Annotated in this window: 43 protein-coding genes and 1 pseudogene (1 of these 44 running past the window's edge); 33 read left to right on the top strand and 11 right to left on the bottom strand. The window is 63.2% G+C overall.

The genetic code is table 11. The annotated features are described in order from the left end of the window. The 4 genes from iaaH to HV670_RS15685 form a co-directional block, all read left to right on the top strand. Positions 1-470: the 3' end of an indoleacetamide hydrolase gene (gene iaaH, locus HV670_RS15700; protein ID WP_175105718.1), read on the top strand. Its footprint begins 1147 nt before the window's first position; only the last 470 of its 1617 coding nucleotides appear in the window; its start codon lies beyond the left edge, outside the window; the stop codon is at positions 468-470. A gap of 312 nt (positions 471-782) precedes the next feature. Next, the gene (locus HV670_RS15695; protein WP_175105717.1) at positions 783-1196 is read left to right on the top strand and encodes a GNAT family N-acetyltransferase; all 414 of its coding nucleotides are present in this window, start codon (positions 783-785) and stop codon (positions 1194-1196) included. A gap of 64 nt (positions 1197-1260) precedes the next feature. Continuing rightward, positions 1261-1677: a MarR family winged helix-turn-helix transcriptional regulator gene (locus tag HV670_RS15690; protein ID WP_175105716.1), complete on the top strand. Its 417-nt coding sequence runs from the start codon at positions 1261-1263 to the stop codon at positions 1675-1677. 587 nt (positions 1678-2264) lie between these two features. Beyond that, complete coding sequence (locus HV670_RS15685; RefSeq protein ID WP_175105715.1) at positions 2265-3113, top strand: HTD2 family dehydratase; 849 nt, start codon at positions 2265-2267, stop codon at positions 3111-3113. Between the two features lie 17 nt (positions 3114-3130). Here the strand turns inward: HV670_RS15685 and HV670_RS15680 are convergent, their stop codons facing one another. From HV670_RS15680 to HV670_RS15665, 4 genes and pseudogenes are all read right to left on the bottom strand, one after another. Then, positions 3131-4405, bottom strand: coding sequence for an EAL and HDOD domain-containing protein (locus HV670_RS15680; protein ID WP_175105714.1), 1275 nt, complete (start codon positions 4403-4405; stop codon positions 3131-3133). Between the two features lie 263 nt (positions 4406-4668). Further along, complete coding sequence (locus HV670_RS15675; RefSeq protein ID WP_175105713.1) at positions 4669-5619, bottom strand: DUF2950 domain-containing protein; 951 nt, start codon at positions 5617-5619, stop codon at positions 4669-4671. Positions 5620-5760: 141 nt separating this feature from the next. Next, positions 5761-7227, bottom strand: a complete 1467-nt coding sequence (locus tag HV670_RS15670) for a DUF3300 domain-containing protein (protein ID WP_175105778.1) — start codon at positions 7225-7227, stop codon at positions 5761-5763. 345 nt (positions 7228-7572) lie between these two features. After that, positions 7573-8907: pseudogene (locus HV670_RS15665) on the bottom strand (MFS transporter); the annotation flags it as partial. A 305-nt stretch (positions 8908-9212) separates the two neighbouring features. Here HV670_RS15665 and HV670_RS15660 point away from each other — a divergent pair. From HV670_RS15660 to HV670_RS15570, 19 genes are all read left to right on the top strand, one after another. Then, positions 9213-10160: a branched-chain amino acid ABC transporter permease gene (locus HV670_RS15660; RefSeq protein ID WP_175105711.1), complete on the top strand. Its 948-nt coding sequence runs from the start codon at positions 9213-9215 to the stop codon at positions 10158-10160. Further along, entirely contained in the window at positions 10157-11356 is a 1200-nt protein-coding gene (locus tag HV670_RS15655; RefSeq protein WP_175105710.1) for a branched-chain amino acid ABC transporter permease, read from the top strand. Before HV670_RS15660 ends, HV670_RS15655 begins: the two co-directional genes overlap by 4 nt. Continuing rightward, a complete protein-coding gene (locus HV670_RS15650) occupies positions 11353-12150 on the top strand; it encodes an ABC transporter ATP-binding protein (RefSeq protein WP_175105709.1) in 798 nt (265 codons plus the stop codon). Before HV670_RS15655 ends, HV670_RS15650 begins: the two co-directional genes overlap by 4 nt. Before the next feature lie 22 nt (positions 12151-12172). Further along, positions 12173-12916 (top strand): ABC transporter ATP-binding protein, encoded by a 744-nt coding sequence (locus tag HV670_RS15645; protein ID WP_175105708.1) that lies wholly within the window; start codon positions 12173-12175, stop codon positions 12914-12916. A gap of 149 nt (positions 12917-13065) precedes the next feature. Then, positions 13066-14538, top strand: coding sequence for a glucose-6-phosphate dehydrogenase (gene zwf / locus HV670_RS15640; RefSeq protein WP_175105777.1), 1473 nt, complete (start codon positions 13066-13068; stop codon positions 14536-14538). Positions 14539-14687: 149 nt separating this feature from the next. After that, positions 14688-15116, top strand: coding sequence for a MarR family winged helix-turn-helix transcriptional regulator (locus tag HV670_RS15635; protein WP_175105707.1), 429 nt, complete (start codon positions 14688-14690; stop codon positions 15114-15116). Positions 15117-15380: 264 nt separating this feature from the next. Next, positions 15381-16475 (top strand): HlyD family secretion protein, encoded by a 1095-nt coding sequence (locus HV670_RS15630; protein WP_175105706.1) that lies wholly within the window; start codon positions 15381-15383, stop codon positions 16473-16475. 77 nt (positions 16476-16552) lie between these two features. After that, complete coding sequence (locus HV670_RS15625; RefSeq protein ID WP_175105776.1) at positions 16553-18103, top strand: DHA2 family efflux MFS transporter permease subunit; 1551 nt, start codon at positions 16553-16555, stop codon at positions 18101-18103. Positions 18104-18150: 47 nt separating this feature from the next. Beyond that, positions 18151-19650, top strand: coding sequence for an efflux transporter outer membrane subunit (locus HV670_RS15620; RefSeq protein WP_175105705.1), 1500 nt, complete (start codon positions 18151-18153; stop codon positions 19648-19650). Between the two features lie 313 nt (positions 19651-19963). Next, positions 19964-21634 (top strand): glucose-6-phosphate dehydrogenase, encoded by a 1671-nt coding sequence (locus HV670_RS15615; protein ID WP_175105704.1) that lies wholly within the window; start codon positions 19964-19966, stop codon positions 21632-21634. 75 nt (positions 21635-21709) lie between these two features. Next, positions 21710-23854: a transketolase gene (gene tkt / locus HV670_RS15610; RefSeq protein ID WP_281362403.1), complete on the top strand. Its 2145-nt coding sequence runs from the start codon at positions 21710-21712 to the stop codon at positions 23852-23854. A gap of 20 nt (positions 23855-23874) precedes the next feature. Continuing rightward, positions 23875-24849 (top strand): phosphogluconate dehydrogenase (NAD(+)-dependent, decarboxylating), encoded by a 975-nt coding sequence (gnd, locus tag HV670_RS15605; protein ID WP_175105703.1) that lies wholly within the window; start codon positions 23875-23877, stop codon positions 24847-24849. 148 nt (positions 24850-24997) lie between these two features. After that, positions 24998-25474, top strand: coding sequence for a hypothetical protein (locus HV670_RS15600; protein WP_175105702.1), 477 nt, complete (start codon positions 24998-25000; stop codon positions 25472-25474). Between the two features lie 294 nt (positions 25475-25768). Continuing rightward, positions 25769-26164 (top strand): hypothetical protein, encoded by a 396-nt coding sequence (locus HV670_RS15595; RefSeq protein WP_175105701.1) that lies wholly within the window; start codon positions 25769-25771, stop codon positions 26162-26164. 539 nt (positions 26165-26703) lie between these two features. Further along, positions 26704-27315 carry a response regulator transcription factor gene (locus HV670_RS15590; RefSeq protein ID WP_175105700.1) on the top strand — a complete coding sequence of 204 codons (612 nt, stop codon included), beginning with the start codon at positions 26704-26706 and terminating at the stop codon, positions 27313-27315. Positions 27316-27328: 13 nt separating this feature from the next. After that, positions 27329-30739 carry an ATP-binding protein gene (locus tag HV670_RS15585; RefSeq protein ID WP_175105699.1) on the top strand — a complete coding sequence of 1137 codons (3411 nt, stop codon included), beginning with the start codon at positions 27329-27331 and terminating at the stop codon, positions 30737-30739. Positions 30740-31177: 438 nt separating this feature from the next. Then, on the top strand, positions 31178-34324 hold the full coding sequence (locus HV670_RS15580) for an autotransporter outer membrane beta-barrel domain-containing protein (protein ID WP_175105698.1): 3147 nt from the start codon (positions 31178-31180) through the stop codon (positions 34322-34324). A gap of 294 nt (positions 34325-34618) precedes the next feature. Next, the gene (locus tag HV670_RS15575) at positions 34619-35668 is read left to right on the top strand and encodes a PRC-barrel domain-containing protein (RefSeq protein WP_175105697.1); all 1050 of its coding nucleotides are present in this window, start codon (positions 34619-34621) and stop codon (positions 35666-35668) included. Between the two features lie 8 nt (positions 35669-35676). Then, complete coding sequence (locus tag HV670_RS15570; protein ID WP_175105696.1) at positions 35677-36924, top strand: MFS transporter; 1248 nt, start codon at positions 35677-35679, stop codon at positions 36922-36924. A gap of 36 nt (positions 36925-36960) precedes the next feature. On the opposite strand, the gene trhA is transcribed toward HV670_RS15570, so the two are convergent. Beyond that, positions 36961-37605 (bottom strand): PAQR family membrane homeostasis protein TrhA, encoded by a 645-nt coding sequence (gene trhA, locus HV670_RS15565; protein WP_175105695.1) that lies wholly within the window; start codon positions 37603-37605, stop codon positions 36961-36963. 273 nt (positions 37606-37878) lie between these two features. Between trhA and HV670_RS15560 the strand changes: the two genes are divergently transcribed. Next, positions 37879-38418 carry a transglycosylase SLT domain-containing protein gene (locus HV670_RS15560; RefSeq protein ID WP_425511432.1) on the top strand — a complete coding sequence of 180 codons (540 nt, stop codon included), beginning with the start codon at positions 37879-37881 and terminating at the stop codon, positions 38416-38418. 164 nt (positions 38419-38582) lie between these two features. Here HV670_RS15560 and HV670_RS15555 read toward each other — a convergent pair whose 3' ends face one another. Continuing rightward, positions 38583-39320 carry a FadR/GntR family transcriptional regulator gene (locus HV670_RS15555; RefSeq protein WP_175105693.1) on the bottom strand — a complete coding sequence of 246 codons (738 nt, stop codon included), beginning with the start codon at positions 39318-39320 and terminating at the stop codon, positions 38583-38585. Positions 39321-39830: 510 nt separating this feature from the next. Here HV670_RS15555 and HV670_RS15550 point away from each other — a divergent pair. Then, the gene (locus HV670_RS15550) at positions 39831-40376 is read left to right on the top strand and encodes a methylated-DNA--[protein]-cysteine S-methyltransferase (RefSeq protein ID WP_175105692.1); all 546 of its coding nucleotides are present in this window, start codon (positions 39831-39833) and stop codon (positions 40374-40376) included. Positions 40377-40460: 84 nt separating this feature from the next. Beyond that, on the top strand, positions 40461-41342 hold the full coding sequence (locus tag HV670_RS15545) for a DMT family transporter (RefSeq protein WP_175105691.1): 882 nt from the start codon (positions 40461-40463) through the stop codon (positions 41340-41342). Between the two features lie 96 nt (positions 41343-41438). Here the strand turns inward: HV670_RS15545 and HV670_RS15540 are convergent, their stop codons facing one another. Then, positions 41439-42080, bottom strand: coding sequence for a TetR/AcrR family transcriptional regulator (locus tag HV670_RS15540; protein ID WP_175105690.1), 642 nt, complete (start codon positions 42078-42080; stop codon positions 41439-41441). Between the two features lie 314 nt (positions 42081-42394). Between HV670_RS15540 and HV670_RS15535 the strand changes: the two genes are divergently transcribed. The 3 genes from HV670_RS15535 to HV670_RS15525 are packed head-to-tail and all read left to right on the top strand — an operon-like array spanning position 42395 to position 48524. Further along, positions 42395-43696 (top strand): efflux RND transporter periplasmic adaptor subunit, encoded by a 1302-nt coding sequence (locus HV670_RS15535; RefSeq protein ID WP_425511431.1) that lies wholly within the window; start codon positions 42395-42397, stop codon positions 43694-43696. Then, complete coding sequence (locus HV670_RS15530; protein ID WP_175105688.1) at positions 43693-46947, top strand: efflux RND transporter permease subunit; 3255 nt, start codon at positions 43693-43695, stop codon at positions 46945-46947. Before HV670_RS15535 ends, HV670_RS15530 begins: the two co-directional genes overlap by 4 nt. Next, positions 46944-48524: an efflux transporter outer membrane subunit gene (locus HV670_RS15525; RefSeq protein ID WP_246257496.1), complete on the top strand. Its 1581-nt coding sequence runs from the start codon at positions 46944-46946 to the stop codon at positions 48522-48524. The genes HV670_RS15530 and HV670_RS15525 overlap by 4 nt, the downstream gene beginning before the upstream one ends. A 4-nt stretch (positions 48525-48528) precedes the next feature. Here HV670_RS15525 and HV670_RS15520 read toward each other — a convergent pair whose 3' ends face one another. Further along, positions 48529-49638, bottom strand: coding sequence for a YeiH family protein (locus HV670_RS15520; RefSeq protein ID WP_175105687.1), 1110 nt, complete (start codon positions 49636-49638; stop codon positions 48529-48531). 112 nt (positions 49639-49750) lie between these two features. On the opposite strand from HV670_RS15520, the gene HV670_RS15515 reads away from it, so the two are divergent. Next, the gene (locus tag HV670_RS15515) at positions 49751-50650 is read left to right on the top strand and encodes a LysR family transcriptional regulator (RefSeq protein ID WP_175105686.1); all 900 of its coding nucleotides are present in this window, start codon (positions 49751-49753) and stop codon (positions 50648-50650) included. A 63-nt stretch (positions 50651-50713) separates the two neighbouring features. On the opposite strand, the gene HV670_RS15510 is transcribed toward HV670_RS15515, so the two are convergent. Further along, positions 50714-51253: a MarR family winged helix-turn-helix transcriptional regulator gene (locus tag HV670_RS15510; RefSeq protein WP_175105685.1), complete on the bottom strand. Its 540-nt coding sequence runs from the start codon at positions 51251-51253 to the stop codon at positions 50714-50716. Positions 51254-51504: 251 nt separating this feature from the next. Between HV670_RS15510 and HV670_RS15505 the strand changes: the two genes are divergently transcribed. Beyond that, on the top strand, positions 51505-51894 hold the full coding sequence (locus HV670_RS15505; protein WP_175105684.1) for a DUF1488 family protein: 390 nt from the start codon (positions 51505-51507) through the stop codon (positions 51892-51894). Positions 51895-52097: 203 nt separating this feature from the next. Beyond that, positions 52098-52517: a response regulator gene (locus tag HV670_RS15500; RefSeq protein ID WP_175105683.1), complete on the top strand. Its 420-nt coding sequence runs from the start codon at positions 52098-52100 to the stop codon at positions 52515-52517. A 134-nt stretch (positions 52518-52651) separates the two neighbouring features. Here the strand turns inward: HV670_RS15500 and HV670_RS15495 are convergent, their stop codons facing one another. Beyond that, positions 52652-53926, bottom strand: coding sequence for an MFS transporter (locus HV670_RS15495; protein WP_175105682.1), 1275 nt, complete (start codon positions 53924-53926; stop codon positions 52652-52654). A 97-nt stretch (positions 53927-54023) separates the two neighbouring features. After that, entirely contained in the window at positions 54024-56150 is a 2127-nt protein-coding gene (locus tag HV670_RS15490) for an ATP-dependent helicase (RefSeq protein ID WP_175105681.1), read from the bottom strand. Between the two features lie 290 nt (positions 56151-56440). Here HV670_RS15490 and HV670_RS15485 point away from each other — a divergent pair, with 290 nt between their 5' ends. Further along, positions 56441-57391: a DUF5996 family protein gene (locus tag HV670_RS15485; protein ID WP_175105680.1), complete on the top strand. Its 951-nt coding sequence runs from the start codon at positions 56441-56443 to the stop codon at positions 57389-57391. The last annotated feature ends 280 nt before the right edge of the window (positions 57392-57671 follow it).

Genomic DNA, 57671 nt, shown 5'->3' with positions numbered 1-57671 from the left:
TCTGGGATGTCCTCGCGCAGGTGAAGAGCCCCGATGTCCAGGCGCTCCTGAAGTCCGGCAAGAACGTGACACGCGATCAGTATCTGAAAGCGCTCACCGTGGGCCGGCCGAATCTGGTGCGGGCGTATGCCGACTATTTCAGCGCGCAGAACGTCCAGGCAATCGTGTTTCCGACGGTGCCGGTCACCGCGCCGCTGATCGATCCGTCGTATTCGGGCGCGCTGTCGATCGACGGGACACCCCAGCCCGGCGGCTCACAGGCCGCGCTCAACGCGCTGACCCGCAATGTCGACCCGGGCTCCTGCGCGGGCTTGCCGGGGCTCTCGCTTCCGGTTGCACTGTCGGCGGCGGGCATGCCGGTCGGACTCAGCATCGATGGTCCCGCGGGCAGCGACCGCACGCTGCTCAGCCTTGGGCTGACGATCGAGTCGATTCTCGGCTCGATCGCACCCCCGCAACTGGCCGCATAGCGGCGTGTGAGCTCCGCCGGGTGCCGGCCAGTCATGAGCGGGCTCCTGGCGCAAGCCGCGATGTCAAGCCATGTGCGGCTGCGTCCAGTCCAGTTACAGTTGATGAGCAAAAGGACGGGCGAGCGGGCGGGGGACGAGGGTATGGGCGCCAGTTTCGCGGCCAAGTACCCTGTATCTCCTCACCTTGGCCGCACCACGTCCTGACCGCCGGACAAAGGGGTTTGCAATTCACCCCCGTGCGCCCGACAATCGTGAAGCCGCCGGTCTTCGTCGGCGCCGCGCGGGTTGCCGCGCCCACTGCAAGGACGTCGGATGCCCATTACTTACGCTCGCGACCGCCGGATCGGTCGCGACGAATTTATCGACCTGCTCTCGCGTTCGACGCTCGGTGAACGCCGCCCGATCGACGACCCTGCCTGTATCGACGCGATGTTGGCGAACGCGAACCTGTTGATCACCGCGTGGGACGGCGACCGTCTCGTCGGGGTGGCTCGCTCGGTCACCGATTTTGCGTACTGCTGTTATCTGTCCGATCTCGCCGTCGATGCGGGCATGCAGCGCGCGGGCATCGGTCGTGAACTGATCCGCCTCACGCAGGCGGCGCTCGGGCCGAAGGCCAAGCTGATCCTGTTGTCGGCGCCGAAGGCGGTCGACTATTATCCGAGGGTCGGTTTCACGCGGCATGAGAATGCGTACATCATCGCGGCGACCGAAAGCCTGCGGTAACGAATTTTGTCGCTCATGGCAAATAAAGTTGTAAAGCTAACGATGACGTACTAGGCTGTGCAGCATGTTTGATCATTGTCTTTACTTCAATACGACCGCCCTGGCGCGAGTCGTCGAGCGCGAGTGGACCCGCACCTTCGAGCCGTTCAGCCTGACGCCGCCCCAGGCGTTCATGCTGAGGGCGATTCTTGCGCGGCCGGGCGCCTTGCACCGGGAGCTTGCCGAGATCCTCGGCATTGCTCGTCCAACGGCGACGCGCGTGCTCGATAGTCTTGCCGGCAAGGGTTTGGTCGAGCGGCATCCATCGGGTGCGGACGGACGCGAATCGTGCGTGCATCCGACTGCCGCTGCCAGGACGATCGAGCGTTCGCTGACGGCGGCGAGCGCGGCCACGACGCGCCGAATCAAGGGCTTGATCGGTGCCGAGACATTCGAAGGAACGGTCGCCCAGCTTCGAGAGATTCGCGCGACACTGGGCTGATTTTATTCATTCCTATAGTTGTTTCCCTAACTAAAACGCGTCATCGCTGTAGCCGCTCACTGCGCATTGGCTTCTGTGTCATGCAATCCGCGAATGCGTGAGCGAATTTGAAGGTAAGCCGCAAGTTCCCTGTTCGATCTCACCGTTATGTCCGTCAACGGTGAGCAGGACGACTCGACATGACTCACCTTGCCCAAAGGTGAAGGATTTCCCCCCCCTTTTTTCACCTCAAAGCCCGTTCCCGCTATGTTTTCGAGGGTTTTTGCGGGGTGCCGGGATCCCAAGTTCCCTATTGAAGCTCACCTCAATTTGCGTCCAAGCCGATCTGCGTCCGCACGGCATATGCTCTCGCTGGTCCCTGTTCGTTCTCACCCTATCGCTCGATCGCTAGACAGCTTCCCCCTGTGCGTTTCCACGATGGGTTGTGTCAATCTTGAGGAAAGCCGTTCGAAGGACTGGCCTCGACAGGGCGATCGCCGTCACAATACGAGACATTCAGGTAATCTTGCCGGCGCTGTGCATATGTAATCTCGCCCAGATGATCGGATACCGCAAAGAAGGACGTTAGGGAAGTGGAGACGGGGTAGATGGATATCGATTATTTGCGCAAATGGGTCGGACGCAGCGAGCGCGGCTTCGATGAGATCGGACCGACCCCGCCGGCCGTGCTGGCGGCGGCGCTCGACCGTCAGGAACCGCGGCTCACGGATGGTGACCCATTGCCTTTGCTGCGTCACTGGCTCTACTTTCCCGCGGTCACACGCCGCTCGGAGCTCGACCCCGACGGCCATCCGCGCCGCGGCGGTTTTCTGCCGCCGGTGCATTTGCCACGGCGCTTGTTCGCGGGCGCCAAGCTCAAGTTCAACCTGCCGATCCGGATCGGCGACAACGTCGAACGGACCTCGCGCGTAGTCGACATCGCGGAGAAGACCGGGCGTACGGGTGAACCGTTGCTGTTCGTGCGCCTTCGGCGCGAATACCGCAACCAGAGCGGCATGACGGTCGTCGAGGATCACGACATCGTGTACCGCGACCGCCCTGTACCGGGCGAATTGCCGGCGTCCGTGCGGCTGGCCCCCGGCGAGCATGACTGGGCCGACGAGATGCAGGTCGATCCCGTGTTGCTGTTCCAGTACTCGGCGCTGACTTTCAACCAACACCGGATCCACTACGATCGGACCTACGCGACGACCGAAGAAGGTTACCCCGGGTTGATGGTGCATGCGCCGCTCGTGGCGACGCTGCTCGTCGATTCGCTGCGCGATCATCTGCCCGCGCGACGGTTGCAGACGCTTGAGTTCCGTGCTGTCGGGCCGCTGTTCGACAATGAGCCTTTTCTGGTCTGTGGCCAGCGGCGTTCGGTCGGTGAAGCCCGACTATGGGCGCAGAAGAAGGATGGATCGCTCGCGATGGATGCGCTTGCGACCTTCGGTTAGCTTGTCGGGCGCGTGGTCTACTCGGCCATGCGCTCGGCGAACCACTTGGCCGCGGCCAACCCGATATGCGACGCCAGGTAGGGCGTGAGTTCCGGCAAATTCGCGCAGGCGCGCTCGATTGCCCCGGCGTCGCCGAGTTCGATCGCTTCAGCGGCCGCGAGGAGTTGACCCAGCTCACCGGTGCGCGAACGGATAGCCTGTTCGATAGGCGGCGCCAGCTGCAACTTGTCGAGCAGCTCGGGCATCGGTTCGCCGAACACGACATCGATCAGCGAAAAGACACCTGTCATGAACGCCGCGTCGAGGCGCGGTTCGTCAGCAGGCCAGAGCAGCCCCGCCCCGAGTTCCATGAAGCGCGCGCGCGTGCCTGCATGCACCACGAGCGGGTTCGACGCGAGCGGCAGATTGCGGCCATCCGCGTACAGGAGCAACTGGGCCCATCGTGAGATCTGCTTCGTGCCGAGTACCATGATCGCTTCGCGCAGTGAAGCGATTGGCCGCCCCAATCCGAAGGCCGTGGAATTGACGAGGCGCAACAACTGCATCACGAGCGCCGGGTTTGCTTTCAATTCGTTTTCAAGATCGCCGATCGCGACTTCGCCGCTCAATAGCTTGAGCAAGCGCAGCAAGGCATGGCGCGGTGCTTCGGTGCGCCGGGAAACGAGCACCTGCGGGCGCGCGAAGTAGTATCCCTGGAACAAATCGAAGCCAAGTTCCATCGCACGATCGTGAGCCGAACGCGTCTCGACTTTCTCGGCCAGCAGGATCTTGTTGTAAGGCCTCAGTTTCCTGACGAGCTCGTCGAGGTGGTCGGGCGCGCAGTAGAGCAGATCGATCTTGACGATATCGATATTCGGCAGAATCGCTTCGATCGCGTCGGACCAGCGCGTCACGTCGTCGAGAGCAAAACGGAAACCCTCGCGCCGCAATTGTGCGCAGCGTTCAAACAATGCCGTGTCGAACGTCACGCCCTCGAGCACCTCGAGAACGAACCGGTCGGACGGAATCAGGCTGACGACGTCGTCGTCGAGCAGAGCGCGGCTTACATTGACGTAGCCCGGATGAGGTCCAAGCGCGGACACGATGCCTACGTCGACAAAGGTGCGCGCGAGCACGTGCGCGGTCGCTTCCACGTCGTCGACGACCGACGCGCGATTGATTGCATCGCTTCGAAACAGCAGTTCGAAGGCCTGCAGCGCACCGTTACGGTCCACGATGGGCTGGCGGCCAAGATAGACGCGGTCGTGCGCGGCCGGACTGGGCAGGTTCGGCGCCGTAGAGGAATCGTGCATATTCGAATAGACAATGCGGAGTGGCGCTCCGCGGGGTTGGCGTAATGGAAAATGCCAGTACACCGATGGTCTGTCGACGGTATCACTCAAGACAGATTATGCTGTATTGACGAGAACGATCGTAGATTGAATTAATTTGGCGGTATCGCGCTATTCGAGCGATTGTATTACTTCGCATTGTGATCCATATACCGCAACGGGGCGCCTCCCCCTTTTCAATCATTACCGGTGCTGAATAGCGCGTATCGAAGCTGTTATTGCGCCTATTGAGCCGAAAGCGCGGTATCGGGAACCGCTTCCCAGCCAGGACCCGGATCGAATGTCTTGATGCGGGCGGCGGCAGATGCCGATTGCGATCCGAAATCTCGTTGATATACCTTGCCGTCGCTGCCGGCGACAAACGTCATGACACCTGTGTCGCCATATTTGGCTGGCCACGCAAGCACGGCATATCCGCCACTCATTTTGCCGGCATCGATATAGCTGCGCGCACCGCCCGGCGCATGCGTTCCCTGTGCGCTCAGGATCCGGTAGTGATAGCCATGATAGGCCTGGCCTGGCGCAGCGGTGGGATCCATCACGGCGGCGAGCGCGCCTAGCGGGCTCTCGGGTTCGTCTTTCCCGACTGGCCAGTAGAGGCCGTCCCGCTTTCCGCGATGGCTGACGAAGCGCTGTGCATAGACGGTCGAGCCCTGCGCGGCGGCGAAATCGCGCTGCGCATCGCCGATCGCAAGCACGGTCTGGATCGCGGACAGTTCATTGCGGCCGATGCGCCGGTCAGCCATTTCGTCGTGGGCCTGCTTGACTTCGAAGTGCCAGCCTTTCGATGTTTTTTCGATTGGAATGGGCAGCGTCCAGCCCGAATCGCCCGCTTGAAGATGCGCGACGTCCTCCCCCTTTCTGACGACCTCGTGATGTTTGGCGTAGGCGCCGAGGAAGGCATAGATGTCGTCTTCACCCACCGAACCCACCGGTATGAAATTCACATAGTTCGCACCCAGCACTTTTTTGAGGGCGTCGTCGTCGTCCAGGGCGATGGCTTGCTGCAACGCCTCGGCCGCCTGCTCGGGTGAGGGATACACCGCCTGCGCACTTACGTTGCCGGCCATCCCGGAGAGTGCGGCAATCGTGGCGAGTGCCGTCAGCATCGCCGCTGGGCGCGAGGTGTTTCGCGGCTCGCGGAATCGTACATAGGATGGCCGAAACCGGGTCATGGGACACTCCTTGCATTTGAATCATGTTTTACGCGGCAGGGTAGCCGCGTCTTGCTTGCTCAGCCTCAGCCCTCAGCCTCAGCCTCACCCTCACCCTCAGCCTCAGCCTCAGCCCGAAGCCTTAGGTTCTAGGTCGAAGCCTCATCGGCGCAGGCCGCCGCCACCACCATGGCCTCCTCCATCATGACCGCCCCCGCCGCCCAAGCCACTGCCGTGCGCACCCCCCGCCCCGTGTGCACCGCCCGCACCATGCGCACCCCCCGCCACGTGTGCACCAGGCGCACCGCCCGCTCCGTGCGCGCGTCCATCCGCCGGTGCGCCACCTGCCGGCCTTGCGACATTGCCACCGGGGCCACTCCCGCGAAGGCTCGCGGTCTGGGGGGCGCGTGACGCCGCCGCACTACGGCTTTGCTGTCCGCGTTCGACGCTCTGCCGGCTTGCTTTGCCGTTACCTGCATCGCGCAGTGCGTTGTCGCGGTTCATGTTCTGCGCGCGGTTGTCGATATCGCGATGGGTCGAACCCTGTGCGCCACCGTGGCCACTATTTGCGAGGCCATCCTTCGCATTGCCTCCCTGACGGATGTTCTGCACGCGGTCGGTCGCGGGGCTGTTCAAATTCTGACCCGTGCGCTGGCTGAGGGTGTTACGGGCCTGGTCGCGCTGCGCGTTGTCGCGTCCTCGATATGCGCTGCGGTCGGCTTTCGCATCGCCGACGGCATGGGCGACACCCCCTGCAGGGCGGTTCGCGGCACCGCCCTGCAGCCGGTTGGTATTCGCCACATTGCGATTCCGGTTCACGGCCGCCGTCGACCGGTCCCAGTTCGCCGTCGTGCGGCTTGCGTTGATCTTGTGATTCACGTTGATGTTGTTGTAGCGGTTCACGTTCACGTTGACGTCGTTGCGACCCCAGTCACACCCGCCCCACAGTGAATGGGTAATGGCGACGCCGGCGCCGAACGCGAGTCCGCTGACGAGTGCCGTGCCGACCACATAGCCGGGCGGCGGCGGCATATAGACGGGTGGATAGGTCGGGTAGGGCCAGGGTCCGTAGACCACCGTCGGGTTATAGGTCGGCACATAGACGACCTGCGGGTTGGCCGGTTCGATCACGATCGTGCTGGTCGTCGTCGTGGCGGGTTGCACGACGACTTTCTGTTGCGACGACGTCGACAGGTTGCCTGCCTTGTATGCCGCATTGCGCAGGCGCTGGACCGAGTCCATCACGTCGTTCGGCTGGGCAAGGAAAGCCTGCCCGATGTTGCTGACCCAGTCGGGCTTCTGTGACATTGTCGCGAGCGCCTGCGGAAATGCAACCAGCGACTGTACACTTGGATCCCAGGCCGTCGACGAAACCGCGCGAACGGCATCGTCGCCGGTGAGCTTTGGGTTCTGCCTCGACCATGCGGCGGCGGCGACGAGGTCGTCCGGAAACGTCGTTGCCATCAGCACCTGGGCGAGCAGCGCGTCCGGATAGAGTGCGATCGGCGCGGTCAGCGCGTCGAGTTGCTGGGCGTCGAGCCTGGGTGCAGCGCTGACCGGTGCGGCCGCGGGCGCGCCGGGTGGCGCAGGTGTGGGGGTCTGCGCATCTGAACTCGGAATCGCATGCATCGCCCATATTGCGCCTGCCGCGACAAGACCACTCAATACTGCATTTCCGATCCATCTGGCATGCGAAGTGACGGATTTCGTCATCGTGTGCTCCTTAGACATCGACAAAAGCGACGACGCCGCTCGATAGCTGCGCGCGCTCGAAAAGAGCGCAGTGCCAAGCTGCCAGGAATATAAGCGGTGGCAGTAAAAAAGCAACGAGCGATGCAAGGAGCAGTTTATTTTGACGTGTATTTGTGAGAGTCCGTGTCTCACGGAAATAGTTAGCCAGGCAACAAAATCAGGTGATTTTGCGTCACTATTTCTGCGTTATGAGTTGCCGGTTTTTTTATCCGCCGCACCGCCGATCCACGCCTTGAATCGTGTGAGAAATTCCGGTACCGCGATAAAGAGTCCGGAAGTCACGACCACATTCAGCACTGCTGTAGTCAGATAGAGTTCGGGAATGGTGAAGTGAAGCGCCGTCAGCGCGAGCGCCATCAGCGAGGACACGATCATGAACAGCGAGTTGAGGATGTTGTTCGCCGCGATCATGCGCGCTCGGTGAGTCACCTTGCTGCGGTGCTGGATCAATGCATAGAGCGGCACGCTGTAGATCCCGCCCGACACGGACAGCAACAGCAGGTCGATCAGCACGCGCCAGTGCGCTCCATCGCCGAGGAAGGCGACGAAGCCGAGCAGGTGATCGGCCGTGGGCGCATGTCTCGAAGCCAGGTAGAGATCGGCCGCGAACACCGACATGCCGATGGCGCCCAGAGGCACCAGCCCGAGCTCGACACGGCGGCCCGATAGTCGTTCACACAGCAGCGAGCCGATGCCGATGCCGACCGAGAAGGTGGCCAGTAGCAGCGTGACGACACCGGCATCCGCGAACAGGTTGTCCTTGGCAAAACTGAAGAACGAGGTCAGCAGGGTGGCCCCGACGAACCAGAGCCACGAGATGCCCAGCAGACCGACGAACAGCGTGCGGTCGGCGCGCGCGAGCGCGAGGTTTCGCCAGGTTTCGGTCAGCGGATTCCAGTTGATCGCGAGCTCCGGTTGGGCGGCGGTGGAGCGCGGCACGAAGCCCGCGCCGACACGCCCGAGCACTGCGACGCCGACACAGCCGAGTGACAACACGAGCGTGCCCTGACTGCCGACTCTCGCTGCTTCGCTGCCTGCGATCGTGCCGAGCAGGATCGCGATAGAGGTGCCCGACTCGACGATGCCGTTGCCGCCTACGAGTTCGTCCTCGCGCAGATGCTGCGGAAGATAGGCGTACTTGACGGGTCCGAACAAGGTCGAATGCGTGCCCATCAGGAACGTGCAGACATAGAGAATCGTGACGTCGTGGAGCACGTATCCCGCTGTGCCGAGCAGCATGATGCCGATCTCGAATACCTTGACCAGTCGTGTCAGCGAGGCCTTGTCGTACTTGTCGGCGATCTGCCCCGAAGTCGCCGAGAACAGCACGAAAGGCAGGATGAAAATGGCCGAGATGATGAAGGCCGCGTTTTTCGGATCGACGTTGCCGAACTGTGCGGCCTGGAAGGTCAGCAATGAGGTAAAGCCGACCTTGAAGATGTTGTCATTGAGCGCGCCGAGAAACAGCGTCCAGAAGAACGGCGCGAAGCGACGTTCGCGCATCAACTGGTACTGGCTGTGAGATGGCGTCGGGGCGCTGCGTGAGAGCTCGGTCATCTGGAAGAGGAGGCGGATCGGCAGTCGCCTGAGAATAGCGTGGTCCGGTGCACATGGCGATAGGTTTCGCCGCGCGCGCCGATGATGTCCGCGATTCTAGCCCCGGCGCGTGACAGACCCACGGATGGCGTCCGGTTCCACCGCCTGCCGCGATACCATTGGGCCCTATCCCTTTCCGAACAGGAGTTTTCCGTGGCCGAACGCGGCACCCCGGCGTTATGCGCCCCAAGCTTTCAATCCATTCCGCGTGCGGCCTCGCCCGTCGAGGGTAAAGGTGAGCCTCGACAGGGATGCAAGCGAGCACGATGAGCACGGTTCCACTCTTGCACGCGCTCTCGTTCTGGGTGACGAACGGCCTGAGCGGCCTCGCATTCGGACTGCTGCTATTCATGCTCTCTGCAGGCCTGACGCTGGTGTTCAGCCTCATGGGCGTGATGAACTTCGCTCATGCAAGCTTCTATATGCTCGGTGCCTATTTCGCGTTCGCGCTCGGGCACCGGCTCGGCTTCTGGTCTTCTCTCGTGCTGGCGCCGCTCGCGGTGGCACTCGTCGGGGCCTTCGTCGAACGTTACGGGCTACGGCGCCTGCGTGTTCACGGCCAGATCGCCGAGTTGCTCTTCACGTTCGGCCTGGCCTATCTGATCGACGAAATGGTCAAGCTTGCCTGGGGTCTGTCGCCACAGACCGCGACACTTCCCGCTGTGCTCGACGGGCCGTTGTTCGATGCATTCGGCGTGCCTTTTCCGCGCTATCGCGCGTTCATGATGGCGATCTCGGTCGGCATGCTGCTCGTGCTGACCCTGGCGCTCAAGCGCAGCCGTACCGGTCTCGTGATCGAGGCCGCGCGCACGCATCCCGATGCCGTCGCCGCGCTCGGCCACGACGTCGATCGTGTGTTCACACTGGTCTTCGCACTCGGTGCGGGTCTGGCCGCCGTGGCCGGCGTGGTCGGCGGACATGCATTCGTAGTCGAGCCTGGAATGGCGGACTCCATCGGACCTATCGTGTTCGTGGTTGCCGTGGTTGGCGGTCTCGGTTCGCTCGGCGGCGCGTTCCTCGCCTCACTGGGCATCGGCTTGCTGCAAACCTTCGCCGTGGCACTCGATATCCGGCTCTTGCCGGGCGCGGGCGCGCAAAGCGGCCTGACGCTTGCGCGCCTTGCACCGGCACTTCCTTACCTGCTGCTGATCCTGACATTACTCATCAGGCCGAGTGGCTGGCTTGGCGCTCGGCCGGCGGGAGGGGACAATTGACGCTTGATGTGCTTCGGGACTGGCGGCGCCACGCGCGCGTGCGTCGTGCGGCGACCGTGTCGGTCTGCGCGCTGGCCGCCTGTGTGCCGCTATGGTCGGGAGGCCTGCCGTTGTCGTTCGCAAGCCAGGCCGCGGCGATGATCGTGCTTGCGCAGTCGTTCCAGTTGCTGCTCGGCGAAACGGGCCTGCTGTCTTTCGGTCATGCGGCCTATGCTGGCATCGGCGCATTCGCGGCCGCCTATGCCTTGAATCTCGCGGGCAGCGAGCACTGGCCATCGCCGACACCGCTGCTGCCCCTGGTAGGCGGGCTGGCCGGTGCGCTCGGTGGTGCGACGCTCGGCTGGTTCGCGACGCGCCGCGGTGGCATCGCCTTCGCGATGATCACGCTCGGCATGGGCGAGCTGCTCGCGACCGGATCGGCCGCGTGGCCCGCGGTGTTCGGCGGAGAGGGCGGCATATCGACCGATCGCACCCTCGGCTGGTCGCCGTTCGATCTCGGCCCTGAGCGTCATGCTTATGGTCTGATCGCAGTCTGGGCCGTGCTCGCCGTCGTCGCGATGCGTGCACTGGTGCGAACCCCGCTCGGTCTCGCCGCGCATGCGGTGCGGGAGCAGCCGGTGCGCGCGGCATTTGTCGGGCTCGACGTGGCGCGCATCCGCTACCGGATGATGATCGCGTCGGCGGCATTTGCGGGCGTCGCGGGTGCGTTGATGGCGATCGCGAACGAGCATGTGTCGGGCGATGCGTTCGGGCTTGGGCAGTCCGGCGCCGTGCTGCTGGCGGTCGTGCTCGGCGGTGCATCGGGATGGCGGGGGCCGTTGCTGGGCACGCTGGTGTACACGGGATTCGCGGTCGCGCTCGCCACGCTCACGCGCGCATGGCCGTTCTACCTCGGCTTGCTGTTCATAGGCGTCGTGTCGCTGTCGCCCGCTGGCCTGATCGACGGGATCCGGGTCGTGCGCGCACGCATCACGCTCATGCGGGCACTCGCGGGCGCCGTGTTGCTTGCAGCGTTGATCCTGAGTATCGAGATGACTTACCGGCTCACGGTGTCCGCCGATAGCGGCTCGCTCCTGACATGGGGGAACGTCCGTTTCGATGCGGCCACCCGCGAGCCCTGGCAATGGGCGGCCGTGCTATGGATAAGCGGCGCGGCGATCTGGATGGTGAGCTTGCGCAGGGAAGTCAGGCAATGACGCCGCATACCTGGATACTCGAACTCGAGCACGTGATCTATCGCGCGGGTGCGACCGAAATCCTCGCGGGTGTCGATCTGCGCATCGGCCGGGGCGAGACGCATGCATTGATCGGCCCCAACGGTGCGGGCAAATCGACGGTATTCGACGTGATCAGCGGACGGCGGCGTCCTCAGTCCGGCCGCGTACTGTTCAACGATCGCGATATCCGCGGTTTGCCGCCGCACGCGATCCGGCGGCGAGGCGTGTCGCGCGCGTTTCAACTGTCGGCCCTGTTCGACGGAATGTCCGTCGCCGAGAATCTGCGCGTCGCCGCGCTCGGTGCGCACGCCACGCGGTTTTCGAGCGACACGCCATGGCGGCGCCTTCATGCGCGCGCCGACCTTGGGGGCGAATCCGATCGCTTGCTCGACATGCTCGGCCTGGGTGCGCGGCGCGATGACCGGGTCGACTCGCTTCCGTACGCACAACGGCGCCTGCTCGAGCTCGGTCTCGCGTTTGCCGGCGACCCGAGCCTCGTGCTGCTCGATGAACCGACCGCGGGCATGAGCCGCGACGAGGCGCGGCATACGGTCGCTTTGCTCCGTACCCTTGGGGCGGGCAAGACATTGCTGATCGTCGAACACGACATGAGCGTGGTGTTCGAGCTTGCGCACCATATCTCCGTGCTTGCGCAAGGTGCCGTGATCGCGAGCGGCGAACCGCCGGTCATCCGAAACGACGCCGGCGTGCGGCGCGTCTATGCGGGTGCCTTCGCCGAAGCGGGCGACGAAGCCGGGAGGCCGTTGCCATGACGATGACGATGACGATGACCCCATGACGACAGCAACCTTGACGCCGCTGCTCGAGATCGCCGGCCTTCGCGCATCGTATGGCGAGGCCGAGGTGCTGCGCGGAATCGACTTGCGTGTCGACGCAGGGGAGATTGTCGCGCTGCTCGGCCGCAACGGCGCGGGACGTTCGACCTTGGCGAAGGCCGTGATGGGTCTGGTCGCGCGGCACGGAAGTGTGCGACTCGACGGGGTCGAGACATCGCAGTGGCGGACCTGTGATCTCGCCCGCCATGGCATCGCCTACGTGGCCGAGACACGCGACCTGTTCCCGACGCTGACCGTGCGTCAGAATCTGCTGCTCGGCCTGCGCGCGGGGCGGCGATTCGCTCATGTGTGCGAACCGCTGCTGGCATCGCTCCCCTTGCTCGCGCGCCGTCTCGACGTTCGCGCAGGGGTCTTGTCGGGCGGCGAGCAGCAGATGCTTGCGATGGCCCGCGCGATGGCGGGCGAGCCGGTATTGCTGATTCTCGACGAGCCGACCGAAGGTCTCGCTCCGGCTGTCGTTGCGCAGATCGCCGACTGGCTCGATGTGCTCGCGAAGCAGGGCATCGGGGTGCTGCTGATCGAGCAGAAGCTGTCGATCGCGTTGCGCCTCGCGCAGCGCGTCTACCTGATGGGCCGCGGCGAGATCGCTTTTGCGGGCACACCCGCTGGGCTTGCCGAACACCACGAGACTTTGCGACACTGGCTCGAGTGGTCCAATGAGGGCAGCACCTTTGCGTTATAGTGTCCGCGTGTCTCGCGATCGATCTCGAGGCTCACCTATGCGCCCGCATTTCAGGGCGTCACTCTCATCTCTTCTTCCAGTGTCGTCGTGGACTCGGGGGCGACCCATCGAGCCGCGCGGCGCCGGATTTTGCCATGCGTTCGACTGCCATGACGACTAGTGCTTCAGAATCGCTCAATCTTCCGCTGGATCTGGTCATTTTCGGTGGAGGGGGCGACCTGTCCGCAAGAAAGCTCCTGCCTGCCCTCTATATGGCGCACGTTCACGGCAAGCTGCCGCCGAAGACGCGCATTCTCGCGATCGGTCGCCAGGACTGGACACGCGAGCGCTATCTCGAATTCGTTGAAACGCACTCGCGTCCCTTTGTCGAAGTGAAGTCCCTGACGCCTGAGGCGTGGCAGGCGTTCCTGTCGATCTTCGAATATGTGCGCGTCAATGTGACCTCGGCCGAAGATTACGCAAGGCTTGCGACGGTGTCCTCGGGTGCCGTACAGCGCGTGTTCTATCTTGCGACTTCGCCGGACCTTTTTACCCAGATCTGCGAGAGCCTCTCGGATGCGGGGCTGGTCGACGAGCATGCGCGCGTGGTTCTCGAAAAGCCGCTCGGGCATGATCTTGCGTCGGCACAGGCGATCAACGACGCGGTCGGCAAGTACTTCACCGAACCGCAGATCTTCCGGATCGACCACTATCTCGGCAAGGAAACCGTGCAGAACCTGATGGTGCTGCGCTTTGGCAATGCGCTGTTCGGTCCGCTGTGGCAGGCACCCTATATCAAGAGCGTGCAGATCACGGTGGCCGAGTCGGTCGGCGTGGGCAGCCGCGCGGGTTTCTATGACCATACGGGTGCGCTGCGCGACATGGTGCAGAATCACCTGCTTCAACTGCTGTGCATCGTCGCGATGGAGCCGCCGGTCTCACTTGACCCGGATGCCGTGCGCGACGAGAAGCTCAAGGTCCTGCGTTCGCTGCGCAAGATGACCGTCGCGGATCTGGCGCGCGATACGGTGCGTGGTCAGTACGCGGCGGGCGCGATCACTGGCGAGCCGGTCCGCGGCTATCTGGAGGAAGACGGCGTGCCGCCGAGGAGCGACACCGAGACTTTCGTCGCGCTGCGAGTGCATATCAACAACTGGCGCTGGGCGAACGTGCCATTTTTCCTGCGCACGGGCAAGCGCCTGCTCAAGCGTCAGTCGGAAATCGTGATCGAGTTTGCCGACCTGCCGTTTTCGATCATCCCGAACGGTCCGCGCGATCGCAGCAACCGGCTCGTGATCCAGTTGCAGCCGGAGGAGTCGATTCAGCTGCAGATGATGGCGAAGGAGCCGGGCAGCGGCATGCAGATGTTGCCGGTGAGCCTGAATCTCGATCTCGAGAAGGCGTTCACGGAGCGGCGTCCCGAAGCCTATGAACGTCTGCTGATCGACGTGATCCGCGGGCGGCTCACGCACTTCATGCGGCGCGACGAACTCGAGGCCGCATGGACGTGGGTCGAACCGATCCTCAACGGCTGGTCGCAGCTCGGCGATCGGCCGCGTACCTATACGGCCGGCACATGGGGCCCGGCCGCCTCGTCCGCGCTCATGGCACGCGACAACATGACGTGGTCCGAAGAGATCTGATGAGTTGGGAGAAGGTGCCGGCCGGCGTGGTCGGCTGGCACCGGGTCGACGATCAGAACAAGATCCAACGAAGGACCTGAGAACAAGACCTGACGTTCCCGGCATCGACCTTGACAGTGTGCGTACGCACATATATGCTCGGAACCATCATGGAAAAGCCTCTCTCCTACGACGATTGCAACTGCTTCGCGGTGCGTCAGGCCGCGCGTTACGTCACGCAACTTTACGAACGCCATCTCCTGCCGGTCGGGCTGACCGCCGCGCAGTTCACGCTGCTCGCCAGGCTGTCTCGTCGCGCAGAGGGCTGGACGATGGCCGAACTCGCCGAAGCGATGGTGATGGATCGCACCACGCTCGTGCGCGCGATGAAACCCTTGCAGCGTGATGGGCTGATTGTGACCGGCACAGCCGAACAAAGCTCGCGCACCCATGTGTTCACTCTGTCAGACGCGGGCCGCGAGCGTTACCAGACGGCTCGGGTGCTTTGGCGACAGGCGCAGGCTGAGTTCGAAAAATCATATGGCGCGAGCCGGGCCAAGGCATTGCGTACCGAACTGTTCGCTGTGTCCGCCCCCTGAGTGCGGGCGCGCGGGCTGCAATGCCGGCGTCGCGGCCAACGTGGCCGAGCCGATGCGCCCAAGGGCGTTCATCCTCCGTTTGCGCAGGCCCTGGCTGAAGCCGTTTGCCCGATTCCCCTGAGTACTTGACGAAGTGCATATGCACATCTATACTGCGTGCCATCTCGGAAGCGCTATATCGAGACGGGTCTCGTGCTTCCGAACCGGCTTGGTATTGATCGCGACTTCCGTCGTTGCCACCTGAATAGTGCATATACACATCAAATGAATACGCCTTCGACCACTCTTCCCGCTGCGGAGGCCGACGCATCGAAGCGTGCGGGCGTACCGTGGATGCTGATTGCAATCGGTATCGTGATCATCGCGGTGGGCGCGGCCGCCTTGTATTGGTTTCTGATCGCGCGTTTTCACGAGTCGACCGATGACGCCTACGTCGGTGGCGACGTGACCGTGATGGCCCCGAAGGTCAACGGCTTCGTGGCTGACGTGCTCGTGCGGGACAACCAGTTCGTCAAGGCGGGGCAGGTGTTGATCCGGCTCGACGCGCGTGACTACGACGCGCGGCTTGCGCAGGCGGCCGCACAGTTGCAGAGCGCGCGTGCCGCGGTCGAGGAGATTCGTGCGAAGCAGGCATTGCAGCTCGCGACGATCAATGAGCAACAGGCCGAGCTCAGGTCAGCCGGCGCGGAACTGACGCGAAGTTCGGCGGACCAGAATCGCTATCGTGAGTTGGTCAAGGACGAGGCGGTCTCTAACCAAGTGGTCGAGCGCGCGAACGCTGACCTCGAAAAGGCGCGCGCCGCCGTTGACCAGAGTAGTGCGGGCGTGACGGCCGCGAAGCGGCAACTCGGCGTATTCGACGCTCAGATCGCCGATGCACAGGCCGGCGTCGCGAAGGCCGAAGCCGAGCTGCGCGTGGCGGCGCTCAATGTCGAATACACGACGATCCGTGCGCCGATCGACGGCTATGTCGGAAACCGGTCCGCTCGCGTCGGCATGCTCGCGAACACGGGTGTGTCGTTGCTGACGGTCATTCCGGCACAAGGTCTCTGGGTCGATGCGAACTTCAAGGAAGACCAGCTCAGGAGGATGCGTGTCGGCGACGCGGCGGAGGTCTCTCTCGATGCCGCCGACGGGGCGCCGCTCAGAGGGAGGGTCGAAAGTCTCGCACCCGCGACCGGCGCGACCTTCAGTGTGCTGCCCGCGGAGAACGCGACCGGCAACTTCACGAAGATCGTCCAGCGCGTGCCGGTGCGCATCCGGCTCGACGCAGGACAGGATTCGCAACACCCTGTACTGCGCCCGGGATTGTCGGCGACGGTGAATGTGCGCCTCGGCGACGAGCACGACCGGTCATGACCCAGTCGCGCGCAGCAGGTGGTGCCGCTGCGGCGATTCAGTTGGCTCCGGTGGCTCCGGCGCCTGCGTTCAATCCGATGGATCTGCCCACGCGAACCAAGGTCTTTGCATTCGCGCTGATGTGCCTCGGCTTTTTCATGGCGACGCTCGATATCCAGATCGTCGCGTCGTCGCTCAAGGAAATCGGGGGCGGTCTTTCGGCGAGCCAAGACGAGTTGTCGTGGGTCCAGACGTCCTACCTGATTGCCGAGATTCTCGTGATCCCGATGTCGGGCTGGCTCTCGCGCGTGTTTTCGACGCGTTGGCTGTTCACCGCGTCGGCGCTCGGTTTCACGATCACCAGCATGCTTTGCGGGATGGCCTGGGACATCAACTCGATGATCGTGTTTCGCGCCTTGCAAGGTGCGCTCGGCGCGGCGATGATCCCGACGGTGTTCACCACGGCATTCGTGCTGTTCCCGGGACACCAGCGCGTGATTGCATCGACGACGATCGGCGCGCTCGCGACGCTGGCGCCCACGATCGGGCCGGTGATCGGCGGCTGGATCACCGCTCAATGGTCGTGGCATTGGCTGTTCTACCTGAACCTCGCACCGGGCCTCGCAGTGGCGCTTCTCGTGCCGAGGTTCGTCCATTTCGACAAGGCGGACCTGCCGCTGCTCAAGAAGGGCGATTACACCGGCATCATCCTGATGTCGCTGTTTCTCGGCTGCCTCGAGTATGTACTCGAGGAGGGCCCGCGCAAAAACTGGTTCGGCGACAGCGCGATCCTCGCGTGCACGTGGGTCTCGGCGATTGCCTGCTTCCTGTTCCTCGTGCATGCACTGACGGCGAAGGAGCCGATTGTCGACCTGCGTGCACTCACGATGAGGAACTTCGGAATCGGCAGCGCACTGTCGTTCATCACCGGGATCGGCATCTTCTGCACGGTGTTCCTGACACCCTTGTTTCTCGGCCGCGTGCGCGGCTTCGACTCGACGCAGATCGGCGCGGCGCTGCTGTCGGTCGGGGTGGCACAACTGGTCGGGCTCGCCGTCTATTCATCGCTCGCGCGCTTTGTCGACTTGCGCTGGCTGTTGCTGTTCGGGCTTGCATGCTTCGGACTCGGCTGCTGGCTCTATGTGCCGCTCACGCATGACTGGGGCTGGCAGCAGTTGGTCTTGCCCCAGGTCCTGCGCGGCTTCGGCCAGCAGTTCTCGATCGCGCCGATCGTCACGATGGCACTCGGCTCGTTGCCGCCATCGCGGCTGCGTTCGGCGAGCGGCTTGTTCAACCTGATGCGCAATCTCGGTGGTGCGATCGGGATCGCCCTCGTCAGCACGATGCTCAATGACCGGCTCAACCTTCACTACCTGCGCCTCAACGAGCATGTGACCGCGGGCCGGCCGCTGGTCGAGGCGTGGTTGAACGGACAGGCCACGCACTTCTCACGCGTCGGTGGCGATCTGCTCGACGGCGCGCAGGCGAGCCTCGGCGCCTTGCATGCACTGGCGATGCGCGAAGCGCTCGTGCTGACGTTTTCCGATACGTTTGCCGCGGTCGCGGTGTGCTTCGTCGTGGCCTTTGCACTGGCCTTGTTTTCGAAGCCCCTCAATGTTGGCGCGAAGCCGCCGCCAGACGCGCATTGAAGTATGCACACAGGGATAAAGCGATGAGAACCGCCACGATTTTCCCCATGAAGTCCCCATTTACCAAGAGCCTTGCGATTGCCTTGGTGAGTCTTGTGCTCGCCGCGTGCGCGGTCCAGCCGGCCGAACATGCGAAGCTGACCGACACGATATCGACGCTTGCCCCCCCGAGATGGGACGTGGACGTCGCGCCAAGCCGGCTCGAGACCGAGGCCTGGTGGCGACAGTTCGGCGATCCGACGCTCCATCAGCTCGTGACCGAGGTGCTCGAGCAGAACCTCGATGTGAAGGCCGCGGTGGAGCGCGTGAAGCAGGCCGAAGCGGTGAGCGCCGAACAGCGCGCGGCGCTGTTGCCGCACCTCGACCTGAACGCGCTCGCGGCTTACTACCGCCAGAACATCCCGCCGCCGCTCGGCTATGTGCGCGAGGCCGGCATCGGGGTCACCGCGAGCTGGACGCCTGACGTCTTCGGCGGACAACGGCTAGCCGTGCTAGCCACGCGAGCCCAGATCGAGCGCAGCCAGGATGCGCTCGATGAGCTCAAGCTCGCGCTCGCGGCCAACGCCGCTTCCGCGTACATCGATTTGCGCTGGGCGCAGGCCGAGCAAAAGATCTTGCAGGACAACATCAGCATTCGCGAGCGTGCGCTTCACCTGACGCGGGCACGTCGTGCCTATGGATTGTCGAACAATCTTGACGTGGCACGCGCGCAGAATCAGCTGAGCGATCTCCAGGCACGCATTCCCCGTATCGGTTCGACGATCCAGCATCAGTTGAGTCTGATCGCCGTCTACTCGGGGCGTACCCCGCAGAGCGTCGATCACCTGACTCTGGCGAACGCGGCCCCCGTGCCGGTACCCGCGAGCGATGTGCCGGCGGTGCTGCCTTCCGAAGCGCTCCTGCGGCGTCCCGATGTCCGGGTTGCCTATGATGGTGTCGAGCAGCGCGCCGCGCAGGTCGGCGTCTCGCGCGCGCGCCGCTATCCGCAGTTCAACCTGCAGCTCAGCGACGGCTTGCTGGCTGCCTCATGGGTTGGCCTGCCGATGGTGACGGACAATCTGTTCAGCGCTGCCTTGACGGCGACGAGTCCGATTTTCCATGCGGGCGAGATTCGGGCAGGCATCGAGGGCAGCGAAAGCCAGATGCGCGAGTCGGAGCTGAATCTGCGACAGACGCTGTTGAACGCGCTCAAGGAGGTCGAGGACACGCGCAGCGATCTCGTCAGCAGTGCCGATGCGGTCAGTCAACTCGGCACCTCTTGCGCAGCGTCGGAGCAGGCTTTGCGCCTGTCGACCGAACTCTACAAGGGCGGCGCGGCGGATTTTCTCGATGTGCTCGAGGCGCAGCAGTCCTACCTTCGCGACCAGGATGCGCTGAACCAGGCCAAACGCGAGCATGCGCTCGCCGCGATCGCCTTGTATCGCTCGCTTGGCGGCGGTTGGTCGAAGGACGGCGGCATCGAAGTGGCGAGTGCGACGCTCACGCCATCGAACGCAATATCGAACGCATCACTGAACGCGTCGCCGGACGTGCCGAAGCCGAACTGATACCCATCGACCTACCGGACCTGCCATATGCAAGCAGCCGCGCAACTTTGTCATGTGAATCCGGCTTGATGCCTGCATCGCGCAAACACTCTCCCACGGCGGCTTCCCGATCGGCCGGGCCGGTCGTTTGCACACGCCGCCCGGAAAAAATGCACGCTTAGGCATACACTCTGCGATGGCTCGCCGCGCCCCCGGCTTCGGCGCCTACGATGCCCACGCGAATGCCGCGCACGCGGCACATGAATTGCTACCAGCAGTCTTTGTGGGCTGACGCGGTCGCGCGGCCCGGGTGCATTGACAAGGAGGGTATCGGATGAATGTCGCCGAGGTACAGCCGGCTTCCCATTCAAACAACGCGCCGGCCTCGCGGGAGGGAGCCACGCCGGCACCGCCCTGCACGATCGTCATATTCGGCGCACGCGGCGATCTGACCAAGCGGCTGTTGATGCCGTCGATCTACAACCTCGTGCACGCCGGCCTGCTCGACAAGCGGACGTCGATTCTCGGGGTGGATCACAATGACCTGAGCAGCGACGACTGGCGCAGGATGCTCAGCGATACGCTCGGCGAACTCGCGGCCGATCCGCATGCGGAATTCCGTGCGGACAAGGTGGATCCCGCGACATGGAAGTGGGTCACCGACCGGCTCGAATACCTGACAGCCGACTTCGATAGCGACGAGACGTACCGCAAGCTCAACGAGAAGATCCAAGGCAATGCGGTGTTCTACCTCGCCGTGAGCGCGCGTTTCTTCGGCCCCGTCATCGAGCGCCTCGGCCATGCGGGGCTGCTCGAGGAGAAGGGGGCCGCGGGCACAGCGGGTTCGCAGGGCGCCGTGTTTCGCCGCGTGATCATCGAGAAGCCGTTCGGCTCCGATCTGGCGAGCGCGTGCGAACTGAACAAGAGGATTCTCGCGGTCGCCGACGAGAGTCAGTACTATCGGATCGACCACTTTCTGGGCAAGGACGCCGTGCAGAGTTTGCTCGCGATGCGTTTTGCAAACCGCTTCTTCGAAGCCGCGTGGCGTGCCGAATCGGTTGATCACGTGCAGATTTCGGCGGTGGAGACAATTGGTGTCGGCTCGCGCGGCAATTTCTACGAGACTACCGGCGCGCTGCGCGACATGGTGCCGAACCACCTGTTCCAGCTGCTCTCGATGACGGGCATCGAAGCGCCGACGTCGCTCTCGGCGCAGGCCGTGCGCGATGCGAAGACCGCGTTTGTCAAGGCGGCTGAGGCCGTCAAGGTCGAAGACATCGTGCGCGGCCAGTATGCGGCCGGCAAGATCGACGGCGTTGCGGTCAAGGGCTATCGTGAGGAGGACAAGGTCGCGTCGGACAGCACGACCGAAACCTACATCGCACTCAAGCTCGCGATCGATACACCGCGCTGGAAAGGTGTGCCGTTTTACCTGCGCACGGGCAAGCGTCTCGGCGGCCGCTTTACCGAGATTGCGATCCACTTCAAACCCGAGCCATACGGGCTGTTTGCCGCCGCCTCGGGGCACAAGGCAGCGGGGCAGGGGGGCGCCGCGCAGGGCCGTACCCCGAACGCGGCCGCGGGCCAGGGCTGCGCACCCCTGCGCACGGGCGGCCAGCAGGTCGACCCCGCCTCGAACGTGCTGACGATCCAGATCGACCCGAAACATGGTGCGGCGGCCACCTTCAACGTCAAAGTGCCGGGTCCGCTCAGCCGTATCGGCGAAGTCGAGTCGTCATTCGATTTCGCGGATTTTTTCGGCGAACAGTCGAACGTCGGTTATGAGTCGCTCATCTACGAATGCCTGCTTGGCGACGCCACATTGTTCCAGCGCGCCGACACCATCGAGGCGAGCTGGGCGGCCGTGCAGCCCGTGATCGACCTCGCCGCGAAGGGGGCGCAACCCGAGTCATACGCGGCCGGCAGCGCGGGTCCCACAGGGGCCGATACCTTGCTTTCACGCGACGGCCGGGCCTGGACGCCAATCGACAAGCAAGCGCAGTGACGAACGGCCGAGCGTCTCGCGTCTGACGTGAGCGCGTCCCGGGCGAGCTCAACGAACCTTGATGGAGCACTGGATATGAAACGATGGCTTATGAATCCCGCCGCAGGTTCTATCGTGCAAGCCGCCGAGCGCGATGCCGCGAGTGGCGGTGCGGCAAATGCCAAGGTCGGCGACATCGACCAGTTGTGCATCAACACCATTCGGACCCTTGCGATGGATGCGGTCCAGAAGGCGAATTCGGGTCACCCCGGCACGCCGATGGGTCTGGCTCCGGTGGCCTATCAACTCTGGCAGCGCTACCTGAACTACGATCCACTGCAGCCGGGCTGGCCCAATCGCGATCGCTTCGTACTGTCGGTCGGCCATGCGTCGATGCTCCTCTATTCGCTGTTGCATCTGGCCGGCGTGCGGGCGATCGACGAGGATGACCGGGCGCTCGACGAGCTGGCCGTGCCGCTCGACGACATCAAGAAATTCCGCCAGCTCGACAGCAAGTGCCCGGGTCACCCCGAGTACCGCTGGACCTCGGGTGTCGAAACGACCACCGGACCGCTCGGCCAGGGTCTGGGCAACAGCGTCGGCATGGCGATAGCCGGACGCTGGATCGCCGCGACCTACAACAAGCCGGATTGCGAAGTGTTCGACTATCGCGTGTTCGCCCTGTGCGGCGACGGCGACATGATGGAAGGGGTCTCCGCCGAGGCCGCCTCGATCGCCGGTCACCTGAAGCTGTCGAACCTCTGCTGGGTCTATGACAGCAACTCGGTGACGATCGAGGGCCATACCGATCTCGCCTACAGCGACGATGTCGCGACGCGTTTCAAGGGCTACGGCTGGCATGTCGAACAGGTCGCCGATGCGAACGACGCCCAGGCGCTCGCCCGGGCCTTCGACACCTTCGACGAGACACGCGATCGGCCGACCCTGATCATCGTTACCAGCGTGATCGGTTTCGGTTCGCCAAAGAAGCAGGGCACCTCGAGCGCCCATGGCGAACCGCTCGGCGAAGAGGAGGTCAAGGCGGCCAAGCGTGCCTACGGTTGGCCCGAGGATGCGCAGTTCCTCGTGCCGGACGGCGTGCGCGAGCACTTTGGCGAGGGCATCGGTGCGCGGGGCAAGGCCGCGCGCGAGGCGTGGGAACAGCGCTTTGCCGAGTATGGCAAGCGGTATCCCGAACTCGCCGATCAGTTCACGCGAATGCGCTCCCACAAACTGCCCGACGGTTGGGACACGGAACTGCCGGTGTTTCCGACCGACCCGAAGGGCATCGCCACGCGCGATTCGTCAGGCCAGGTGCTCAACAAGCTCGCGGCAAGGATCCCCTGGCTGATCGGCGGCGCGGCCGACCTCGCGCCCTCGACCAAGACGCTGTTGAAGTTCGACGGCGCGGGCAGTTTCCAGCCTGACAACTATGCGGGCCGCAACCTGCACTTCGGCATTCGCGAGCATGCAATGGGCTCGATCGCGAACGGCCTCGCGCTCTCCCGGCTGCGGCCGTTCGCCTCGACTTTCCTGATCTTCAGCGACTATATGAAGCCGCCGATCCGGCTCTCCTCCATCATGGAATTGCCGGTCACCTTCGTGTTCACGCACGATTCGATCGGGGTCGGTGAAGACGGCCCGACGCACCAGCCGATCGAGCAACTCGCGTCTTTGCGCGCGGTACCCGGCATGATCGTGTTGCGGCCGGCCGATGCGAACGAGGTCGCCGAGTCGTGGCGGGTGATCCTCTCGAACACGGATCAGCCCGTTTGCCTCGTGCTCACGCGCCAGGCCCTGCCGACCCTCGACCGCAAGCGCTATGCAAGCGCGCAAGGCGTGGCGCGTGGTGCCTATGTGCTCGCGGATGCGCCTGATGGCGAGGCGCCGCGGGTCATCCTGATGGCGACCGGCAGTGAAGTCTCGCTGTGCGTCGACGCGTATGAAAAGCTTTCGGCGGAAGGCATTGCCGCGCGGCTTGTCTCGATGCCGTCGTGGGAGTTGTTCGAGCGGCAGGACGCCGCCTACAAGGACAGTGTGCTGCCTCCCGATGTGAGCGCACGCCTCGCTGTCGAGCAAGCGTCCGAAGTGGGCTGGGACCGGTATGTCGGAATCGGCAAAGACGCGAAGACCATCGTTATGCATACTTTTGGGGCGTCGGCTCCGTTGTCCGATTTGAAGAAGAAATTCGGCTTTACGCCGGAGGCTGTCTATGCTGAAGCGAAGAAACTCGTGAAGTAACACAACCGGAGAATGAGAGCATGCAGATCGGAATCGTCGGCCTGGGCCGGATGGGCGCGAATATCGCGCGACGCTTGATCAGAGGCAAGCACGAGGTCGTGGTCTGGAATCGCAGCAGCGGTCCGGCAGAAGAAGTGGGCAAGGAAGGCGCCAGCGTCGCGAAGGATTTCGACGACGTGATCGCGAAGCTCAAGGCGCCGCGCGTCGTCTGGATCATGCTGCCCGCGGGCCAGGTCACTGAAGAAGCGGTGAAGGAGTTCGCGGGCAAGCTGTCGCCGGGCGACATCATCATCGACGGCGGCAACACGCACTACAAGGACGATGTGCGGCGCGCGAAGGAGATCGAGCCCAAGCAGCTCCACTATGTGGACGTCGGCACGTCGGGCGGCGTCTGGGGCCTGCAGCGTGGCTACTGCATGATGATCGGCGGCCCGGATGCCATCGTGAAGCACCTCGACCCCGTGTTCGACACGCTCGCGCCGGGTCTCGGCGATATTCCGCGCACGCCGAACCGCGGCAATCGCGACTCGCGCGCCGAGCGCGGATATATCCACGCGGGCCCCGCGGGCGCCGGGCATTTCGTCAAGATGGTCCATAACGGCATCGAGTACGGGCTGATGCAGGCCTATGCCGAAGGCTTCGACATCCTCAAGGGAAAGAACTCCGAGGAGTTGCCGCAAGCCCAGCGCTACAACCTCGATATGGCCGATATCGCCGAAGTCTGGCGCCGAGGTTCAGTCGTGTCGTCGTGGCTGCTCGACCTGTCGGCCGCCGGCCTTGCGCAGCATCCGACGCTCGAGAACTATGCGGGTGAGGTATCCGACAGTGGCGAGGGACGTTGGACCATCGAAGCGGCCATCGAGGAAGCCGTGCCGGCCAATGTGCTGTCGGCCTCGCTTTACGCACGCTTCCGCTCGCGCAAGGAGCACACCTTTGGTGAGCGCTTGCTTTCGGCGATGCGATTTGGCTTTGGGGGTCACGTCGAGCCGAAGTAAGTCGGGATAGGCGGCGCTGCTTCCTGGTCTACCCTCAGTTCTTTCTGGGGTTGGATCGGGAAGCAACGTTTTGGCCGTCATACCTGCTTCGTCCTGGAAGCAGATTGGTAGCATCTACTGCCTGTCTGAAATTTCAACGGAGCGGTCGATGCCCATACTCTTTTTTCTCCTGCTCGGCTTTCTCATTTTTATCTTGGGCGCGGGCTGGGGTTTCAACGCGCTGTCGCATCGCGTCGGCAGCGATGTGGCGATCGCGATTTACTTTCTTGCGCTTGCGATACTCAGTGCGGGTCCTATCGCATGGTGGCGGTCCCGGCAACGGCGTACGGGCCGCACCATCGATCAAGCCGCGACACGCCGCTTTTCGGGCGCCCAGTCGAGCATCTTGGTCAGTGCGCATGACCGCAGCGTCACGCTTACGCTCCAGGGCACGACGCGGCGGTATCCATTGAGCGAACTGCGCGAGTGGTCCGTGTTCGAACGGACTCGTGAACCCTCGATGGTCGGGGTCGAGCTCCAGACCCGCGATCTGACCCATTCAAGCTGGTCGCTACCCTTGTGGGATGCGGGGCAGGCGCATGACTGCGTGCGCATGCTCGACGAACTCAAGGGCCCGACGCAATAGACCGCGCTTTCAGCGCTGAAAGTACGGGTCTGCCCTGCTGCGCTGCATCTTTCAATAGATAGGTGAGGGGATACAGGGAACTTGGTTTCGATGCGGCCTTTGTTGCGTGGCGAGATCTCCAGTGGTTTGAGCGGCCAACGTGGGGCCGTGATTCGGAAAGACTGACCACGGCATGCTGGCGGGCAAGCCTGGCGCTTGCGTCATGTGCCTTGCATTCAAGTTTTGCCCGCTGATTGCCGATATCGTGCTTGTTGGCCAACAAACAGGCTTGGGCAAGACAGGTCAGGGGGAGACATGACGCAGTCCCGAAACGACGGCAGGAATGCGACGCCACGCGACGCAATCGACGAACAGAAGGTCCAGATTCGCCGATCGTGCGGCTACATCGTTGCGCGCGAAGCGTCGGATCTGATGAGCAAATCGCCGCTCAACCGTGGACCCGCGATGAAGAAGATCGCCGAAAGGCTGATCGATTCGCGCAGCGTGCTGTTCGGCATCGCTTTCTTCGAATGTGTCGAGGACTGGTTGTTCGACCACGGCCAGAACACCAGCGCCGAAGCCGTGCGGCGCTACCTTAATTCCCCGAAGTTCCTCACCTTGTTCGTCCCGGGCGGCGCCACGACGTCGTCTCCCGCGCCGCGCACCTCTGCGCGCCATGCTTCCCCCAACACGATGATGCTCTTCGACTGATTGCTCGCCGGGTGATCGCACACCGGCTGATCGCTCGTCGGTTGATCGATGAACACTTCTCGCCCTCAGCGCCACTGACACGCCTCGTCGTTCTAGCTGATCGTCGCCACGCTTGCTTCGTCCGCCCGCTTCCCTCCCTCCGAGGCTTGACACGATTCATTCGGAGCGCGAAACAAGTCCGGTGAATTTGACATTTCTTGACCGGCGGAAAGTCGCAAGCATCACAAAAAGTCTGCTCTACTACGCACATGAGTCATCTCAATTAGTTGAATGACAATTCCGTCCGCTAATTACGATATATCCCATGCGCGCATCGGTTGCTCGATAAACGAAGGTTAGTGTGCGATATGTGACTGCTTCACGCACGAATCAATCGGAAACACACGGTGTCATGTAGATTGAGCGCTTGTCTTATTCCTGGATGGGACAAGCTCGATGTGATACTGGCTGGCTCACATATTCGCTTTCTCGTAACATCGTGCTGCGTCTAAATGGCCGACCACTCCCGGCGGCACACAAAACGTTGAAGGAGATGGCCTGTGGCAAAGCAAACGATCGTGCTCATCGACGATCATCCGTCCCTGCGACTCGCACTCAAGACAATTCTCGAAGACACGGGTGAATTCGAGATAGTCGGGGAGGCGAGTACAGGCGAACGCGGTCTGGCAATTCTGCGGCGCGCGCCGCCCTCGCTGGTCGTTGTCGATCTCAAGCTACCGGACATCGACAGGATCGAACTGATTCGTCAAATGCGGCGCGCGGCATCCATTACGCGCATTCTCGTGTTCTCGTCGCAAGATGAGCGCATGCATGCCGGGCCCGCGCGTGACGCGGGCGGGCATGGTTTCGTCGGCAAGGATCGTGATATCAGCGATATCGTGACGGCGGCGCGTCTCGTGCTCGCCGGCTACAACTGTTTTGCCGATGCGGGCACCGATGCGGCCAACGACCGGCTTGGTCAATTGTCCCCGCGCGAGCTCACCATTCTCAAGGGTCTGGTCGCGGGGGCGAGCAACAAGCAGCTCGCCGATACCCTGTTCCTGAGTCCGAAGACGGTGAGCACTCACAAGACTCGCATGCTGCGCAAACTCAATTTGTCGACGATCGTCGACCTCGTTGAATTCGCGAAGGCGCATCGGCTGATTGACTAGCGCAGGGGCGGACATGCGGCACCTCGCAGCGAAGTCCTTCTGTCTGACATGGGTCGTCTGCGCCGGTCTGACCAGCACCGTCGTGCTTGCGGACAGGCTGCCGGCGAATCCGGAATCGAGGTGGTCGAGCGATATGGCCTCCGCTTCGCTTCCCACGGGGGTGTCAGGCCAGGTTCGCGCAGCCGCGCATGTGACGATGACGGACCCCGGCGCCGCTGGACCCTCCGCGGGTCCCGTCTCGTCGGATTGGCGTCAGCAACTGGCCTTGCCTGTGCTGCCGCTGGATGTCGAAGAGCAGGCGCTGATGGACCGGCATGGCGGCCGGCTGGTCATCGGCATCGCGCCGAACGTGTCTCCTCCACTCGACATCATGGGGCTGCGTCGTAGCGTCTATGGCATGAGCGTCGATTTTGCCGAGGCGGTCGGCACGGCCATCGGCGCAACGATCGAATGGCACGCGTTCGACGATCGCGCGTCGATGCTTGCGGCCCTGCGAAACAACGAGATTGACATCGCCACGTCGTCGACCCGCGCCGATGGCGATGCGTTTCTTCGCACGCGGTCCTATGTGGCCAACCAACTGGCGCTGATCGAACGGCATTCGGACGGCTCTTTTCAGGTTGCCGCAGGCGGGCGCCTGGCGTATGTGGCGGGCGACACACCCGAGGCCGACGTGGCGGCCGCCTATCCGGGCAGGACAATGCTTGCCTATCCACGCGTATTCGATGCGCTCAAGGCTGTGTCGTTCGGCGAAGCGGACGCCTTTGTCGGCAACCTGCTGGTCAGCAGTTATGTGATCGACCAGCTCCAGTTGCGCAATCTCGCGCCGAGCGGCTATGCGCCGTTCGAAGAGGGAGGCTTCAATTTTGCGGTGCGGCCAGGTGAGCTGACGTTGGTGACGTTGCTCAACCGCGCTCTGCAAAGCTTGCCGACTTCGTTTGCAACGGGCGTGCGCAGCCGCTGGTCTCGCATGGACGGTGCGCTCAGCTTCGTCCGTCCGCTCGAACTGACGAACGTCGAGCAGCAGTGGATCAGCACGCATCCCGTCGTGCGGTTTTCTTCCCTCGACGATCTCGCGCCGTTCGCATTCGTCGATGCGCGTGGTGAACCGGCGGGCATTTCGATCGATGTGCTCGAGGCGATCAGCCGCCAGACGGGAATCAAGTTCGAGGGCATGCTTCGCAGCTCGGTATCAGCCGTCGCCGAGGATCTGCGCGGCGAACGCGCGCTGCTGACGCCGACCATGGTCGACGCCCCCGATTTCCGGCAGTCGCTGACGACGAGCGTGACTTATATGTCATCGCTGTGGGTGATCGTCACGCGCGCGAGTGCATCTCCGCTGCGCGACGTCGACGCGCTTGCAAACAAGCGCGTCGCTCTGTTGGCCGACAGCGCCATGTGGAGTGAACTGTCGCGTGCGCAGTTACAGATCGGACTCACACCCGCGGCATCTGTTCTCGACGCCTTCGATGCCGTGCGCGATGGCCACGCCGACGCGACCGTGATGCCGATCGAGGTTGCGTATTATGCAATCGGACAGTATCCGAACGACACCCTTGCGATCACGGGGACGGTCGGTGGTACGCCCTTTCCTGTCAATGTCGGTGTGCGCGCGGACCAGACGGCGCTCGCATCGATCATTGATAAGGCGATTGCCCATATTCCGCCCGGTGAGATCGATGCGATCCGGCGCCGGTGGCTGCTCGTCGCCAATCCCGAGCCGGTATGGCAGCGATTGCGTCCCCGTATCGTGTTCGCGTCGGTGGTCGCTGCGTTCGGGGCGTTGTTCCTGCTCGCGTGGGCCATCTCGATGCGCGTGCAGATTCGCCGGCGCGTGGCCGCCGAGCAGCAGCTCGTCGAGCGCGAAGACGCCCTGCGGATCGCCCGCGATGAGGCGGAGTCGGCCAATCGGGCGACGTCCGCATTCCTGGCGACGATGAGCCATGAAATCCGCACGCCGATGAATGCAATTCTCGGGATGCTCGAACTGCAGCTGGAAGAGGCCGGCAGTGATGCACGCCGCAGCGATACCTTGTCGGTCATGCAGCAGGCCGCGCGCGATCTGCTGGCGTTGATCGACAATGTGCTCGATGTGTCGAAGATGGAAGCCGCCAAGCTCGAGCTCTCACCCCAGCCGCTGGAACTCTGCCACTGGTTCGACGGGCTTGCGCGGCTTTACCACAACATCGCGGCCCAGAAGGGGATCGGCTTTTCCCTCGTACGTCTGGGCGAAGGCGAAAGAGAAGCCTGGGTGATGGCCGATCCGGTGCGTTTGCGGCAGGTGGTCGCAAACCTGTTGTCGAATGCCGTCAAGTTCACGAGTACGGGCGGCGTACAACTCGAGTATGCGATCAAGCGCGATGGCGAAGGCACGATGGAGGCGGTATGGCCTGAGTGTTTGCGCATCGAGCTTGGGGTCGTCGATTCGGGCGTAGGGATTGCGCTGGCCGACCAGGCCCTGCTGTTCGAGCCGTTCAGTCAGGTCGGCGAATCGCAGCGCGGACAGTATGGCGGGACGGGGCTCGGCCTGTCGATCTGCAAGCGGCTGGTCGGTCTGATGAACGGCACGATCCAACTGGCGAGCACGCTCGGCAAGGGTACGCGGGTGTCGGTCGTACTCGATCTGCCGGCTGTACCGGCTGCAACCGCCCACTATTTCAATATGCAACCGCGCGGCGCGCCGGGCGGAGAGACGGCACCTGCTTCGAGCAGGCGCGCGCGCCTCCAGGGACTCCGCGTACTGGTGGTCGATGACCATCCGGCCAATCGCCTGGTCATGCGGCAGCAACTCGAATCGCTCGGTTGCCGGGTGGTACTGGCCGATGACGGCAACCAGGCGATCGTTCGATGGTTGAGCGAGCCGTTCGACGCGGTGCTCACGGATTGTTCGATGCCGGTCATGAGTGGCGAGTCGCTCGCGGCCGCGATACGAGAACACGAAGCAAAGCAGCAGCAAGCGCAAGAGCCGGCGACTGCGGCCCGGCACCGCACTCGCTGCCTGATTCTCGGTGCAACCGCGAATGCGCAACCCGAGGCGCGGCGACAGGCGATCGCGGCGGGTATGGACGAATGCCTGATCAAGCCGGTGGGACTCGAGGCACTGGCAAGGGCGCTGGGCGGTGTGGTTCCCGCCATGCAGGCACTCAGCCCGACGGCAGCTTCTGTCTCGACGATCGATACGGCCAAGCTCGAGCGTTTCGGAGAACAGCGCGATGAGGTTCTCAAATCGTTGCGCGATACGAACCGCGACGATCTGCTGGCGGCGCGTAAAGCGTTTTCGCAAAACGATCTGATGGCACTCGCGAGCCTCGCCCATCGCATCAAGGGCGCGGTCAGGCTGGTCGGTGGCCGAATGCTTGTCGACGCCTGCATCGATCTTGAAGCCGCGTGCATTGCGGAGGACCGCGAAAATCACATTCGATGAGTTTTGCGCGGCCCTCGATCTATTTCAAAATGAGATCGATAGATGTATCGATCTGACTCAATAGGCATTCAACTACCCGGATAAAATTTCCGCGGAGCGCATTTTTGGACTAGCGCATTTAAAAATTGGCCGGAAGGCCGATTCCTTCAGCATTTCCATCTATTGTTCGGAGCTTTCCGAGTCTCGAATCGATCTGCGACGATTTCATTTCCACTCGCGCTTTGGCACATTTTCGCCTGACTGGTTGACGGTGCAGAACGGGCCCATGACGGCAGGATCAATGTGTCGATTTTTACCGTCGAGTCTCGTGGCGATCCGTCTGCCGGCCGGTTGAATGGCGACGCGCGCCGCGCGCCGTAGAGGTTTCCGTGTTGCTGCGGCTTCCTGCGGCGCGCGTCGCCGCGTTTCACGGTGAAGGATGGCGCAGAAGGAAGATTGATGAACAAGCAGACGCGGATCGGCAAGACCGTCCGGACCTATTCGGACAGCCGTCCCAAGGCTCGGTGCCGCTGCCTCGTCGACTCGATACGCGATGTCATGACCATTGTCGCCTCGGCGACCGTGGTGACACAGGCGCATGCAGCTGACCCGGTCAGCACGCGTTCGGCGGGTCCCTATCTCCAGCTCTCGACGGGCGACGATGTCACGACGGAGAAGGGATACTACGAATCGAGCGGCCAGGGCTCGATGTTCTCGGCGATTCGCGTGACGGGGCCGAACTCCCTGATGCATATCTTCGACAGCACCATGGTAGGTCTGTATTGGCATGCGCATGCGCTCTACGTGCGCAAGTACGGGGCGGCCGACGCTCACGACTCGATCTTCCGGGCCGAGGCGCTCGATGGCTCCGCGGTGGTGTCCGACGCTGCCAGAATCGATATCGAGCGAAGCAAGGTGGAGACACTGGGCAGCGGTGGACACGGCGTTTACGTCAGGGGGCATGGCGGTTACTTCCGGTTTGCGGGTGGCGAGATCGTCACCCGGAGCTGGGGTTCGAATGCCGGACGCGCGGAGGACAAATCGACGCTGATTTTTGATGAAGCCTTAGAGAAGAAGGGCGCGCGCGCCGATGAATCCGCACAAGCGGAAAATGAATTGATCCCGGCTACGGATGATGCCGCGGCGGCAGGCACGGCGAATTCTCGCAGCCGTGTTTTGCGCACACGTCTGACGACCGAGGCAGGAGAATCGCCGGCCATTCTCGTACAGCGTGACTCGATGGCCGAGGGGCACTCGGTCGATCTGGAGACACGCGGCCCCAACTCTCCAGCGGTCCAGATCGATCACGATTCAAAAGGCGCTTTCTGGTCGAGCACGTTCAAGGTTGCCGCCGCCAATATGCCGATTGTGTCGATGAAGGATGGCGCAACTTTCGAACTCCGCAGTTCGACCATCGACACGGGCGAGCGAGAGTCTCCCGTAATCGTGGCGCAAGGCGGGCGCCAGAATGTCTGGCTAGTGGAGGGTGGGCAGGTCATTGCGCGTACGGTGCTGTCGCTCAAGTCCTTGGGCGACACGCCCGGCGAGCTGACACTCCTCATAGCCGACAAGGGGAGCGCGGTCGGCGACGTCCGAACCGATTCGCAGAGCCGCCTGAAAATCAGTCTACTCAATCGGGGACGATTTGAAGGCCGTGCGACGGGCCGGGTGGATTTGGATATCGAACAGGGCGGTGAATCGATTCTGCCCGAGTCGATACGATTGGAGTCGATGCGTCTGGTGGGTCGCGTGCAATTCGCCCCGAGCGCCGCGCCGGAGCAGACGGTCCGGGTCGCAGGTGAATTGCGGGGCGATGCGGGCAGGCTTGTGCTGCGAACACTTGCGAACCGCGGTGGCCCCCTTGCGGAGCAGAAGACTGATCGCCTGCTGGTCGAAGGCGATATGGTCGGGGCACTTCTGCTCGATGTCGAGACGACCGGCACGGGCGCGCTGACCGATACCAACTCGGACTACGTAGTCCAGGCCAATGAGGGCATCTCGCTCGTACAGGTCGCGGGGAAGTCCACGGCGACAAGCTTTTCGTTGAATGGCGCCTATGTGGCTGTCGGCCCCTATCGATATGAACTCACCGCGTTTGCGCCGGGCGCAAGCGACAAGGCACAGCGGGTCGTGGCAGGCACGGGTGACTTTTGGGATTACCGGCTCGCAAGCTTTAGTCCTGAGGCTCCCCCGGCACCGAAGCCCGAAGTCGTCGCGCCGCCGCCCGTGACACCCGAGCCGGTGGTGGTGGAACCGCCTCCGCCGCCGATCCCCGAGCCGGTGGTGGTGGAACCGCCCCCGCCGCCGATCCCCGAGCCGGTGGTGGTGGAACCGCCCCCGCCGCCGGTCCCTGAGCCGGTGGTCGTGGAACCGCCTGCGCCGCCGGTCCCTGAGCCGGTGGTGGTGGAACCGCCTGCGCCGCCGGTCCCTGAGCCGGTGGTGGTGGAACCGCCTGCGCCCCCGATTCCTGAGCCCGTGGTTGTTGAACCTCCATCCCCCCCTGTTCCGGAGCCTGAGGTCGCGGAGCCAGCACCCGTGCCTCAACCGGCGGCTGCGACACCGCAACCGCCAGTGAAGCCCGTGGCGACGACGCCTGCGTCGCCGGCAAAGACTGATGCCATTGCCGGCAGCGCGCGTGGCCGCTCGCCGCGACAACCGGTTCTCGTGCCGCAGGCACCGGCCTATGTGGCGATGCCGCTTGCAGCATCCGGCTTTCTCCATCAGGCGCTGCACTCATGGGGTCAACCTCACTCGGACCCGACCGGCCGCGCGCGCCGGGTGTCCGGCGAGACCGAGCGCGGTTTTGCGCATGTGTTCGGCTCTCGAGGCCGATATGAGGCCAGTGGTCATGACAGGGCGCATCGTCTCGACTTCTCGACGCGACAGTACGGTGCGCAATTCGGCTTGCCCGTGCACCGGTACCGCACAGCAAATGGCACGATGCAAATCGATCTCGGCGCAAGTGCGGGCGATGCCGGCTTCGCCATCGACGCGCCCCGCAACCAGAGCCAAAGCCGCATGCGAATCGCCGGCCTTGGCCTGCGCGTCACCCACACGCATTCCAACGGCGCATACGCGACGGGGCTTTTGAAAATCGATCACCTCGGCATCAACGTGCGCACGCGAGAGCGCAATGAAGTCGCATCCTTCGGCGGCATCGGCATTTCGGCTCTGTGCGAGGCGGGCGGGGTCGCCGCGTTCGCGCACGGTTGGACCGTCGAATCTTCGATGCGGGCATCGTATGTCGAGGTGCGACTTCGGGATTTCACCGACGTCGATCGCGTTTCGGTCAATCCGCGGCCGTTTCGTACCGCATCGGTCGGCATCGGAAGCCGCGTATCCCGCTCGTTTACCGCCGCGGGCATGGCCGTCAGACCGTATGTCGGTGCCGGGCTTGCTTACACTTCCGGACCGCCCTCGTCACAACTCATCGGTGGCGTGCCGTTTGCGAGCGAACCCATGAGCAGTTCGTGGGAGGCCTCCGCGGGCTTCGAGGGCAGACTCGGAAAGAACGCGCGACTCCTGGTTGATGTCGCGGTCCAGGACGGGCTCGATCACGGGTTCAGCAGCGTCTTCGCGACGGGATCTGTCCACTGGACCTTTTAGCCCCTTGCTGCGACCATGCAACTAACGGCCATCGAAACCGGATATTCCGGCTTCGATGCGTTCCGCATCGGCAAACGACCTGAAATCGACTACCATGCGTGGTCCGAAGCGATCGGTGTGAAACCAGCCCGCATCTTCCGCAGGCAGCCTCGACGCGGAGCAGCCCACAGGCGTGCGCTGCCGGGAGCTGTCCCGGCAGCGCCGCCTCCTGCCGGAACGGGTTGGCGAGCTGTATCGATTGCCGTAACAGTGATGGACCGCATGGCGTGCCCTCGACACATGGAGCTTTTTTCGATGAGTGGCGGTTTCTCGCGCCTGGTTGCGCGTTGGTACCTTTGTGCGGCATTTCTCCTCGTCTTTCTGTCCGGCTGCACCGTGTTCACACGCGAGCCGGCTCCGATCGCCGAAGTGCATCCATGCGCAGCGCCCGACGCGTCGACTCCCGTCTCGGGCGCGGCGTCGACGGGCTGTCTCGAAACGTTGCCCCCGCCGGCTCCCGAGCCTATCGTCGTGCCGGAGCCTGTACCCGAGGTTGCGGACGAGACGCCGGAGGCCAAGCAGCATCCGCGTAAGCCACGCCGGGTCGTGCCGAAACCCGTTCCGCCGCCTCCGCCTGCGCCGCCTCCAGTGGCGGCTCCCCCGCCGGTGCCCGCGCCGATCATCAGCATGCGGCGCCTCGAACCCACGCAGGCGCACGGGTTGCTGGACAGCGAAGTCCAACGGCCCGACGGAAAGGTCATCGGCCGTGCGATCGACCTGGTCGTCGACTCGGCCGGCAGGCCGAACGAAATCATCGTCAACCTTACGGGCTTCCTGGGCGTCGGTGATCGAAAAATGAATTTTCCGTTGAGCGCATTTCGTTTCAACACGACCGCAGCGAAAAAGGTACCGATTACCCTCACGATTCCGCGGGGCGCGCCCCCGTCCGTGGCACAGGTCAAGCAGAAGTCGCAGACGGCCAGCGAGTCGCCGCCGACGCTCGCCATGTCCGATACGAAGGCGCTTCGCCGGGACGGCGGCAAGGTCGGGCGGGTGGTCGACGTGTTGATCGACGGTGCCGCCGAGCCGCAGGCAGTCGTGCTCGACGTGAGCAACTCGATTGGCCACGACGTGCTGAATATCGCGGTGAACTGGTCGGCCCTGCACTTCATCGTCAAAGACAAGGCCTTATCCCTGATGCTCGAAATGTCGGAAGCGCAGGTCAAGGCCGCGCCGCCATACGCGGCGGACAAGCCCGTCGATGCCGTGTCGCCGATCGTGCCTGTCGCGAGCGTAGCACCCGCGTCGAGCCCCGCGCCGAGCCCCGCGTCCGCCCCAGCCTCCTCCCCTCGCTCGCCTAGATAACGACATTCATGGCAAATGCACGTAGTCTGCGAGCGCTCGACTGGCTGAATTTCTTTATCGCCGATGTCCAGACGGGCTTTGGGCCGTTCATCGCCTCCTATCTTGCCGCGCGAAAATGGACGCAGGGCGAGATCGGGCTGATGCTGAGTGTCGGCACGATCACGGCGATGGCCAGCCAGATCCCGGCAGGGATGCTGATCGACGCGTTGCCGGGCAAACGCGGTGCCGCGGCGGCGGCGATTGTCGCTTTGATGTTCAGCGCGCTGCTGCTCGGTACGAGTGCGACGTGGCTGCCCGTGCTGACGGCCGAGATCTTTCATGGCTTTGCGAGCTGCATGCTGACGCCGGCCATCGCGGCCGTGTCTTTCGCGCTCGTCGGCCGGATGAATCTCGGTGACCGGATCGGCCGCAACGCACGTTTTGCCTCGATCGGCAGCGCGATCGCGGCCGCACTGATGGGGTTGTTCGGCGAGTATGTCTCGGTTCGTTCGATCTTCTGGCTCACGGCCGCGCTCGGTGTTCCGGCGCTGATCGCGCTCAGCATGATCGAGCCGTCGCGGGTCGAGGTTCCCGTGCCGGGCAGCGCAAGCGAAAAGAAAACGGACAAGGCCGCCGCCAGCACGCATCGGGAGACGCTGCGCGAGCTGCTGGGCGACAAACGCCTGCTGGTCTTTGCATGCTGCGTGGTCCTGTTCCACCTGTCGAACGCGGCGATGCTGAACCTGGCGGCAGGGGATGTGACGGCCCATATGGGCGATAACGTGCAGCTCGTGATCGCGGCGTGCATCATCGTGCCTCAGATGGTGGTCGCGATGCTCTCGCCGTCGGTCGGCCGTTATGCCCAAAGCTGGGGGCGCAAGCCGATCATGCTGATCGGATTCTCGGCATTGCCGATCCGGGCCCTGCTGTTCGCCGGCGTGTCGTCGCCGTATCTGCTCGTGCCCGTCCAGGTGCTCGACGGCCTGAGCGCGGCGGCGTTCGGTGTGATGTTGCCGCTGATCGCGGTCGACATCGGGGGCGGCAAGGGCCGCTATAACCTGTGCATCGGCATCTTCGGGCTCGCCGCGGGCATCGGCGCGACCCTGAGCACATCGATCGCGGGTTTCGTCGCCGACCGGTTCGGCAACACGGTCAGCTTCCTGGGGCTCGCAGCGGCGGGCGCGCTGGCTGTGCTGCTCGTCTGGTTGGCGATGCCCGAGACGAAAAACTCCGGCCTGTCACCGGAAAAGCCGGACGAGGCGCCCGTGGAGGGTTGAACGCATGGGGTGCGTCCTATACGCCCCCACGCGGCCCTACGCGTAGTTCGCCACCGCGATGAAATGGCAGATCGAGCCCATCAGCACGAACAAGTGCCAGACGAGGTGGGCGAACTTGAAGCGGCTGTCGAGCAGGTAGAAAATCACGCCGACCGTATAGGCGATGCCGCCGCCGACGAGCCAGGCGATGCCCGCCGCGGGTACATGCTCGAGTAAGGGCCGCACGGCGAACAGCACGAGCCATCCCATGAGCAGATAGAGCGAGGTTGAGAGATAGGGATGTGACAGCAGGTCCAGGCCCCTTAGCAGGACCCCGGCCAGCGCGAGCGCCCAGATGGCGATCAGCAGCGCCCACCCCCAGTCTCCGCGTAGGGCGCCAAGCGTGAACGGCGTGTAGGTGCCGGCGATGAACAGATAGATCGCGCAGTAGTCGAGCTTCATGAACAGCTGTTTGGCGCGTCCCTCGGCCAGGCCGTGGTAAATCGCCGACGTGGTGTAGAGCCCCGCCATCGTCACCGCGTAGACCACCAGCCCGAAGAAATCGCTTGCCGTATTGGCGGGGCGCCCCGGGGCCGCGACGAACACGAGGGCGACGATTGCCGCGAGAGAGCCTGCACCGTGGCTGATGCTGTTCGCGATTTCTTCTCCGCGAGTCTGGGGACGGGGTGCTGCGCGAGCCATCGGAATACCTGTAATCGACGTCAATGAGGTGATTTTCGGACAGAGGCCGGTCCCTGTCATCGCAGGACGCGGTCCCGTCGGGGTTTTGCCCCGGGACAGCGCGGTTTTTTTAACTCGTTATAATCCGGTATCTTTTATGAATTCGATGGCCGGACCGATCTGCGCGAATCAGAATTCCCCGGAGAGCGAATATCCGGTGAAATCCGCCTGACACATCTGCCGGCCCTTTTGTTTATGCGTCGAGCACTTTGCGTTTTTCTGCTTGCACTGGGTTTGACCCAGCATGCAGAGGCGGGGCAGACCGAACAGGTATCGGCACTGCTCGCGCAGAAATTCGGCGTCGCGCGCGCCAAGGCCGACCAGATTGCGAAAGCCGTCATGCAATCGGCCGTGAAGTATTCCTTGCCTCCGTCGCTGCTACTTGCCGTGATCGCGATCGAATCGCGTTTCCGCGAGAAAGCGCGCGGTGCCAACGGTGCAACGGGTTTGATGCAGATCGTGCCGTCTTCGCACCGCAAGCTGCTCAAAGGCGTGAAGGACCTGACCGAGCCGACCGCCAATATCGAGATGGGCTCCCAGATCCTGCACGGCTATGTCGACTCGGCAGGTGGCAATGTCGAGGCCGGCTTGCGCAGCTACGGCGGCGGCAAGAACTATGTCGCGAAGGTCAGCGACCAAGCGCGCCTCTTCGAAGCGAAGCTCAACGACATGCAGGCCGCCGCCGGGCAGGTATCGCCGCCGGCAGACGCGACCGCGCAGACAGTGCCGCCGGCACCGGAAGTGGGCTCGCCGGTATCGCTCGATATCCGCTAGCTAGTGGGCCAGGCGCGGTGCTCGTTCGCGACTAGCCGCAAGCACCGGCTCGGAGGGATTCGATAGTCGCGCCCAGGTTTTTCCATGGGTGGCGATGAATGTCGACGAGGGCCACCTGGATCTCAAAAGAAGCGCGCCCGGAGGAATGCGCTTGATAAGCTTCTTTACTTCTGTGTGATCAAATACTCGACGTCCGTTGCCGTATGCGCGAGCAGCGCACGCATGGTTGCCTCCGCGGCGACGGGGTCGCGCGCCTCGATCGCGACCACCACGCGCCGGTGCAGCTCGATCACTTCGTCACCGAGTGCGGGCGCGGCTCTTTCGGCCTTCGCAACGAGCCCCAGCGCGGCGCGCACGATGGGTGCCATCTGATCGAAGAAGCGGTTGTGGCTCGCCTTCAGGATCGCGGCATGCAATTGCTCGTCCATCTCGAAAAATTCAGGATCACCGAATTTATATTGTCGAAAAGCGTCGAACGCGGCACGGATCGCCACGAGCTCTTCGGGGGTCCCGCGTTCGGCGGCAAGACGCGCGGCCCGGACCTCGATCTCGGTGCGGAACTCGATGACGTCGCGCATGAAGGCGTCGTCAGGTGTGCGCAGAAAGCGCCACTCGACGACATCGCGGTTGATGACCTGCCATTCGCGCATGGGCCGCGCGCGCGTACCGGTCTTGGTTCGTACATCGAGCATGCCGCGCGAGACCAGCATCGACAGGGCTTCGCGCATCACCGTGCGGCTCACGTCGAACTCACGTGCAAGCTCGTCCTGGGTCGGTAGCGTAGTGCCCGCATAAAGGCCCGCAACGATATTTGCCGCAAGTCGCTGTACCGCCTGTTCGACGAGTGAGGCGGGCCGTGGGTCACGGCCGGTGGGAGCAGGTGTTTCGGAGTACAGAGTCATTGATTAATCACTAAAATACACATGCTCAAATCAAAGCCGACTTGCGGAAGCATACAAGTGTCAATTCACACCTGATGAACTCATTCAATCCGCCGAGGCGGGCGGCGTCAACACTCGAAAGCCTGAAAGGGTAAACGCCTGAGTTCGCTCGCCTGGACGATGTGCGCGTCAGGAACGAGTAATAACGGCATGGGCGGCGCATGGCCGTGCGTTTCCGTGCATGGCGCAGACCCGCCGGATTGTGCATGGCGGATTTATCCCGCGCAAGTCGTGTCTCACTGGCGTGGCGTAAGCGACATATGTCGTTCGCCGAACAAAATGGACATGGGAGCTCGCTGGTGTCAGCGGGCGCAGCTGTTCTGAAGTCCGAATCTGGCCAGACACTCGCCACGATCCTGCTTAAAGTAACGATATATAAGTCGAACGGATGACCCACCGTGCGGCCTTGCGCACATGTGCGAATATGCGTTTCGGATCGGCACCATGAAGGGCAACATGCAGGAGCAAGCTATGCTGGGGCAAGACAGGCGTGACTACGATACGATGCGCAGCCCGCTCGGCGACATGCTGATTTCGGCGAGCGGCGATGCGCTCGACGGACTCTGGTTTATCAACCAGAAGTACTTCCCCGCGGCGCAAGGCTGGCGGCACGCCCCCGAGCATCCCGTTATGCGTGCGACGCGCTTACAGATCGACGCCTATTTCGCCGGTGAACTGCGCGAATTCTCAGTGCCGCTTGCGCCCCGTGGCAACGAGTTTCAGGGGCAGGTCTGGCAGGCCTTGCGGACCATTGCGTTTGGCGAATTGCGCACTTACGGAGATATCGCCGTCCAGATCGGGCTGCCGCGCGCTCATGCGCGAGCGGTTGGCAATGCGGTCGGGCGCAACCCCATTTCGATTATCGTGCCGTGTCACAGGGTGATCGGCCAGACCGGGGCGCTCACAGGCTATGCGGGCGGCCTCGAGCGCAAGCGCGGTCTGCTCTCGCTCGAACGGCAGGGCATCAGCGGGGAGCGCCCCGGCTTTGAACTCGTTGGCGAGGCGGACGATAGTTAAGCGAGGCGGACGATCGTTAAATCAGGGCGTGGCCGCCTGCTTCCCGTAGAATTCCAGGACTTTCAATCGCATTACGACAAGCGCATGAGCCGCCACACTGTTGAACTTTTGATACTTGCCGCGCTGTGGGGCGGCTCCTTCCTTTTCATGCGGGTCGCGGTGCCAGAGCTCGGACCGATCGCGATGATCGCCCTACGGGTCGGTATCGCATCGCTGACGCTTTCGCCCGTGCTGCTCGACGAGCGCGCGCGCACCGAAATTCGTGCGTACTGGAAGCCATTGCTGATCGTCGGCATCACGAATTCGGCACTGCCATTTTGCATGTTCGGCTATTCGATGCTGTATCTGAACGCCGGCTTCGACGCGATTCTCAATGCGACAACGCCCTTCTGGACCGCGGCGATTGCCGCCGTCTGGTTTCGCACGCCGCTTTCGCGCGCGGCGATACTCGGACTGGTGCTCGGCATCGCGGGCGTGGGGATTCTTGTTTCCGATTCCTTGAGCCTGCATGGCGCTCATGTGCCGGCTGCGATAGCGGCGGTGATGGTCGCGACCATTTCCTATGGTTTTGCAGGCAACTATTCAAAGCGGAATCTGGTCGGCGTCAAGCCGACTACCGTTGCCTTCGCAAGCATGGCTTTCGCGACGCTGGTCCTGGCGCTGCCGGCGCTGGCAACGCTGCCGAGCGCTGCTGTGTCCATGCAAGCCTGGCTTGCGACACTCGGCCTTGGTGTGCTTTGCACGGGTATCGCATACGTCATCTATTTCCGGTTGATCGCCCATGTCGGTCCCGCGTTCGCGGTTTCGGTGACCTTTCTCGTCCCGGTTTTCGGGATGATCTGGGGCGCCCTGTTCCTCGGCGAGAAGGTGACGCTGCTGATGCTCGTGGGCTGTGCCGTGATCCTGCTCGGCGCCGCGCTGATCGTCGGCAAGATCAGGCTGCCGGTTGCGCGCTCGGCCGGGTAGGCACGGCCTGATGGGCGAACCGCGTGCGTGAGGTATTCGGCGCGGTCTGCTGCGCCGGTGATCCGGACTCGCCCGAGCATGACCCGCGGATCCCGATCAGTCTGCGGCCGGTTTTTCGCGCTGCAACAGCGCGAGTTCCATTATTGAATCCACAAACAGCGTGAGCACGGTCTCGGCCTTGTCCGCCGTCATCTCATTCGGACTCGACAGCATGAAGAGTTTGACGCCCTCTGCGAGGCTCATGAATCCCGTCGCCATGACGTCGGGGGAAGTCGGTGGAGCGACGCCCACGCGCTGGTAGAAGTAGGCGATCAGTTCAGCAATCTGATCGCGCTTCTCAGTCATCAACGCGGCGAGCTTGGCGCGGAATTTCGCATCGCGCACGGCCATCATCCGGGCTTCCGTCCAGTTCATGAAACATTCGTTGTCGCGATACAACTGGCCGTACATTTCGCGGGTGCGCGCCTGAATCTGCTCGACGGGTAGTTCATCGTTCACCAGGTCCTGCAGTTCCGCCGTGGCCTGCTGATGATCGCGTCGCAGCAACTCGATGAACAGGTCGTTCTTGCTGCCGAAATTCGAATAGAAGGCGCCACGCGTGTAGCCGGCCGCGCCCGCGATGTCTTCGACACTGGTTCCCGTGAGTCCTTTCTTGGCAATGAGCTTCAAGGCAGCATCGAGCAGACGCTGGCGCGTCTGGTCGCGGCTTTCCTCTCGGGTCAGGCGTTTGCGGATCATGGCGAAATACTAGCACACGATCGGAATATTTGAATTCGCAATTGTATTGAGATACAGCGCTGTATTAAGATGCGATGGTGGATCGATCGCCTAGCCGACGATGTACCGGCGTCGGGCATGGCGCGCGGACCCGGCCAAATGGGCTGGCTTTAAAAGTTGCGCTGCGCCGGCCGATCGCTCCATCGTGCAGGAATAACTTGGAGACACCGGCAGCTTCGCCCGAGCGTGTATCGAGTAGCGGAGCGGGCACGGAGAAGTACTTAAATACAGGCTTGTATCGCTCGAAGAACCCGAAACTGCATCGAGGAGTCGTCGTGAACGTGATTGCCCTGTTGTTGCGCGCCGAGTTCCGGCGCACCTTGCGCGCGCTGCCGGCCGCGCTGGTTGCGCTGGCCGCTTTCGGGCTCGCCGCCTGTCATCGCGAAGCGCCCCCCGCCGCAGCGCCGGCCAATGTGGTTGCGCTACCCGTGCATCCCGATGCCGGCACGGGCGGGGAGGCGATTCGCTATCCCGTCGAAGTCGCGGCACGCTATACCAATGTGATGTCCTTCCGCATCGCGGGCAAGCTGATCGAGCGCAACGTGCGGCTCGGCGACCCCGTGCACAAGGGGCAGGTCGTGGCCAAGCTCGATCCGGCCGATGCGCAGAAGCAGGCTGCGAGCGCGCAGGCGTCGTTCGACGCGGCCGACCACCGGCTCGTGTTCGCCAAACAGCAGCTCGATCGCGACAAGGCGCAGGCCGCGCAAAACCTGATCGCCGTGAACCAGCTCGAGCAGACTCAGGACAACTACACCGCGGCACTTGCCGGCCGCGATCAGGCCTCCGCGCAACTCGTGGTCGCCCGGAACAACCTCCAGTACAACACGCTCGTGGCCGACCACGACGGCGTGATCACGAGCGAGAACGCGGATACCGGTCAGGTGGTGTCGGCCGGGCAAGCCGTCTACGGGCTGGCCTGGAGCGGCGACACCGACGTGAATCTCGACGCCGCCGAAAGCGATTTGAGTCATATCGCGATCGGTCAGTCGGCGAGCATCACGTTTGCCGCGCTTCCGGGGCGCAGCTATGATGCGCGCGTACGCGAAATCTCACCGGCCGCCGACCCGCAGAGCCGCACCTATCGCGTCAAGCTGACGCTGGCGCAACCCGGTCCCGAGGTGCATCTCGGCATGACCGGCGATGCAGTGCTCGCGCCGGCCGGTACGGCGAGCGCGCGTGCCGGGGGCGCAGCTGCCTCCGCTGCGGGCGCGACCGACACGACGCCCGCATCGGGTGCCACCTTCACCGTGGCCGCGACGGCGATCTTTCACCAGGGCAGGAACCCGGCCGTCTGGGTCGTCCGCCCAGGCGACTCGACGCTCGAACTGCGCCCCGTGACCGTGAGCCGTTACGGCGAGCGATCGGTTACGGTCACCGCGGGCCTCAGGAACGGCGATCAGATCGTGCTGGCTGGCGTCCATACCGTCTATGCAGGGCAGCATGTGAAACCGGTGAGGCCGCTGTTCGATGGAGACGGCAATATCGACGGCCCGGCGGCCTCCGTGCCGGGCGATGCGGCGAATGTCGCGAACGCATCGAACGCGTCGAGCGCATCGGGCAGCGGAGCCGCACAATGACCCAGACGCCGCATGACGGTCCGGATCAACCATCCGGCCCGGCCGCGCCTGCGGTCTCTGAAGCGTCCGACGCCAGCCGGTCCGCATCGGCGCCGGCCCAGGCGAGTTCGGGTCCGCCGTTGCAGCCGTCTGAAGTCGAGCACCGTTTCAATCTGTCGAGTTGGACCCTGCGCCATCAGGCGCTCGTAACCTTCCTCGTCGCGCTCATCACGCTCTTCGGCGTGCTGTCGTACGGCAAGCTCGCCCAGTCCGAAGATCCGCCGTTCACCTTCAAGGTCATGGTGATCCAGACGCTGTGGCCCGGTGCGACGGCGCGCCAGGTCCAGGAACAGGTGACCGATCGTATCGCGCGCAAGCTCCAGGAAACGCCGGATGTCGATTTCCTGCGCAGCTATTCGCGGCCCGGGGAGTCGATGCTGTTCTTCACGATCAAGGACGCCGCACCGCCCTCGCAGGTGCCCGACACGTGGTATCAGGTTCGCAAGAAGGTCGGCGATATCGCCTATACCTTGCCACCCGGCGTTCAGGGTCCGTTCTTCAACGACGAGTTCGGTGACGTCTATACGAACCTCTATGCGCTCCAAGGCGATGGCTTCACGCCCGCGCAGATGCACGACTATGCCGAGCGGCTGCGCACGGAACTGCTGCGCGTGCCGGGCGTCAACAAGGTCGATTTCATTGCGGATCAGGAGCAGCGCGTCTATGTCGAGATCGCCAATGCACAACTCGCGAAACTCGGCCTGACACCGAGGCAGATCGCCGATGCCGTCAATGCGCAGAATGCCGTCGCCGCGGCCGGCCTGTTCACGACTTCGGACGACCGGGTCTATGTGCGTCCGAGCGGCCAGTTCCAGGACGTCGACCAACTCGCCAACACCTTGCTGCGCGTCAATGGCCGCGTGATCCGTCTGGGCGATATCGCGCAGATCAAGCGCGACTATACCGATCCGCCGACGGAGTACATGCGTTTCGGGAGTCAGAACGCACTCGGTATCGGCGTGACGATGGCGCCGTCGGGCGACGTGATCGCGCTCGGCAAGACGCTCGATTCGCAGATCAAGCGGTTGCAGGCCGCCTTGCCCGCCGGTCTCAAGCTGGTCGAGGTCGCGAGCATGCCGCATGCGGTTGCCCATTCCATCGATGACTTCGTCGAGGCCGTGGCCGAGGCGATCGGGATCGTGCTCGTGGTCAGCCTGATCAGCCTTGGGGTTCGCACCGGGATGGTCGTCGTCATCTCGATTCCCCTGGTGCTCGCGGCGACTGCGCTCTGCATGTACCTGTTCAATATCGGCCTGCACAAGGTCTCCCTCGGCACGCTCGTGCTCGCGCTCGGCCTGCTCGTCGACGATGCGATCATCGCGGTCGAGATGATGGCGGTGAAGCTCGAACAAGGATACGACCGGATGCGTGCCGCGGCCTTTGCTTATACGAGCACGGCGTTCCCGATGCTGACTGGCACGCTCGTCACCGTATCGGGCTTCCTGCCGATCGCGCTCGCGAAATCGGCGACTGGCGAATACACACGCTCGATTTTCGAAGTGTCGGCGATCGCGTTGCTGTTGTCGTGGCTCGCCGCGGTGATCGTGATCCCGCTGCTCGGCTACCGGATCCTTTCGGAACATCCGACCCGCCGCGCGTTCAGTCATCACGATGAAGAGACGGGCGAGCATGTTCACGAGCACCACGATATCTACGATACGAAGTTCTACCGGCGCCTGCGCGGCTGGATCGGCTGGTGTGTCGACAAGCGTCTCGTGGTGCTGATCGTCACGCTCGTGCTGTTCGTCGTCGCGCTGGCCGGCTTTACGCTGGTGCCGCAGCAGTTCTTCCCGAGTTCGGACCGCCCCGAATTGCTCGTCGATCTGCGCCTGCCCGAAGGTGCCTCGTTCGCCGCGACGTTGCGCGAGGCGCAGCGCTTCGAGGTGAGTCTCGCCAAGCAGTCCGGCATCGATCACTTCGTCGACTTCGTCGGTGCGGGTGCGCCGCGCTTCTACCTGCCGCTCGACCAGCAACTGACATCGCCGAATTTTTCACAGTTCGTGATTACTGCGAAGACGGTCAAGGACCGCGAAAGGCTTGCGAGGGATCTCGAGGTGGTCCTGCGCAACGACTATCCGTCGCTGCGTTCGCGGATCAGCCGACTCGAGAACGGGCCGCCGATCGGCTACCCCGTCCAATTCCGCGTGAGCGGCCCCGAGATCGGCACAGTCCGGCAACTGTCGGAACAGGTCGCGAAGGTGATGCGCGCCAACCTCGATACGGCCAACGTCCAGTTCGACTGGGATGAACCGGCGGAGCGTTCGGTACATTTCGAGGTCGACCAGAACAAGGCGCGCGCGCTGAACATTTCGTCGCAGGACATCGCGGACTATCTGCACATGTCGTTGACCGGCTTTACGATCACGCAATTCCGCGAACGCGACAAGCTGATCGGGGTGGACCTGCGCGCGCCCGAGCACGACCGGGTCGACCCTTCGCAGATCGAGCGTCTCGCCGTGCCGTCGTCGAGCGGCACCGCGGTACCGCTTGCCGCGCTCGGTCGCTTCACCTATGGGCTCGAATATGGTGTTGTATGGGAACGGGACCGGCAGCCGACCATCACCGTGCAGTCGGATGTCCAGCGCGGCAAGCAAGGGATCGATGTGACCAACGACGTGGACGGCAAGCTCGGCGAATTGCGCAAGCAGTTGCCACTCGGCTATCGGATCGAGATCGGCGGCGCGGTCGAAGAGAATGCGAAGGCACAGGCGTCGATCAACGCGCAGATGCCTCTGCTCGTGATTGCGGTGCTGGTGCTGCTGATGGTGCAGTTGCAAAGTTTCAGCCGCGTGCTGATGGTCGTGCTGACCGCTCCCCTCGGGCTGATCGGCGTCGTGCTCGCGCTGCTGCTGTTCGGCATGCCGTTCGGCTTTGTCGCCATGCTCGGGACCATTGCGATGTTCGGGATCATCATGCGCAATTCGGTGATTCTCGTCGATCAGATCGAGCAGGACATCCGCGCCGGACATGCGCGGATCGAGGCCGTGATCGGTGCGACGGTCCGGCGTTTCAGACCGATCACGCTGACTGCGGCGGCCGCGGTGCTGGCGCTGATTCCGCTTCTGCGCAGCAACTTCTTCGGCCCGATGGCCACCGCCTTGATGGGCGGCATCACGGTTGCCACGGTCCTGACGTTGTTTTATCTGCCGGCGCTGTATGCGTTGTGGTTCCGTGTCAAACGGGACGAAGCGCCGCGGGAGGTTGCACGATGAATAGCCCTATGACGAGCCATGCGACCGCTTTGACACGCGTCGCGCTGACGGCCTTGATATTGAGCCTTGCCGGCTGCGGCTTGTTCGGTCCCGACCGGAATCCGCCCGCGATGCCTTCGCCCGATCACTACTCGGTCGAGGGGCAGCCCGCGCAGTTGCCGGGCGCGGAGGGTGTCGCCCAACATCTCGAGATCGGCGCACGCCCCGTGCCCGAGTGGTGGAAAGGTTACCAGTCCGACGCGCTGAATGCGCTTGTCGAAGAAGGTCTTGCGAACAGCCCTTCGCTTGGCGCCGCGCAGAACACCCTGAAGGCCGCACGCGAAGGCTTGCGCTCACAGATCGGCGATTCGCTGTTCCCGCACCTCGATGTCGGGTTCAGCCCGACGCGCGAGCGCGCGCTCGGCATTCCGATTCTGCCGCAGGAGCCGACCTTCCTTGAGAATGTGTTTGTGGCACAGATACAGGCCTCCTATACCTTCGACTTTTTCGGCGCCGCGCTGCTCGCCGATCGCGCGCTTGCGGGGCAGGTCCAGCAGCAGGCCTTCCAGCTTGAATCGACGAGGCGTGCGCTTGCCGCGAATATCGTGGTGGCGACGATCAATGCAGCCGCGTTGCAGGAACAGGTCGATGCCACCGAGAAGCTCGTCGAGCTCGGTGAACAAAGAGCGCGGCAGACTGCCGCACGCTACCAGCTCGGCAGCGCGTCGCGCGACGACATGCTCTCGGCCGAGCAGGATGCCGCCAACGCGGCCGCGACACTGCCGGGCCTGCGCGCGCAGGCGCTTGCGGTCCGGCATGCGCAGGCCGTGCTGCTGGGGCGTACTCCCGATCAGGCAGCCGTGCCGCTCTCGCTCGACGCGCTTCATGTGCCGGAGAGCGTGCCGGTGGCCATCCCGACCGAGTTGCTGCATCAACGGCCCGACATCCTCGCGGCCGAGGCCGTCGTGCGTGCGACGGCGGACCAGGCGGGTGCGGCCACGGCGTCGATGTTTCCTTCGTTGACCTTGTCGGCCTCCTATGGCCGCGGCGGCTTCGACTGGGCGACGTTCACTTCACCCGCGGGCTTGATCTGGGGCGTGGGGGCGACCTTGTCGCAGCCCTTGTTCCATGGTGGTGCACTGGTCGCGCGCAAGCATCAGTATGAAGCCACCCACGATGCCGCTGTCTCGCAGTACAAGCAGACTGTGCTTTCCGCTTTCCAGACCGTGGCCGATACGCTCGTCTCGCTCGACGAGGACGCGAATACCCTGAATCAGACGCGCCGCGCGATGAATGCCGCGCATGATGCGTCGAGCGATACCGAGTCGCGCTACAAGCTTGGCGCCACACCGTTCTACGCGACTTTGACGGCGGGGCAGCAGTACCAAAGTGCGCGCGTCCAGTACGTTCGGGCACGAGCGGCACGTCTGGCGGATACCGCGACCTTGTTCGATTCGATGGGCAATCCGCCGGTCGACTACGAAGGCACTAGCTTGCGTAATACGGTCGCGCCGACCCAGGGAGCAAACGACGCAAAATCGGAAAAGGCGGCGAACACGGTGAACACGGTGAACACGGTGAACACCGCGGCCGAGTGAACGTCTAGCTGAACAGCCGTTGCGCGAGCACGGTTACCCCGTAGCCGCCGACCAGCAGCCAGGCATACAGGCCGAGCCCGAACACCAGTGCGCGCGGACCAGCCTGACGGATCTGCGAAAAGCGCGTTTCGATACCGAGCGCCGTCATGGCCATCGTCAGCGCGAAGGTGTCGAGCGCGTTCAGCGAGTGCACGGCGGGGGCAGGCAACACATTGAGCGAGTTGATCGCAACGAGCCCGAGGAAGCCGAGCGCGAACCACGGTACCGCGATCCGCCGGTCAGCGATGGCGTGAGCCGGCTCGTGATTTGCATTGCGCGCGCCGGTGCTGGCATCGCTCGCATCACGCCGTGCGAGCCACACTGTCAACACAAGCAACACGGGTACGAGCATCAGCACGCGCGTCATTTTCACGATGGTTGCGATATGGGTCGCTTCGGGACTGATCGCGCTTGCCGCGCCGACGACCTGGGCGACCTCGTGGATCGTGCTGCCAAAGAACAAGCCCGCACCGACTGTGTCGAGATGCAGCAGGCCCGTGCGGTAGAGCACCGGGTAGAGAAACATCGACAGCGTTCCGAACAGCACCACCGTGCCGACGGCCATCGCACTCTTGTGCGGCTTCGATTGAAGCGTCGATTCGAACGCGAGCACTGCGGCGGCGCCGCAGATCGCACTGCCTGCGGCAGTCAGCAGCGCTTCGTCGCGATCGAGCTTGAGCACACGCATGCCGAGCCACGTGCCGACGACCAGCGTAACGATGACGATCGTCGCCGAGACGGCGAGGCCTTGAACGCCCACGCTCGCAATCTCCTGGAAGCTGACCCGCAGCCCATAGAACGCCACGGCGATTCGCAGGAGACGCCGGGCCGCGAACTGGACGCCCGCTGCCCAGCTTTCGGGCATCGCCTCGCGCACGACATTGCCGTAGACGACGCCGGCGCCGATACCGATGATCAGGGAGCTCAGACCAAGGCCACTTACAAGCGGCAGGCCCGCGACCTGAGTCACGGCGGCTGCGAACAACGCCACGAACAGCAGACCATTGAGCTCGCCGCGGTGCGCACGGAAGAAACCCTGTGGCGGGACCCGGGTGGAGGTGGAGAGGGTGGACATTCCCGTTTTCCTCATATGCAAAGATGAAGGAAGAATAAAGGGAATGTAACCATTCGGGAAATCGTCATTTCAACTATAAACTATCGGCTGAAGCGATGATTCAGGCCAAGCGATGACCCCCGAGCAACTGATGACTTTTGCGGCCGTGGCCGAGCACCTCAATATCAGCCATGCGGCGCGTGCGCTGTTTCTTTCACAGCCGGCGGTATCGGGGCAGCTTCGGCAGCTCCAGGAGGAATTCGGCGAAGCCCTGTATCGGCGCGAGGGCCGCGGTATCGTCCTGACCGAGGCCGGGCGGCAACTCGCGCTTCATGCCGAGCGCCTGCGCGCGGATTTTCGCCAGACCCTCGCGTTTCGCGATGCGCTGCGCTCACTCGATGCGGGTCATGTCCGGATTGGTGCAAGCACCACGCCGGCGAGCTATCTGCTGCCCTATCTGATTGCCGAATTCCATCGCCGGCACGCGGGCGTGACGATTTCGACCCGATACGGAAACACTGCCGAAGTGCTCGCCGCACTGCCAGAACTCGATATCGCATTAGTCGAAGGAAACGTCGGTGAGGGCCTGCCTGCCGCCACGGCCGTTCATCGCTGGCTCGAGGATGAGGTGGTCGCCGTCGTGCCTGCCGGCCATCCGCTGGCGCAAAGCGCCGCCCGGCAAGTGCGTCTGGACGAACTCTCGGCCTATCCGCTCGTACTGAGGGAAATCGGGTCAGGTGTGCGGCAGACTGTCGAGCGCGCCTTTGCACGCGACGGCGTAGTCATGCGGGTCGCCTACGAACTGGCAGGGGTCGAGGGAATCAAGGAAGCGGTGCGGGCCGGGATGGGCGTCGGCTTTGTATCGATGATGTCGATGCGGCATGAGGACGATGCCCTTGTGGCCTTGTCGATCAGGATACCGCGTCGCCTGACGCGGTACCTGACGATCGTCGTGCCACATGGCGCGGCGCCCCTGCGCGCGACTGAACGATTTGTCGCCCTATGCCTCGATCCGATTTGGCGGGACGGTTGACGGGGTTGTCATCCGTGAAACAGGAGATTGGCCGTACGGGCCAGATCCACGAATGGTGCGGGATTACATTCGAATACGGCCCGCCAGCGAGGCCTTGAGATCGTGTAATTCGTCGCGCAGGCGTTGAAGATCGGGAACCGGACGACCGACAATTTCCGAAATATGATCGGGAAGGAAGGCGGCGCTCAGTTTAAGCGCTTGTCCACTTTCGGTTAGATGAATCAGAACCAGTCGTTCGTCGAGCACACCACGTACACGACGGACATAACCCACGGTTTCGAGCCGTTTCAGGATCGGCGTCAATGTTGCCGAATCGAGGCCGAGTCGCGCCGCGAGATCTTTCACTGACAATTCGTCGTGCTCCCACAGCACGAGCATGGCGAGGTATTGGGGGTATGTCAGATCGAAGCGCTCAAGGGCGGCCTTGTACGCCTTGGTCATGGCAAGTGATGCGGTATAGAGGGCAAAGCAAAGTTGACTATCCAACGTCAGTGACGGCGCAAGCGGACTCTGCACGGTCGGGTCGCCCAGCGGCTGCGGACGGCTGGCAACCTGCGAAGCGAATTGACTATGCAGCGCCTGAGATGCGGCAACATTTTCCATGATTGGGTCCTGTTGAGCCTTCTAAGGAGCTTGTAGTATTGGACTGAATATTTTTGTAAGCAAGGGGAAAAGCGGGCGTTTGACATTTTTTGCTGATTCCCGGCTCATACTTGCAATAGTTCTAGTGACCGGTGGCTCGCCAATTCGACAATCGCCTTGCATCTCTTAGACGGGTTAAGAATAACCACGTAATCATTACATGCACAATTGAAATTCAGTAACACTGGCCGGTAGTTTGTATTGCGCGGGCATTGACTAATAAGCCATTTTTTTCGGGCATGGTGTTTGCTCTAAACCAACGATTCGTTAAAAATTGCAATGTCGCAAATTGGGGTCATGTCGACATTGCCTGCCAGACGTTACGGAAATCAATGAACATTAAGCTTTCGACCGAACCAACCTTGTCCGGCGACGGTCAATTCCTGGAGTTTGTGACCGAAGTGAACGGCCGGGAAGTGCGGTGCGCGTTGGCGCGCGAGGCGCTTGAAACATGGTTTTGGGTGCCGCCGGACGCGGCGCTGTCGCGTTTGACGCGGGCCTATCTCGACGGCAGCAAGCGCATTGCAGTTGTGCTCGAACGGCGTATCGTGAAGCAGGCGGCGGAGCCCGTGGTGCTGCGCGCCGAACATTTTTCAGGCTGACGCGCACGGGCGCGGCGGTCGCCCGGGCCGGCGGGCAGGCAACTCCGGTAGAGATGGCATGGTGTGCCGCCGCTGCGGCCGCGTCGAGCCGACCTGCAGGCCGGTCCGTCGCGGCACGCGGGGGGACACGCGACCCCGGCCAGGCGACGTGAAGACGTCCGTCCCTGGCTGGCCACCCGGAATATGAAGTATCCAAAGACTATATGAACGCAGAAGCGGTGAGTGGCAAGAAGATCCTGATCGTCGAAGATGAAGTGGGAAGCCGGGAGTCGTTGGCAGCGATGTTGATTGATTGCGATGCGGATGTGACCGCCGTCGCCGATGCCGAAGACGCACTGGCCGCGATCGAGCATGTGTTGCCCGATGCGGTGATCAGCGATATCGAATTGCCGGGTATGGATGGCTACTACTTCATTCAAAAGCTGCGCGAGCGCGAGAGCAAGATGGGCGCGCCGTGTGCCCCGGCCGTCGCGCTGACGGCCCATTGCGACGAGGCCCATCAATTGCGTGCGGTCGGTGAGGGTTTCCAACTGCACGTGTCGAAACCCGCCGATCCGGCCGGCCTGCTTCGGGTGCTCGATCGGCTCCTGTCGGAAGTCTCCCATGGGCGGGAGCCGGGCTAGCGGCGCCTCGAAGCGAGGGTTGCTTGAGGCCGAACCCGCCTTGCATTGGAAACGAGCGTGATGGTGCTGGGACCCGCTAGCCGGACGAGCCCGATCAAGCTCGGGCTCGACTGGATATGCGCGAATGGCGCGGGCTAACCCGCCAGCATGCCGGTGGCTTGGGCGTCTCGTGCTTTCGACCACAAGCCGAGGACGAGCCCCATGGCCGCGAGCACGACGAAGGCGGTGCCAACGTAGACCGCCGAGTAGCCGAAGTGATGCGCGACGATGCCTGCGAGCGGCCCCGTCACACCGAGTGCGAGGTCGGCGAACGCCGAATAGACGCCCAGTGCGGCACCCCGGCTTGGCAGTGGCACAGACTCGACTGCCGCGACACCGAGCGCGGGAAACACCAGCGCGAAGCCCAGGCCCGCCAGTCCCGCGCCGATCAGTGCGAGCAGGCTGTTTGGCGCGAACCCGAGCAAGGTCAGCCCGATCGCTTCGACGATCAGCGAAACGACGGCGACCCGATAACCGCCAAAGCGTCCGATCATATCGACGAATAGCAGGCGTGAGCCGCAGAAGCACAGGCCGAAGACCGTCAGGGCGAACGCCGCACCCGACCATTGATGGCTGGCGTAGTACAGCGTGATGAACGTCGCGATTGCGCCGAAGCCCATCGAGCCCAGAGCAAGTGCGAGGCCGTAGTTCAGCACATGACGGAACACATGCTGAATGCCCATGCGCTCGCCATGAATCGTGGGGATTCCGACCTGGCGCCACGCGAGCAGCAAGCCGATGATGCCGAGTGCGATGACGGTGAGCCCAAGTGCCTCGAAACCGATGAGCCGGACCAGCACGACACCGAGCGGCGCACCCGCGGCGAGGCCGCCATAGGTCGCGATGCCATTCCACGAAATGACCTTGCCCGTCCGGTTCAGGCCGACGGTGCCGATCGCCCACTGGATCGCGCCCGTGCCGACGAGACTTTCCGCGCAGCCCACCATGAGCCGTCCGACCATCAGTGTCGCGAGCGCCACGAGTGGCTGGTGTTCGTCGATCAGGGCGGCAAGCAGATAGAACACCCCGCTCACGCAACAGAGCACGAGCCCGAGCGAGACCACCCGTTTGGCACCCATGGTATCCGAGAGACGTCCCGCGAACGGCCGGCTTGCAAGCGTGGCCACATACTGGACACTGATCACCAGGCCCGCAAGCACCGCGCCCATGCCCAGATTCTCATGCACATAGCTCGGCAGGATGGCGAGCGGAAGGCCGATGGTAAGGTAGGCGATGAAGGTGAAGCATACGATCGTCAGGACTCGCAGCGTCACAAATAGTGGGTTTTGATTGTCCTGCGCACTGGCGATCGAGGGGGCAACCGGCGCGGCGTGGGCCGGGCAGGCGGGACGACTTGAATCGAGTTCCATGAAGGGGAGGTGAGCGGCGCTACCGGGAAGGCGGCAAAGCCGTCAGTGTAAACCCCTTACACTCCGTGCGCTGGCGCCGAATCGCGGGTAAACGCCTCTATCCCCACATTTTTCTCATTTGCGCGGCGAGATCGATATGCACGCGGGCCTGTTCGGGCGAGGTCGGCGTCGTACCCGGATCGCGTGGCCAACTGGCCGATGCAAAGCGCGGCAGCAGCGAATTCGGAATGAAACGTGTTCGTGACCCGTACACATGACGGTCGCCGTGGGCCGTCTGTTGCGTGACGTAGAAACGTTGGGGCACGACGATTTCGAGTTCGTCCTTTGCGCGCGTCATCGCGACGTAGAGCAGCCGGCGCTCTTCCTCGATCTCATCGGGTGAGCCCGTTGCCAAGTCCGACGGGATACAACCGTCGACCCCGTTGAGCACGAATACCGCATTCCATTCCTGGCCCTTCGCCGAATGAATCGTCGAGAGGATCAGATAGTCCTCGTCGCGCAAGGGCACACCGGACTCATCACTCGTGGCATCCGGTGGATCGAGCGTGAGTTCCGTCAGGAATTGTTCGCGCGACGGATAACTCGAGGCAATATGAGTCAACTGCACGAGGTCTGCGATACGCATCGGTGCATCGTCGAATTTCTGAAGCAGATGGGGCTCGTACCAGACGCGCACACGATCGAGGTCAGCGGGCCAGCGATGCGCGCCTGCGCGCAGGTCGGCGAAAAGCTCGGCAAATGCCGCCCAGTCCTCGAAGGCACGCGCTCCTGGAGCGAAGGCGCGCAGTGCCGCGCCCGCATCCTCGCTCGCCGCGACTGCATCGAGTGCCCGCCCCGCCGTGACCGGCCCCACACCCGGCAGCAACTGCATGACGCGGAAACCCGCGACACGGTCGCGGGGATTTTCGGCGAAGCGCAATACGGCGAGCACGTCCTTCACGTGTGCCGTATCGAGAAACTTGAGGCCGCCGAACTTCACGAAAGGAATATTGCGGACCGTCAACTCGACTTCGAGCGGACCGCTATGATCGGATGCGCGAAACAGCACCGCTTGTGATTTCAAAGGAAGTCCTGCTTCCCGATGTTCGAGTATGCGTGCGCAGACGTAGCGCGCCTGGTCTGCCTCATCCTTCACATGGATCAGCGAGGGGCGTTGTGCGGAACTGCGCTCCGACCAGAGGTTCTTTGTGTAGCGCTCAGTCGCGAGACTGATCACCGCATTCGATGCGTCGAGGATTGCCTGGGTCGAGCGGTAGTTTTGCTCGAGCGTGACGATGCGCGCGGGCGGGTCGAAGTGCGAGGGAAAATCGAGGATATTGCGGACCGTCGCCGCTCGAAACGAATAGATCGACTGCGCGTCGTCGCCGACGACCATCAGGCCTCGGCCGTCCGGTTTGAGACCGCGGAGGATTGTCGCTTGCAGTGCGTTCGTGTCCTGATACTCGTCGACGAGCACATGATCGAAGCGTTCGCCGACCTGGGCACCGAGTGCCGGCACCGCCATCATATGTGAGCAGTACAGTAACAGATCGTCGTAGTCGAGCACGTCTTGCTTCTGTTTGGCTTCCACATAGGCGGCGAAAAGCGCGCGTAGTTCATCGTGCCAGTTCGCGCACCATGGGTAGACCGTATCGAGCACGGTTTGCAACGGGAGCTGCGCATTGACCACACGGGAATAGATCGACAGGCATGTGCCTTTGAGCGGAAAGCGCTGATCCTTGGTCGAGCAGCCGCGTTCATGACGGATGAGGTTCATGAGATCGGCTGAGTCTTCGCGATCATGGATCGTGAAGGTCGGACTCAGGCCGATCTGTACCGCGCATTCGCGCAGGAGGCGGGCGCCAATGCCATGGAAGGTGCCGGACCAGTTCAGGCCCGAGGCCAGTGCGGCGGCGTCCGCGCCGAGTGCGCGCCAGGCGATGCGCTCCACGCGGCGACGCATCTCGGTGGCGGCGCGGCGTGAAAAAGTGAGCAAGAGGATGCGACGGGGATCGACGCCGTTGGCGAGAAGATGGGTGACGCGGTGGGCAAGTGTGTCGGTTTTCCCGGAACCGGCGCCGGCGATGACCAGCAGGGGACCGGCGATGTGGAATGGATTCTTTGCGGCCGGGTCGACCCCGTGTTCGACGGCTGTGCGCTGCTGGGCGTTCAGGCGTGCGAGGTAGTCGTGCGCGGCAGCGTCGAAGGGGGGCGCGGTGGGGGCGGCGGTCGCGGTGGTTTGCATCGTCTCAGGGCCGGCAGTCTGAACGCGGCACTGGCGCGGACGGACGCGGCGATGCCAGGGTTTGAGTGGCTGTATGTTTATACAGTGTGCCTAGTATGCCTATGGCGCGCGGGGAGGGCAAGGCAGGGGGAAGTGTGAGGGGGTGAAGACATTTCACATTCCAAATCTGTTGCGCGCAAAAGCTGCGTCACGGCAGCAAAACAGACATTGCTGTCCTGAACTGCGACGCGGATACTGTCGTTCGACGCTGCGCAAGCCCATGTTCGGATGGAACACTGAGGAAGAGAGCAATGTCCCTGACCCATACCGACGATCAATGGCCTGAATTGCCGTATGCGCCTTGGCGAGATACGGCACTCACGCTGCAACTCTGGACCCAGATCGTCGGGAAGGTTCGGCTGGCTCTGACGCCCTGGCTGAACCATGGCTGGCACGTTCCACTGTATGTCACCGCTCGCGGTTTAAGTACGTCGCCGATTCCATTCGATGGGGAGTTGGCCGAGCTGGAGTTCGATTTCATCGCCCATCGCCTCGTATGCCGCACGAGCAGAGGTGCTGAGCGGTCGCTTGCACTTGCGCCACAGTCGGTCGCGGATTTTTATGGTCGGCTCACTCTGCTTCTGACGGAGTCAGGCATCGATGTCAGCATCAACGAGAAGCCTAACGAAGTAGCGGAGCCGATCTTATTCCCGGAGGATAGTGTCCATGTCAGCTATGACCCACAAGCGGCTTATCGCTTCTGGCGCGTGCTGGTTCAGGTTGACCGTGTGTTCAAGTTTTTCCGCAGCGGCTTCCTCGGTAAGGCAAGCCCCGTTCATTTCTTCTGGGGCAGCTTCGACCTCGCAGTGACGCGCTTCTCTGGACGGCCGGCGCCGCCTCATCCTGGAGGCGTGCCGGGCCTGCCGGACGCCATCGCGCGCGAGGCATACTCGCACGAGGTCAGCAGTGCGGGGTTTTGGGCGGGGAACGACGCTTTTCAACAGCCGGCTTTTTATTCCTACGCTTACCCCGAGCCGCCAGGCTTCAGGGACCAGCCTGTTACCGCTGGCGCAACTTTTAGCACTGCGCTGGGCGAATTCGTTCTGCCCTACGATGCCGTTCGCGCTGCGCCAAGTCCCGACGCGTTGCTACTGGACTTTCTTTCTACAACTTACGCTGCGGCTGCGGATTGCGGCCGCTGGGACCGTGTCGTGCTCGAGTGCCCGCTCGGCGTCCCTGGCAGGCCTCGCGCGGTGGGTTGATCGCGTCGAAGTTCTCTAGTCCGGTGAGTACTTGAATTCAGGCAATGCGAGGAGGGAATCCTTCGTCTCGAGGTCCGCATGCGACCCGGGAGATCGTTCTGTTCTTACGCCAGTTTGCGTGCGCTTCCTTTGTTTTATCTTGTGATCGTCGCCATGACGTATGCGGCGCATCGAGCTTGTCCTATCCTTTATCGAAGCGTCATGACTCGCTCACCGTTCCGCTCCGAACTGTGGACGTTGAGGGGCGTGGAATCAAGGCTCCTGCGTAACGCAGACCTCT

The sequence above is a fragment of the Pararobbsia alpina genome, from assembly GCF_902859895.1.
GTDB lineage: Bacteria > Pseudomonadota > Gammaproteobacteria > Burkholderiales > Burkholderiaceae > Pararobbsia > Pararobbsia alpina.
Note: the sequence above shows the minus strand (reverse complement) of the source record. Positions and strands in the feature narration are given on the sequence as shown.

Bases quoted from the DNA above. Each gene is read 5' to 3' on its own strand.
- HV670_RS15490 (WP_175105681.1), bottom strand. From the start codon at position 56,150: ATGCAAACCACCGCGACCGCCGCCCCCACCGCGCCCCCCTTCGACGCT.
- HV670_RS15510 (WP_175105685.1), bottom strand. From the start codon at position 51,253: ATGGAAAATGTTGCCGCATCTCAGGCGCTGCATAGTCAATTCGCTTCG.
- HV670_RS15555 (WP_175105693.1), bottom strand. From the start codon at position 39,320: ATGACTCTGTACTCCGAAACACCTGCTCCCACCGGCCGTGACCCACGG.
- zwf (WP_175105777.1), top strand. From the start codon at position 13,066: ATGACGACTAGTGCTTCAGAATCGCTCAATCTTCCGCTGGATCTGGTC.
- trhA (WP_175105695.1), bottom strand. From the start codon at position 37,605: ATGGCTCGCGCAGCACCCCGTCCCCAGACTCGCGGAGAAGAAATCGCG.
- HV670_RS15540 (WP_175105690.1), bottom strand. From the start codon at position 42,080: ATGATCCGCAAACGCCTGACCCGAGAGGAAAGCCGCGACCAGACGCGC.
- tkt (WP_281362403.1), top strand. From the start codon at position 21,710: ATGAAACGATGGCTTATGAATCCCGCCGCAGGTTCTATCGTGCAAGCC.
- HV670_RS15635 (WP_175105707.1), top strand. From the start codon at position 14,688: ATGGAAAAGCCTCTCTCCTACGACGATTGCAACTGCTTCGCGGTGCGT.
- HV670_RS15660 (WP_175105711.1), top strand. From the start codon at position 9,213: ATGAGCACGGTTCCACTCTTGCACGCGCTCTCGTTCTGGGTGACGAAC.
- HV670_RS15495 (WP_175105682.1), bottom strand. From the start codon at position 53,926: ATGGAACTCGATTCAAGTCGTCCCGCCTGCCCGGCCCACGCCGCGCCG.
- HV670_RS15615 (WP_175105704.1), top strand. From the start codon at position 19,964: ATGAATGTCGCCGAGGTACAGCCGGCTTCCCATTCAAACAACGCGCCG.
- gnd (WP_175105703.1), top strand. From the start codon at position 23,875: ATGCAGATCGGAATCGTCGGCCTGGGCCGGATGGGCGCGAATATCGCG.
- HV670_RS15695 (WP_175105717.1), top strand. From the start codon at position 783: ATGCCCATTACTTACGCTCGCGACCGCCGGATCGGTCGCGACGAATTT.
- HV670_RS15500 (WP_175105683.1), top strand. From the start codon at position 52,098: ATGAACGCAGAAGCGGTGAGTGGCAAGAAGATCCTGATCGTCGAAGAT.
- HV670_RS15585 (WP_175105699.1), top strand. From the start codon at position 27,329: ATGCGGCACCTCGCAGCGAAGTCCTTCTGTCTGACATGGGTCGTCTGC.
- HV670_RS15575 (WP_175105697.1), top strand. From the start codon at position 34,619: ATGAGTGGCGGTTTCTCGCGCCTGGTTGCGCGTTGGTACCTTTGTGCG.
- HV670_RS15690 (WP_175105716.1), top strand. From the start codon at position 1,261: ATGTTTGATCATTGTCTTTACTTCAATACGACCGCCCTGGCGCGAGTC.
- HV670_RS15570 (WP_175105696.1), top strand. From the start codon at position 35,677: ATGGCAAATGCACGTAGTCTGCGAGCGCTCGACTGGCTGAATTTCTTT.
- HV670_RS15600 (WP_175105702.1), top strand. From the start codon at position 24,998: ATGCCCATACTCTTTTTTCTCCTGCTCGGCTTTCTCATTTTTATCTTG.
- HV670_RS15645 (WP_175105708.1), top strand. From the start codon at position 12,173: ATGACGACAGCAACCTTGACGCCGCTGCTCGAGATCGCCGGCCTTCGC.
- HV670_RS15685 (WP_175105715.1), top strand. From the start codon at position 2,265: ATGGATATCGATTATTTGCGCAAATGGGTCGGACGCAGCGAGCGCGGC.
- HV670_RS15650 (WP_175105709.1), top strand. From the start codon at position 11,353: ATGACGCCGCATACCTGGATACTCGAACTCGAGCACGTGATCTATCGC.
- HV670_RS15625 (WP_175105776.1), top strand. From the start codon at position 16,553: ATGGATCTGCCCACGCGAACCAAGGTCTTTGCATTCGCGCTGATGTGC.
- HV670_RS15680 (WP_175105714.1), bottom strand. From the start codon at position 4,405: ATGCACGATTCCTCTACGGCGCCGAACCTGCCCAGTCCGGCCGCGCAC.
- HV670_RS15515 (WP_175105686.1), top strand. From the start codon at position 49,751: ATGACCCCCGAGCAACTGATGACTTTTGCGGCCGTGGCCGAGCACCTC.
- HV670_RS15675 (WP_175105713.1), bottom strand. From the start codon at position 5,619: ATGACCCGGTTTCGGCCATCCTATGTACGATTCCGCGAGCCGCGAAAC.
- HV670_RS15670 (WP_175105778.1), bottom strand. From the start codon at position 7,227: ATGCATGCGATTCCGAGTTCAGATGCGCAGACCCCCACACCTGCGCCA.
- HV670_RS15580 (WP_175105698.1), top strand. From the start codon at position 31,178: ATGAACAAGCAGACGCGGATCGGCAAGACCGTCCGGACCTATTCGGAC.
- HV670_RS15630 (WP_175105706.1), top strand. From the start codon at position 15,381: ATGAATACGCCTTCGACCACTCTTCCCGCTGCGGAGGCCGACGCATCG.
- HV670_RS15620 (WP_175105705.1), top strand. From the start codon at position 18,151: ATGAAGTCCCCATTTACCAAGAGCCTTGCGATTGCCTTGGTGAGTCTT.
- HV670_RS15530 (WP_175105688.1), top strand. From the start codon at position 43,693: ATGACCCAGACGCCGCATGACGGTCCGGATCAACCATCCGGCCCGGCC.
- HV670_RS15520 (WP_175105687.1), bottom strand. From the start codon at position 49,638: ATGTCCACCCTCTCCACCTCCACCCGGGTCCCGCCACAGGGTTTCTTC.
- HV670_RS15545 (WP_175105691.1), top strand. From the start codon at position 40,461: ATGAGCCGCCACACTGTTGAACTTTTGATACTTGCCGCGCTGTGGGGC.
- HV670_RS15595 (WP_175105701.1), top strand. From the start codon at position 25,769: ATGACGCAGTCCCGAAACGACGGCAGGAATGCGACGCCACGCGACGCA.
- HV670_RS15485 (WP_175105680.1), top strand. From the start codon at position 56,441: ATGTCCCTGACCCATACCGACGATCAATGGCCTGAATTGCCGTATGCG.
- HV670_RS15550 (WP_175105692.1), top strand. From the start codon at position 39,831: ATGCTGGGGCAAGACAGGCGTGACTACGATACGATGCGCAGCCCGCTC.
- HV670_RS15525 (WP_246257496.1), top strand. From the start codon at position 46,944: ATGAATAGCCCTATGACGAGCCATGCGACCGCTTTGACACGCGTCGCG.